A 56,526-nucleotide genomic window follows, 5' to 3' on the forward strand; every position below is an offset into this window, starting at 1 on the left:
TCTCGATCTGGCTGCTGCGGCATTTCGATACGCGGACCGTGGTGATCGCAGGATTTGCTAGCTTCGCCGCTGCCAATCTCTGGGGCACGCAGCTCACTCATGCTTGGGCGCGCGAAGACTTCGTCGGCATCGTGCTGCTGCAGGCGATCGGGCAGGCGCTGACATTGCTGCCGCTGATCATCACGCTGCTGTCGAACTCCGACCCGAGCCGCGCGACTTCGTTTGCTGCCTACATCCAGATCATGCGGCTCGGCGGCGCCGAGATCGGCGTGGCGCTGATGGGGACGTGGCTGCGCGTGCGCGAGCAGGTCCATTCCTTCTATCTCGGCCAGAACCTCGGCGTCGGCGATCTCGACGTGGTGCGTATCCTGAAGCAGCTTACCGATCAATTCGCCACCCATGGGACAGGATCGGCGCAGGCCCGCGCGGTCGGAACGCTCGCCGGCTTCGTGCAGCGCGAAGCCAATGTGCTCGCCTATATCGACGGCTTCTGGCTATGCTTCTGGCTCGCGGTGGCGGCCCTCGGCGTCGTCGCGCTGCTCACCCGCGCGCCGCCGGGTCCGTTCACGCCGGCGCCGTTCGGCTTCGCCAGAACGGTGCTGCGGAAATGCGGCGTGCAGCGGACGTAGAGCGCGTCACCGCATCTGCCGCGCCGGTTCGATCAACTCGGGCCGCGGACCTGACAGCCGCTTGTGCATGTGGACCATGAACGCCATCGCGAAGATCGGCGTCGCCAGATTGACGATCGGGATCGAGACGAAGGCGGCGATGAACAGGCCGGCGGTGAAAATGGTGGCGGCATTGTCGCGCCGCATGGCCTTGGCTTCCTCCGGCGAGCGAAAGCGCATCGCAGCAAGCTCGAAATATTCGCGGCCGAGCAGCCAGGCGGTGGCGAGGAAGAAGATCAGGAAGCCTGCGCCGGCGAACAGCACCAGCGGCAATGCGATCAGATAGACCAGGATGGTCAGGAGCGCGGTCTTGACGCCCTCATAGATCGCCTGGCTGAACGGCAGCGCAACGCCCGGCCGTTCGGCGGGATAGTGTTCGCGCTCGACGATGTCGGCGACGTCGTCGACGAACAGGCTCGCCACCAGTGAAGTGATCGCCGGCATCAGAAACACGGCCCCGAACACCACGCCAAGTCCCGCCGCGATCGAGACGACCCAGGCCAGGACCTCGAGCGACGTGTGCCAGCCGGGACCGAGCAGGCCCTCAAGCCAGACTTCGCCATAGGTCTCAAACCAGCTCAGCAGCCGCTGCAGGCCGATCGCCAGCACGATGATCAGCACGAGCGCAAGCCCGATCGACCGCCACAGGATCGAGCGCATCGGCGGCGAGATCATTTGCGACAGCGCCTTGATGGCGGCATCCAGCATGGGGGATCCTCGGAGGTGAATGACGGGCGAGAGGTAGAGAGAGATTGCGGCTTCGGCAAGGGAGGGCGGTCGCCACGGCCGTGTCCCGGACCCGGCGTGGCAGGAAATGACGCGCCGCTAGCGGACCCAGGAGCTTGAGGCGAGGTGGCCCCAGGCTCACCGCGACGCCTCAGCTATCCGTGCCGGTGTCCGTGTTTCCGCGCCTTCGCCGGCTTGCCCTCGCCGGTCGGGATCATCACCACGCGGCCGTAGCGGACGCCGCGTTCGGCAATGATGTGGTCGGCGAAATGCTTGACCTCGTCCGCCGACCCCTTCAGCGCGGTCATCTCCATGCAATTGTTGTCGTCGAGATGGACGTGCAAGGTCGCCAGCGCGAGGTCGTGATGGCCGTGGAATTCCTGCACCAGGCGTTTCGACAGATCGCGCGCGGCGTGGTCGTAGACATAGACGAGGCCGGCGACGCATTGGCCGGTCTGCGCGGTGTCCTCGGTGCTCTGCTGCAGGCCGGCGCGGGCGAGATCGCGGATGATCTCGGACCGGTTCTGATAGCCGCGCGCCTCGGCCGCCGCGTCGATCTCCGCCAGCAGATCGTCCTCGATCGTGATCGTAATTCGCTGCATCAGTCTCCCCGGTGCGTCTCAACTGTGTCCCGTGAACCGTAGCCCGGATCGAGCGAAGCGCAATCCGGGACGGTGCAAATATGCGGGCAAGACACCCTGATGCCGCTTGCGCGCCATCCGGGCTACTGCGATGTCCTCACAGCCGCGTGGCCCGCAGCCGCAGCGCGTTCCCGACCACGCTCACCGAGGACAGCGCCATCGCTGCCGCGGCGACGATCGGCGAGAGCAACAGGCCGAAGGCCGGATAGAGGATGCCGGCCGCGATCGGGATGCCGGCGGCGTTGTAAATGAAGGCGAAGAACAGGTTTTGCCGGATGTTGCTCATCGTCGCCTGCGACAGTTTTCGCGCACGGACGATGCCGACGAGATCGCCCTTGAGCAGGGTGATGCCGGCGCTCTCCATCGCGACGTCGGTGCCGGTGCCCATGGCGATGCCGACTTCAGCGGCGGCCAGCGCCGGCGCGTCGTTGACGCCGTCGCCGGCCATCGCGACGACGCGGCCGGCCTTTTGCAGCTTCGAAACCACCGCGCTCTTCTGATCCGGCAGCACCTCGGCCTCGACATCGGCGATGCCGAGCCGGCGTGCCACGGCCTCCGCCGTCGTCTGGTTGTCGCCGGTCAGCATGATCACCTTGATGCCTTCGGCAGCTAACGCCTTCAGCGCCTCCGGGGTCGATGCCTTGACCGGATCGGCGATCGCGAATAGGCCGGCGAGCCTGCCGTCGACGGCCATGTTGATCACCGTGGCCCCGTCCTGGCGCAGCCGTTCGGCCTCGGCGTGGAGCGTCGTCGTGTCGATCCCGAGCGAAGTGAGATACCCTGCATTGCCGAGCGCGATGGTCTTGCCGTCGACCTTGCCGGTGGCGCCCTTGCCGGTCGGCGAGTCGAACTGCTCGACCTGCCCGAAGGCAAGCGCCTTCTCCTTGGCCGCGCGCACGATGGCGTCGGCCAGGGGATGCTCGCTCGCGCGCTCCACGCTGGCGGCGAGCCGAAGGATGTCGTCTTCCACGAAACCGGAAGCCGGCGCGATCGCGACCAGCTTGGGCTTGCCCTCGGTCAGCGTGCCCGTCTTGTCGACCACCAGCGTGTCGATCTTCTCCATCCGCTCCAGCGCCTCGGCGTTCTTGATCAGCACACCCGCTTGCGCGCCGCGGCCGACGCCGACCATGATCGACATCGGGGTCGCGAGGCCCAGTGCGCAGGGACAGGCGATGATCAGCACGCTGACGGCGGCGACCAGGCCGAAGGCCAGCCGCGGTTCCGGCCCGAACCAGGCCCAGGCGGCAAAGGCGGCGAGGGCGACGGCGATGACGGTCGGGACGAACCCGCCCGCGACCTGATCGGCCAGCCGCTGGATCGGAGCGCGCGAGCGCTGCGCATCGGCGACCATCTGCACGATCTGCGACAGCAACGTCTCGCGTCCGACCTTGTCGGCGCGCATGATGAAGCTGCCCGATTGGTTCAGCGTGCCGGCGATGACCTTGGCGCCGGCCTCCTTGGTGACCGGCATCGATTCGCCGGTGATCAGGGATTCGTCGAGGGAGGAACGTCCTTCCAGAATGCTGCCGTCGACCGGCACCTTCTCGCCGGGGCGAACGCGCAAGCGGTCGCCGACATGAAGCGTGTCGATCTCGACCTCGTGCTCGCTGCCATCGGCGTCGACGCGGCGCGCGGTCTTCGGCGCAAGCTGCAACAGCGCCTTGATCGCGCCGGAGGTCGCATCGCGGGCGCGCAGTTCCAGCATCTGGCCGAGCAGCACGAGCACGGTGATGACCGCAGCCGCCTCGAAATAGACGGCGACCGCACCTTCATGGCCGCGGAAATTGGCGGGAAAGATCTGCGGCGCGACCGTGCCGATGATGCTGTAGACATACGCAACCCCCGTGCCCATCGCGATCAGCGTGAACATGTTGAGGTTGCGCGTCAGCAGCGATTGCCAGCCGCGAACGAAGAACGGCCAGCCCGCCCACAGCACCACGGGGGTGGCGAAGGCGAGCTGAATCCAGTTCGACAGGGCCGGATCGATCCAGTTGTGGGGACCGGCGAGATGACTGCCCATCTCCAGCACCACGGCCGGTAACGCGAGCGCGCCGCCGATCCAGAACCGCCGCGTCATGTCGGCGAGCTCCGGGTTGGGACCAGTGTCGAGGCTCGCCACCTCCGGCTCCAGCGCCATGCCGCAGATCGGGCAGCTGCCGGGTCCGACCTGACGGATCTCCGGATGCATCGGACAGGTGTAGATCGTGCCCGCCGGCATTTCGGGTTCGGGCGCCTTCTCCTTGGCGAGATATTTGGCTGGGTCAGCGGCGAACTTGGTGCGGCAGCCGGCCGAGCAGAAATGGAAGCTCTCGCCGTGATGTGTGAGGTGATGCTTCGAGGTCGCGGGATCGACGCTCATGCCGCAGACGGGATCCTTGACCTTGGCCGCGGTGTCACCGTGATCATGAGTGTGGCCGGAATGATCGCCATGTCCGCCGCAGCAGGAGGAGGCCGCAGGCTTGGCGCCTGGCGGCGCCGTATTGCTCGAACAGCCGCATCCGGCGTGAGCGGTGGTGTCGTGATGATGCCCGTGTTCCGGCTTGTTCATAATCCTGCTCCAGCGGTGTCCAGGTCTTGCAACCCATACCCGGTAGGGGTATATAGACCCCATGCGCAAGGACATCAAGACATCCGTCGGAAAACGTCTCGGCCGGATCGAGGGGCAGGTTCGCGGCCTCTCGAAAATGGTAGAGGAGGACCGCTACTGCATCGACATCGTGACGCAGATCTCGGCGGTGCGTGCCGCGCTGCGCCGGGTCGAGGAGGAAGTTCTCAAGGACCACGTCGCCCATTGCGTCGAGCACGCGATATCGAGCGGCGACAAGGCCGACCAGCGCGCCAAGATCGCGGAGTTGATGGCGGTGATCGGACGGGCGGAGCGCTAGGTCCTTACGTCAGTCATTGCGAGCAGCGTCGCGACAAAGTTGGTTGGCAATCTTGCGCGGAGGTGACGACGCAATCCAGCCTGCTGCCGCGGAGATATTCTGGATGGCTTCGCTGCGCTCGCAACCGCGGCGTTGATGAAGTCGAGTAACTACGCCGCCATCCGTCGTGCCCGCGCGCGGTACGTCGCGAGTTCGCTCAGCTGCACGAAATGCTCGGAGAAGGCGGGGCTCGCCTCCACAAGGCCCGCACTCACTTGCTCAGCCGGAATCTCAGCCGGCGCCTCTTCGTCAACCGCTTCAGGAACGAGCGGCGGCGCCAAGAACGTTTCTGGAAACACACCGAATGAGCCCGCTACCTCCTCGAGCGGCTTCTGCTTGTCGGCCCAGTGCAAGGCGGTGTAGTCGAACCCATGCACGATGGTGGGTTTGACGACTTCGAAATAGGGCGAGATGTCGAAGTCGCGGGGCATGTAGAGCGAGGAATCGCGGATGTGCAGAATCTCGCGGCGGGCGGCGCGGCTGCCGGCCTTGGTGATCTTGGGCAGGATCGGATAGCGCACTGCGTCGAACGCCTGCGCGATCAGCGCCGAACAGATGATCTTGGTCGGATCGCCCGAGCCGATCGCGATCATGCGTCGCCGCCAGCGCTGCGGCACCGGCAGCGGGAACAGGAAGCGCATGAGGTCGACGATGTTCTTGGTGTCGTAGCCGAAGCCGATGCGGTTGATTGCATAGCGGCACACCGTGGTGCGGTCCTCGTAGGACAGCCCGACCGGCCGGCAGACGCGGGTGTGATAGGGGAAATACTTCGACAGCGGTGCCGAGGTGACGCCTTCACCGATATTGGCCTCGATCAGCACATGAGGTTCGCCGTCGGGCTCTGCGGCGCCCTCGACCGGACCGACATAAAGCGCGGCATGCGACCAGGTCGACTGCGTCAGATATTTGATGATGCCGGAGATGCGGTTGTTGCCTTCGACCAGCAGCACGTCGCCGGGCTCGATGACGCCGCGCAGATGTTCCGGGTCGCTGGGCGTGAACGGCTCGTAGCCCGGCACCTCCTTGGAGAGGTACGCGGCAATCAGCTTGCCGACTGAATCCAGGACCGTCCCCATTTCAAACTCCCCCCACGGCCTTTTGCGGCCGTCTTTTTCCCTTCTCTATCATGGTCTAAACCTGTTGCAATTCGGTTCATCACTCCGTGACATCAAGCACGATTGATTCACCATGATGGTTGCCGTGCAACATCAGATGCGGCAAGGTTCGCTGACTGTTCCCGTTCGCCGCAAGTCCTCGGAAACCATGACATGACAATCACGCGCCGCGGTTTCCTTGTCGCGTCGGCGGGCCTTGCCGCGATGCCGGTCCTGCGCGCAACCGCCGCGCCCCTGCCGCGTGAGGCCGACATCGTCGTGATCGGTGCGGGGGCTGCGGGAATCGCTGCGGCGCGGCGCATCACGGCGACGGGCCGCAAGGTCGTCGTGGTGGAAGCGGCGCCGCAGATCGGCGGTCGCTGCATCACCGACAGCACGACCTTCGAGGTGCCGTTCGACCGCGGTGCGCGGTGGATGCACAACGCCGACACCAATCCGATGATCCGGCTGGCGCGCAGCGTCGGGCTGGACGTGCTGCCGGCGCCAACGGGCCAGAAGATGCGCATCGGTCGCCGCAATGCCCGCGCGGGCGAGACCGAGCAATTCCTGGCGGCGCTGGTGCGCGCCAACCGCGCTATCGACGAGGCCTCGCGGGCCAAGCTGGATACTTCCTGTGCCTCCGTGCTGCCGAAGGATCTCGGCGACTGGGCGGGCGCGGCCGAGTTCATGCTGGGCGCGGGCTTTGCCGGCAAGGACCTCAAGGAATTGTCCGCGATCGACAAGGGGCGCGCGCAGGACCGCAACGCGGCGATCGCCTGCCGTCAGGGCCTTGGCGCGCTGATCGCCAAGCTGGGCGAGCAGTCGCCGGTGGCGCTGTCAACGCCGGCGAGCCGCATCGCCTGGAACAACCGCGACGTCAGCGTGGAAACGCCGGCGGGGAAGATTGCCGCGCGCGCCGTCATCGTCACGGTCTCGACCAACGTGCTGACATCGGGCGCGATCAAGTTTACGCCCGATGTTCCCAAACGCACGCTGGATGCGGCCTCGAAGCTCGGCCTCGGCAGCTACGATCGCATCGTGCTGCAATTGCCGGGCAATCCGCTCGGCCTGTCGCGCGACGATATCCTGATCGAGCAGAGCAATTCGACACGCACGGCCCTGATGTTTGCCAACATGGGCGGCTCCGCGTTGTGTTCGATCGACGTCGGCGGCTCGTTCGGCCGCGATCTCTCCGAGCAGGGCGAGAAGGCGATGGCTGCGTTCGCCAGGGAATGGATCACGAAACTGTTCGGCAGCGAGGCCGCCGCTGTCATCGGGAAGACCAGCGCCACGCGCTGGAACGCCTCGCCTTACGTCATGGGCGCGATGTCGGCGGCCGCGCCTGGCGGCCAGCTGTCGCGAAAAATCCTGAGCGAGCCGATCGGCAATGTGTTCCTCGCGGGGGAGGCCACGCACGAGACGTTGTGGGGCACCGTCGACGGCGCATGGGAAAGCGGCGAACGCGCCGCGGACGCAGCGTTGCGCAAGATCGGTGCGCTGAAGGATGAGCCCGCGGACGTGCCGACGCAGTCGACGAAAAAGCGCCGCGTGCCGCGACAATAGGCGGCAATTTAGCGCAGTATACCGTCCAGCACCGGCAAGCCCGCAATCACCGCAATCGCGATCAGCGCATAGCAGATCGTACGAAACACTTTCTCGCTCGCGCGGCCGAACAGCGAGGCGCCGAAGGCGACGCCGATCGCGTAGACCGGGCCGACGATCAGCGAGAGCACGAGAGATTCGCGACTGATCAGGCCTGTCGTCGCGTAGCTGATCAGCGAGAAGAAATCGGACGCGCCGAAGAACAGCAGGATATTGGCGCGCGCGACGATCGGTGCGATCGGGCGGCCGAGCCAGTAGCCGACGATCGGCGGGCCGCCGGTCTGCGCAAGGCCGCTGCAGAAGCCTGACAGGCCGCCAATTCCGACCGAGAGCCAGGCGTGATCCCTGCCGCGATAGCGCCAGCCGGACAGCAGAAGGAGCAGCAGCGCGGCGACGAAGCACGAGATGATCCAGCGCGTGGTGACGGGCTCGAGCACGCTGAGGAAATAGGTGCCGACGGGAACGCCGACCAGCGCGCCCAGCACGATCACCGCGGTGGCCCTGCGATCCGCCTTCTGCCATGCATCCGGCAGCAGCGGCGCGGCCGCGATGAAATCGATCACAAGAAGCAAGGCGGCGACGAGCCGCGGCGCGGCGATGCTGCTCGCCAACGGCATGAAGATCAGCGCGGAGCCGAAGCCGGAGAAGCCGCGCGCAGTACCGGAAACGAACGCGACGGCGCAAAGCGCCATCGCGATGCTGAGGCTGACGTCCTTCGGAAGGAAGTCCGCAATATTCATCCCCGCAGCGTGCCGGCCGTCTTCTTCGTGACCTCCGCCACGATCTTCGCGGCGACGGCCTCGATCTCCTGATCGGTCAGCGTCTTCTCGCGCGGCTGGATCGTCACGGCGATGCCGATCGACTTCTTGCCGTCGTCGATGCCCTTGCCCTCGTAGACGTCGAACACGTTCACGGCGGTGATCAGCTTCTTGTCGACGCCCTGCGCGGCCCGCACGATGTCGCTGGCCTTCACGCTGCGATCGACGATGAAGGCGAAGTCGCGCGTGACGGGCTGGAATGCCGAGAGCTCGATCACGGGCTTGGCGCGGGTCGGCTTCTTCTTCGCCTCGGGGATGCGGTCGAGGATCACCTCGAAGACGAGCAACGGGCCGTCGGCGCCGAGCGCCTCGAGCGCTCTGGGATGCACCTCGCCGAAATGGCCGAGCACGTTCTGCGGCCCGATCTGGATCGTGCCGGAGCGGCCCGGATGCAGCCAGGCCGGTCCACCCGCGGCGATCTGCAGCGCCTGCATCGGCGCACCGGCGGCTGCCAGCACGGCCAGCGCATCCGCCTTGGCGTCGAAGACATCGGCCTGGGCCGAGCCCGACCAATGCCGCCCCAGGCCTTCCGACGAAGCAAAGCCGCGACGCACGCCGCTTGCGGCCATGAACTGGTCCTGCGGACGGTCGCCCTTGAAGATTTGTCCGACCTCGAACAGTGCGACATCGCTGACGCCGCGATTGGCATTGGCTTGTGTGGCCGCGATCAGGCCCGCGAGCAGCGTCGGGCGCATGTCGGAGAGATCGGCCGCGATCGGGTTGGCGACTTCGAGCTCACGCTGGCCGCCGCCGAACAGCTTCGCCGCGGATTTCGAGATGAACGACCAGGTCACCGCTTCGATGATGCCGCGGCTCGCGAGCGCGCGCCGGGCGCGACGGATGCGCTGCTGAAGCGGCGTCAGCACCGGCTTGCGCGCGTCGTCGCCCCGCTCGAACGGCGTCATCGGCACCTTGTCGACGCCAAAGATGCGGACGATCTCCTCGACGATGTCGGCCTTGCCGTGCACGTCGGAGCGCCACGAGGGCACCGCCACCTTCACCACCGGGCCGGGGCCCGCCATCATGAAGCCGAGATGCGTCAGGATACGCTTCATCTCGGGTTGCGGCACCTCGATGCCGGAGAGGCGCTTGACCTCGGTGACAGGGAATTCAATCACGCGGTCCTCACCGAAGGCCTTGCCGGCCACGACGGTCTCGGACGGCGTGCCGCCGCACATCTCCATGACGAGCCTGGTCGCCAGCTCCAGCCCCGGCACCATGAAGGCCGGATCGACGCCGCGCTCGAAGCGGTAGCGCGCGTCCGAATTGATGCCGAGTTTGCGTCCGGTCTGGGCGATGTTGATCTCGTTCCACAGCGCCGATTCGATCAGCACGTCGGTGGTGTTCTCATCGCAGCCCGAGGCCTCGCCGCCCATGATGCCGGCGAGCGATTCGACGCCGTGCTCGTCCGCGATCACGCAAACCGCGGGATCGAGATTGTAGGTGCGGCCGTCGAGCGCGAGTAGCGTCTCGCCGTCACGCGCGCGGCGCACGACGAGATTGCCCTTGACCTTCCTGGCGTCGAACACGTGCAGCGGACGCGCGCGGTCGTAGGTCATGAAGTTGGTGATGTCGACCAGCGCGTTGATCGGACGCAGTCCGATTGCAGTCAGCCGCTTCTGCAGCCATTCCGGCGACGGGCCGTTCTTGACGCCGCGCACGAGACGCATCGCGAACCCCGGACACAGCGTGGCGTCTTCGACCGCGACCTGCACGGGACAAGGGAATTCGCCCTTGATCGGCTTGATGGTCGGGTCCTTGAATTTTCCCATGTCGGCGGCGGCGAGATCGCGCGCGATGCCGTGCACGCCGGTGCAGTCCTGCCGGTTCGGCGTCAGATTGATCTCGACCACGGGATCGCCGAGGCCGGCCCATTCGGCGTAGGCAGCGCCGACCGGCGCATCGGCCGGCAATTCCATGATGCCGTCATGGTCGTTGGAGATCTGCAGCTCGGCGGCCGAACACAGCATGCCGCGGCTCTCGACGCCACGGATGGTGCCGACACCGAGCGTGATGTCCTTGCCGGGAATGTAGGTGCCGGGCGGCGAGAACACGCTGACGAGACCGCTGCGCGCATTCGGCGCGCCGCACACGACCTGCACCGGCGCAGCGCCGTTGCCGGTATCGACCATGCAGACCCGCAGCCGATCCGCATTCGGGTGCTGCTCGGCCGAGATCACCTTGGCGATGGTGAACGGCTTCAGCGCCTTCGCCTTGTCCTCGATGTTCTCGACCTCGAGCCCGATCATGGTGAGCTTCTCGGCGAGCTTGTCGAGCGACTCGTCGGTCTCGAGGTGATCCTTCAGCCAGGAGAGGGTGAATTTCACGAGCTCAGCCCTCCGGCAAGCGTTGGCACTTCGAGCGGCTTGAACCCGTAATGGGACAACCAGCGGACGTCGCTGTCGAACAGCTGACGGAGGTCGGCGATGCCGTATTTCAGCATGGCGATGCGGTCGATGCCCATGCCCCAGGCGAAGCCCTGGTACTCGTCGGGATCGATGCCGCAGGCGCGCAGCACGTTCGGATGCACCATGCCGCAGCCGAGAATCTCGAGCCAGTCCTCGCCCTCGCCGAAGCGGATCTCGCCCTTGTCGCGGCGGCACTGGATGTCGACTTCGAGCGACGGCTCGGTGAACGGGAAGAACGAGGGCCGGAAGCGCATGTTGATGTGGTCGACCTCGAAGAACGCCTTGCAGAACTCGTGCAGGATCCATTTGAGGTGGCCGAGATGCGAGTGCTTGTCGATGACCAGGCCTTCGACCTGGTGGAATTGCGGCGTGTGGGTCGCGTCCGAATCGATCCGGTAGGTGCGGCCCGGGCAGATCACGCGGATCGGCGGCTTCTGGCTCAGCATCGTGCGCACCTGCACCGGCGAGGTGTGGGTTCGCAGCAGCATGCGCGAGCCGTCCTCCTTCGGATGGAAGAAGAACGTGTCGTGCATCTCGCGCGCCGGATGGCCTTCCGGAAAGTTCAGCTTGGTGAAGTTGTAATCGTCGGTCTCGATGTCGGGACCCTCGGCCACCGAGAATCCCATGTCGGCGAAGATCGTGGTGAGCTCGTCCCAGACCTGGCTCAGCGGATGGATGCGGCCGGCCTCCGTCGGCGCATCGCGCAGCGGCAGCGTGACGTCGACGGTCTCGGACGCGAGGCGCGCATCGAGCGCGGCCGACTTCAGCACGTCGCGCCGTGCGGCGAGCGCCGCCGTGACCTTGTCCTTGGCCTGGTTGATCGCCGCGCCCTGCGTCTTGCGCTCGTCCGGCGACATCTTGCCGAGCGTGGCAAGCAGCGCCGAGATCGAACCCTTCTTGCCGAGCGCTGAGACGCGCACGGCTTCGAGTGCGGCCTCGTCGCCGGCGGCGGCAATCTGGTCGAGGATGGATGTTTCGAGCGTTGCGAGGTCGGACACTGTGAAATCCTTGGCTCTAAATTCGGCTGGGTTGTCGCCGCCCGAAGGCCGTAACGTCAAGCGAAAAGCCGCTGAATTCCGGCTTGTGGCGGCTGGGTTGAACCTTGCACGGGTGCCTGTCACCAAGGGGGAAACGAGGAGAAAGTCCGCGATGCGTTTGCGATCCTGTTTGGCCGGCCTGGCCCTGCTCCTGTGCGGAGGCGCGGCTCAGGCCGCCGAAGAATGTCCGGCCAAGTCGACGGCGATGGAGGATGTCATCGCGGTCCTGAGCGCTGCCCCGGGCTGCAACAGGGCCATGCAACTGTTCGAAGCCTGCGCATATGGCGCCAGCGGCGATGTCCAATTCGGGGACGTGGTCGAGAAGAAGTGCGAGGCCGATTTCGGCGGCCGGATGAAGCCGCCGCAGACGCTCAGCTATCAGCGCGAGCTCAAGGCGTGCGATCGCAAGTACCGGGACAAGTCCGGAACGATGTATCTGTCGGCGGCGGCATTCTGCCGGGCGAAGGTCGCCCAGCGCTATTCGCAACGTGCGCTGAAAGCCGGCGAAGCCGGCCGCTAGCGCCGGCCTCAGGCAGCCAATGCGGCCTTGGCCTTCTCGGCGATCGCCTGGAACGCCGCGGGCTCGCTGATCGCGAGATCCGACAGCACCTTGCGGTCCACGGTGATCCCGGACTTGGCCATGCCGTCGATAAATCGGCTGTAGGTCAGGCCGAACGGACGGACGGCAGCGTTGATGCGCTGGATCCACAGTGCGCGGAAGGTCCGCTTCTTGCGCTTGCGATCGCGGAACGCGTACTGCTGGGCCTTCTCCACGGCCGGCTTGGCGGCGCGGATGGTGTTCTTGCGGCGGCCGTAGAAGCCCTTGGCGGCCTTGTAGACTTTCTTGTGCTTGGCGTGGGCGGTCACACCGCGTTTGACGCGAGACATGACGAAATCCTTCAGAGATGACTTTGGTTATCGGATTGCCGCGCGAAGGCGGCACGGTTGGCAATGATCGTGGACGCGATCAGGCGTTCGGCAAGAAGTACTTCTTGACGTTGTCGCCGTCGGTCTTGAACAGCACCGCGGTGCCGCGCAGCTGACGGATCTGCTTCTTCGTCCGCTTGATCATGCCGTGACGCTTGCCGCGATGGGCGAACATCACTTTGCCGGTGGCAGTCACCTTGAAGCGCTTTTTAGCGCCCGATTTGGTCTTCAGCTTGGGCATTTGGCTCTCCTAATGGCACAGGGATCCGCCCGCGAAGGCGGCTGGCCGTCAAAAATGCTCGTTAGAGCGTTGATTGTGCTCAAGTTTTGCGAACAAGCGCGAAACCCGCACGGACACCGCCACGGCAGCCCTTAATCAGCCGGGCGATGAAGGCCGGGCTTATGACAGAGAACGGGCGAATTGGCAACGATGAACCGGCGGAACCTACCGGCCGACTATTCGGTGCTGGTACACTTATGTCCAAACCGTGTCGCCCGGAGCAGGACCAAAATGGCCCATTCGTCCCAAACGCTGTTCTCTCTGACTGAATTCGCCTGCCCGCGCCGTCTGGTGCTGCTGGCGGTACTCGCCACAGCCGCGCTGCCATCAACCGCCGATGCCCGCGTCGGGGGCTATGACGGCATCTGGAATGTCACCTTCGCCACCACCCGGGGCAATTGCAGCTCCGGGTATAGCGTCCCCTTCACGGTGACGGGCAGCCGGGTTTCCTCCGCGGGCGGCGGCCGGGTCTCCGGTACGGTGAAGCGCGGCGGTGCCGTGGCGGTCCATGTCTCGGTCGGCGCCTCCCATGCCAGCGGCGGCGGCCGGCTCGCCGGCGTGAACGGCGCCGGCTCGTGGAAGGGCATCATTTCCGGCGACCAGTGCAGCGGCACCTGGCAGGCGACGAGGACCTGAACAAAAACGGCCCGCCGGATCATCCGGACGGGCCGTTGAAATCTCTATCTTAAAAGGCCGGCGTCAGCGTGGCGCCAGCACCATGACGACCTGACGGCCTTCGAACCTGGCGTCCTGCTCGACCTTGGCGAGCTCGGCGACGTCGGTCTTGATCTTGTCCAAAAGCTTGGTGCCGATCTCCTGGTGCGCCATTTCGCGGCCGCGATAGCGCAGCGTGATCTTGACCTTGTCGCCTTCTTCGAAGAACCGCTGCATCGCGCGCATCTTCACGTCGTAATCGTGGTCGTCGATCATCGGGCGGAGCTTGATCTCCTTGATCTCGACGATCTTCTGCCGCTTGCGGGCTTCGGCGGCTTTCTTCTGGGCGGAATACTTATATTTCCCGTAGTCCATGATCTTGCAGACGGGAGGGCTGACATTCGGCGAGATCTCGACCAGATCCATGCCCGCTTCCTGGGCCATGCGGATAGCCGCAACGGTCTCGACGGTGCCTTTGTTGTCACCGGCCTGATCGATCAGCTGGATCTGCGCATTGCGGATATCATCATTGATGCGCGGCCCGTCTTTGCTGGCAACGGGCGGGGCTTTATTGGGACGGCGAATGGGTTGTTCTCCAAAGTTGTGAAAGAGGCGGCTATTTTGCAGGAAGATGTGTTTGCCGGCAAGCAATTCGCTCGTGCGAGGAACGAAAACCCTCAAATGCGAGGCATTTCGGTCACGCCTGGGCACGCCGACCGACATAGACACCTTGCTTCCGTTCCGCAAGCGTCCCAAAGGGACAATGCCGGTCTCCGGTGCTGCGGAATACGACCCGATAGCTCAACCGTGCAGCCAGGGTAAACGTTCCATGACCCATGCCGAAGCCATGCTCGACTTCATCAATGTGGGAGAAGGCCCGTCAGCACGCAGGATCGCAGTGCGCAGCCGGCGCGGGCAGGGGCCCGGGCTGCTCTGGCTCGGCGGATTCAAATCGGACATGCAGGGCAGCAAGGCCCTGGCATTGGACGCCTGGGCTCGGGATCACGGCCGCGCCATGGTCCGGTTCGACTATTCCGGCCACGGCGAATCCGGCGGCGATTTCGCCGACGGAACGATCGGACGCTGGCTGGAAGAGTGCGTAGCGGTGTTCGAACGGTTCTGTGATGGCCCGCAGGTCCTGATCGGCTCCTCCATGGGCGGCTGGATGGCGCTGCTGCTCGCGCGCGAAATCAAGAAGCGTTCCGGCGCGGCCTCGCTCGCGGGCCTGGTGCTGATCGCGCCGGCGCCCGATTTCACCGAAGAGCTGATGTGGAAGAATTTCTCGCCCGCAGTGAAGCAGGAGATCGAAACCAAGGGCCTGTGGCTGCGTCCGTCGGAGTATGGCGACGGCTCGCCCTATCCGATCACGCGAAACCTGATCGAGGAGGGCCGCAACCATCTCGTGCTCGGCAGCGCCATCGATCTCGGCTGCCCGGTTCGCATCCTGCAAGGCGCGAAGGATCCCGACGTGCCCTGGCAGCACGCTTTCGCGCTGACGCATCGCCTGCCGGCCGACGACGTCGTGCTGACCATGATCCAGGACGGCGACCACCGCCTCTCCCGCCCGCAGGATATCGCCCGCATCCTTGCTGCGGTGGCGGAGATCGGGTGAAGTGTCTCCAAACAGCAGCGGTCATCGCCCGACTTGATCGGGCGATCCGGTATTCCACCAGCGGCCTTGATTGAACCCAAAGGCCGCGGCGTATTGGGTGCCCCGCCTTCGCGGGGCATGACGGAAAATGAAGTAGGGGAAACGCCGATGACCACCACCGCCATGCTGCGCGCCTTTTGCGACGCTGTCGAACAGCGCAACGGCAAAGCATTCGCCGAGCTGTTCACCGAGGACGGCGTCTATCACGACGTGTTCTACGGCGCCTTCGCCGGCCGCGCCAAAATCGCTGCGATGATCGACGACTGGTTCTATCGCACGGCGACCGATTTCCGCTGGGACATGCACGATCCCGTCACCGACGGCACCACGCTCTATGCGCGCTACACCTTCAGCTATCGGTCGACCCTGCCGGAAGCTGGCGGGGCGCGGGCGATGTTCGAGGGCGTCGCGATCATGACGCTGCGCGACGGCAGAATCGTGAGCTATCACGAGGTCGCCAATACCGCGCCGGCCTTTGTCGACCTGAAATTCGTGCCGGAGCGGATTGCCAAGATCGTCGCCAAGCAGGGGGCCGAGCTGAAGGCGCGGCCCGAGATGCAAAGGCATTTGCAGTAGAGAACAACTCTCTCCTCCTGTCATTCCGGGGCGCGCCACTTGGCGCGAACCCGGAATCCATTCATCAGCAAACTCTGCCGCCCGATGGATTCCGGGCTCGCGACTTGGTCGCGCCCCGGAATGACGGGGGAGCGCTCCTACCGCTTCGACGGATTGGCCATCGGCTTGCGCTGCGCCAGTGCAGCCACCGTCGCGGTGCCGATCGGACCGTGTTCGTCGTAGAGCCAGCATTCGCCGATTGCGACGCCGTCGGTGGCGTGATGGTTCACCACCTCGAATCCGATCCAGTTCGTCACCGGCAGGCGGTGCAGATAGATCGTGACGTCGCTGTTGATGTAGCCGAGCCCGTTGTCGCCGGCATTGGCAAACGGGCTGGCGAAATCGGCACCCGTCGCGACATGGACGAACGGCGTCATCGGCACCCCCGCGACGAGTTCGCGCACCTCGCTCATCCAGAGCCTTCGCGGACCGAGCGAGCCCATATGGCCAACGATGGGGCGCGTCGTCCATTTGCCGTTCATGCCGAGCCTGGGATCGGTCGGTTTTAGAATATCGGCCGGCTTCGGCACGTCCCAGTTCGGCGGCGACCAGACGTTGCCGTCAGGATTCTGCGTCTTGCGCAGCAGCTGGCACGAGGCGCGCGCCATGCTGACACCGCCGGAGACGAACTCCGCCTCGACCACGCGGATGCGCAACCCGTCGCGCACGAGGCGCGTGGTCACCTCGATCGGCTTGTCGATGGTCGGCAGCTTGAACATGTCGACGGTCAGCCGCGCCGGCACCAATCCGGGAGCGGAATGGCGCTCCTCGATGGCAAAGCCGAGCAGCCCGACGACGACGCGTCCGTGCAGCGATTTCGGATCCCACGGACCGTTGGCTGCTTCCGTCGGATGGAATGTGTCACCGTCGCGGGTGAAGAAGGGTGTGTTGGTCATGGCGCGCGAGATTGAAGGATCGTGCGGGGAAATCAAGGGTGTGGCGCCGCACTGCGCACGACACACTGCTGTCATCGTCGCCAAGGGACGATCCAGTATTCCAGAGGCGGCAGTTATTGAATCGTGAAACCGCCGCGTACTGGATGCTCCGCCTGCGCGGGGCATGACAGCGGAGAGTCAGCAGGCGCGCCATTCCTCGCGCACGCTCTCATCGCGCTCGGCGGCGATCGCAGACGGCTTCACCGCCGCGAACTCTTCATTCGACACCAACTGCCGCAGCGCCCACACCGCAGCACCGCGCACCAGCGGACTCGGGTCGTCGAGCAATCGCCGTGCCTCCGCCGCCAGTCCCACGTCACCGGAGTTGCCGATCGCAATCAGCACGTTGCGCAAGAAGCGGTCGCGGCCGATGCGCTTGACCGGCGACTTCGTGAACAGCGCGCGGAACGCGGCGTCGTCGAGGCGTGCGAGTTCGGCAAGATCCGGCGCCCGCAATTCGCTGCGCGCGGCGAGCTTGGTCTCGCGTCCCACCTGCGCGAACTTGTTCCAGGGACACGCCGCGAGGCAATCGTCGCAGCCGTAGATGCGGTTGCCGATCGCCCTGCGAAATTCGCGAGGGATAGCTCCCTTGTTCTCGATGGTGAGATAGGAAATGCAGCGCCGCGCATCGAGCTTGTAAGGCGCGGGAAATGCCGACGTCGGGCAGATATCGAGACAGGCCCGGCACGAGCCGCAATGATCGATCTCGGCATCGTCGCGCGGCAAATCCAGCGTGGTGTAGATGGCGCCGAGAAACAGCCACGAACCGAATTCGCGCGAGACCAGATTGGTGTGCTTGCCCTGCCAGCCGAGACCCGCGGTCTGCGCCAGCGGCTTCTCCATCACCGCTGCGGTGTCGACGAACACCTTGACGTCCGACGGCGCGGTTGCGACCAGCCAGCGCGCCAGCGCCTTCAGGCGCTTCTTGATGAGATCATGATAGTCGTCGCCCTGCGCATAGACCGAGATCGCCGCGCGGGTGCGCTGCTCGAGGATCGCGAGCGGATCCTGGTCGGGGCCGTAATTGACGCCGAGCATGATCACCGAGCGCACGTCGGCCCACAGCCCGCGCGGATCGATGCGACGCTCCGGCTGCGCGGCCAGCCAATCCATGTCGCCATGGCCGCCCGACGCGATGAATTCGAGGAAGTATTGTCCGGCGCTCTCGATCGTGCCCGGCGCGGTGATGCCGATGCAGTCGAAGCCGAGCGCCCGCGCTTGCTCGTCGAGAGCAGCACGCAGCCCAACAGTGTCGGTGCTGGATCTAGCCACCAATATGTCCACGCTCGTCATGGCCGGGCTTGTCCCGGCCATCCACGATCTTGCTTGGCGTTCATAGAAAGTGAAAGAACGGAGATGCCCGGGACAAGCCCGGGCATGACGACCTTTATCAGAAATCCAGGTCTACATAGGTCCGCGACGCCGGCACGCCGGCCAGCCATTCGCTCAGCAGCGGACGGAACGACGGGCGGGATTTCACCCGCGCGTACCACGCCTTTGCTGCGTCGTCCTCGCTCCATGGCACGTCGCCCAGATAGTCGATCGCCGAGAGATGCGCCGCGGCGGCGAGATCCGCGTAAGTGAGCCGGTCGCCGGCCAGGAAGTTACGGGTCTGCGACAGCCAGCCGATATAGGCCAGATGATAGCGCACATTGGCCTTGGCGGCGCGCATCACGTCGGCCGAGGGCGGCCCGCCGCCGTTCTCCTCGCTCATGAAGCGCTTGTAGATGCGCTCGGTGACGAGAGGATGCGAGACCTCCTCGAAGAACTTTTCGTTGAACCAGGCCATCAGCCGGCGGACCTCGACGCGCTCGGAGATCGTCTCCGGCATCAGGCGCTTGGGCCCCATCTCGGCGCCATAGGCCTCGTCGACATATTCGGCGATGATCGCCGCGCCCGGGATCGGCGGCTGCTCGTCATCCACCATCACGGGCGTCGTGCCTGCCGCGTTGAGCAACAGAAACGCCTCGCGCCGCTCCCAGCTGCGCTCTTCGACCAGCTTGAGGTCGAGCCCGTATTCGCCCGCGATCAGGCGGATGAAACGCGAATGCGGACAGAACGGATGATGAAACAGCGTAAACATGAAGCCTTTGACTATGTGATGGTGCTTAAGATTCCATCAATGTTTGTGCGGCGCCACACTAGTCCTTCAAAACCGCGAAGCAAGGGCGTGATTTCGCATTTTGCGATTGCGGCGTAGGGGCGAATAGGCGAGAAGAGCCCCGCTTTTCCAGCCGAAATGGACCGTAAATATGTCAGACGCAATACGGGCAGTGATCCTCGGCATCATCGAGGGTGTGACCGAGTTCCTTCCCGTGTCCTCGACCGGCCATCTGCTGCTTGCGGAACGCTTCTTTCATCTCGGCGAAGGTGCCTTCTGGGATTCGTTTACCGTTCTGATCCAGCTGGGTGCGATCCTCGCGATCGTCGGGCTGTACTTCAAGAAGCTCTGGGACGTCGTGATCGGCTTCTTCACCGGCGACACCTATTCGCGCCGCTTCGTGGTCGGCGTGCTGGTCGCGTTCCTGCCTGCTGTCATCGTCGGCCTCGTTGCCGGCAAATACATCAAGAGTGTGCTGTTCAATCCCTGGGTCGTCTGCTTCACGCTGATCGTCGGCGGCGCCATCCTGCTTTGGGTCGACAAGCTCGACCTCAAGCCGCGCGAGCATGACGCCACCAAATTTCCGCTGCTGATGTATCTCTATATCGGCATCGCGCAGTGCGTGGCGATGATCCCCGGCGTGTCGCGGTCCGGCGCCAGCATCGTCGCGGCGATGTTCCTTGGCGCCGACAAGCGCGCGGCGGCGGAGTTCTCGTTCTTCCTCGCCATCCCCACCATGATCGGTGCGTTCGCCTACGACTTCTACAAGAACCGCTCCGAGATGACGATGGACCACATGGGCATCGTCGCGATCGGTTTCGTGGTGTCGTTCATCACCGCGATCATCGTGGTCAAGACATTCCTGGAATACGTCACCCGGCACGGCTTCGTGGTTTTCGCCTGGTGGCGCGTCATCGTCGGCACCCTCGGCCTGATCGCGCTGGCGCTGGGCCGTTAACTTCGAAACTCGCTCGCGCTCTCAACGCAATATAAGCTTTTGATCGGTAGTCAGTTTCCCACGCCGGGCGCGCGCCCGGCACAGGAGCTGAGCCATGACCCTCGTCAGCGGCTGGGGCCGTTTCCCGGTCGTCGATAGCGATGTGCTGCGCCCGCGCTCGTTCGCAGCGGTCGGCGAAGCCGTCTCGGCCGGCAGCGTCGCGCGCGGCAACGGTCGCGCCTATGGCGATGCCGCGATCGGCGCCACGCGAACCGTGACGATGACTGGGCTCGACCGGGTCAGGTCGTTCGATCCGGCAACCGGTCGCATCCGTCTCGAAGCCGGCGTTCTGCTCTCGGACCTGATCGACACCTTCGGTCCGCGCGGCTTCCTGCCCTTCGTGGTGCCTGGCACGCGCTTCGTCTCGATCGGCGGCGCCATTGCGGCCGACGTGCACGGCAAGAACCATCATTCCGAGGGCGGCTTCGGCCGCTACGTCGACAGCATTCTGCTGCGCACCGGGCAGGGCGAGGTCATCGAGGCCTCGCGCGACGAGAACTCGGACGCCTTCTTCGCGACGGTCGGCGGCATGGGCCTGACCGGCATCATCCTCGAAGCGACGATGCGGCTGCGGCGGGTCGAGACCGGGTGGATCCGCGAGCGGGTGATCTCCGCGTCCGACCTCGATGCCGCGATGCGCGCACTCGAGGCGGGTGACGCCGCGACCTATTCGGTGGCGTGGATCGACTGCGTGGCGCGCGGCCGCGATCTCGGCCGCTCGCTGATCTATCTCGGCGAGCATGCGGACAAAGCGGAACTGGCGGAAGGCGCGGATGCGTTCCCGGTCGGCAAGGACGCTCGCCTCAGCGTGCCGGTCGACCTGCCGTCGATCGCATTGAACCGAATCAGTGTCCGCGCCTTCAACGAGCTCTATTACCGCATGGGCGCCCGCCGCGCCGGCGGCAGCCATGTGGTCTCGCTCTATCCGTACTTCTTTCCGCTCGACAGCATCGGTGACTGGAATCGCATCTATGGCAAGCGCGGCTTCCTCCAGCATCAATGCGTGATCCCGCAAGCCGGCGCGAGCGCCGTGCTTGGCGAAATTCTCGATCGCGTTGCCCGGCGCGGCGACGCCTCCTTCCTCGCGGTGCTCAAGAAGCTCGGCCAGGGCGACGGCATCCTGTCGTTCCCGTTGCCCGGCTACACGCTGGCGCTGGATTTCCCGGTGAAGGGCGACATCCTGAACTTCCTCGACGAGATCGATCGCCTGGTGGTCGCCGCCGGCGGCCGGCTGTATCTGGCGAAAGACGCGCGCCAGTCGCGCGCGACCTTCGAGGCCGGCTATCCTGCCCTGCAGCGTTTCAACGCGATCCGCAGGTTGCTCGATCCCGCCGGCAACATCCGATCGAAACTTTCACAGCGTCTGTTCGATGAGGTCTAGGCCGTGACGTCACGCAAATCCGTATTGGTGCTCGGTGGCTCCTCCGACATCGGCCGCGCCGCGGCGCGCGCCTTTGCCAAGGTCGGCTACGATGTCGCCCTCGCCGGCCGCGACATTGCCGCCCTGGAGCCGGATGCCGCCGATCTGCGCGCGCGTTACAACGTCGAGGTCGGCCTCACCAAATTCGACGTGCTCGACACCGCCGCGTTCGAAAGCTTTGTCGAAGCTCTTCCCGCGCTGCCTGACGTCGTCGTCTCGATCGTCGGCCTCCTCGGCGTGCAGGCGGATGCCGAGAGCGACCTCGTCCATGCCACCGCGATCATGCGCTCGAACTACGAGGGGCCCGCGCTGATCCTCGGCCTGTTTGCGGAGAGGTTTCTCGCGCGCGGCAGCGGCACGATCGTCGGCGTGTCGTCCGTGGCCGGTGATCGTGGCCGTGCCTCGAACTATGTCTACGGCTCGGCCAAGGCGGGCTTCTCCGCCTTCCTCTCCGGCCTGCGCGCCCGCGCCAGCCGCGGCGGCGTGCATGTCGTGACCGTGAAGCCCGGCTTCGTCCGCACCAGGATGACGGAAGGCATGAAGCTGATCGGTCCGCTCACCGTCGAAGCGCCGGTGGTCGGCGATGCCATTCTTCGCGCGGTCGAGAACAAGACCGACGTCGTCTATGTCAGCGGCAAATGGCGCCTCGTGATGTTGATCATCAAGACGCTGCCGGAAGCGGTGTTCAAGAAGTTGAAGTTTTGAAGTTCTTGCGGCTTGCACACAGTCTCGTCATGCCCGGTCTTGTGCCGGGCATCCACGTTCTTGGCATCCGCGTTTAGCAGAGACGTGGATGGCCGGGTCAAGCCTGGCCATGACGGCGGAGAGAGTGGTGCCTCACACGCCCATCCGCTGGAACTGGCCCTGGGGGCGGAAACGCCAGAGATATTGCGGGGCGATCGCTTCCAGCGAATCGGGGGTGATGCCGAGCCCTTCCAGCGTGAGCCCGGCAGCCTTCGCCGCATCCGACACCACATTGTCGCGCGCGAGCAGCGTGACCTGGTCGGGCGTCAGCTTGAACGCGCCCGGCGCGAACTGCAGGAAAGCGGCCTTAAAGCGGGCGAGGCCGAACGGCAGCGGGATCAGCATCCGCTCGCGGTCGGTAATCTCGAGGATGGCCTCAATGATCTCGCGCATGGTCAGCACTTCCGCGCCGCCGAGCTCGTAGGTCGCGCCCGCCTTGGCCTTGCCGTCCACGGCGTCCGCGATCGCGGTGGCGACGTCGCCGACATAGACCGGCTGCATCTTGGTCTCGCCGCCGATCAGGGGCAGCACCGGCGACATCCGGGCCAGCGCGGCGAAGCGGTTGGTGAACTGGTCCTCGGGCCCGAAAATCACGGAGGGACGGAAGATCGTGGCCGAGGGCACGGCAGCCAATACCGCGGCTTCGCCGGCGGCCTTGGCCCTGGCGTAGCGCGAGGGCGATTCGGCGTCGGCCCCGATCGCCGAAACATGCACCATCCGGGCGCCAACGGCCGCGGCCGCCTTGGCGACCGTCTCGGCGCCCTTGGCCTGGACGGCGTCGAAGCTCTGCGCGCCGCCCTCGGCGAGGATGCCCACCAGATTGATCACCACATCCGAATCACGCACCGCCGCCGCGACCGAGGCCGGATAGCGCAAGTTGGCCTGCACGGTGTGGACCTGCCCGACCTTGCCGGAGGGCTGGAGGTATCCGGCCAGTTCCGGCCGCCGCACGGCGGCCCGGACCCGGTAGTCCCGCCGGCACAGCGCGCGGACGACGTTCCGGCCCAAAAACCCCGATCCGCCGAAAACCGTGACGAGAGTTTCCAGATTCGATGCCATGGGAGCCGTTCCTGCGGAAAAGAGTGCGTATGTCAGGCTTGTATCGGGCCGGTTTGCGATGCGCAATCGGCATCCCGACCGGGCTTGAAGCATGAATTGACAACGGCGTCACCGAACCGTAGTAACCGCCTCCGTGCCCCAAACGGCATGCCCAGGTGGTGGAATTGGTAGACGCGCTGGCTTCAGGTGCCAGTGGCTTAACGGCCGTGAAGGTTCGAGTCCTTTCCTGGGCACCAAGGTCTTGGTAACGCCTTGATCTTCCGACAAGTCCTTGAGAACTGATTGTTTTCGGTCGCCCGTTGGTACAAACGGGTGGTACAAATGGTTCTCTCGATGTCTCGACCTTGGAAGCACCCAGTCACGGGTGTGTACTATTTCCGCAAGATCGTTCCTGCTGGCGTCCGGGCGTTGGTCGGCAAGCGCGAGTGGAAGATTTCTCTCGCGACCAAAGACCCTGATGAGGCTCGCAGCAAACACGCTGTCGAAGCGGTGCGTGTCTCGCAGGAATTGACCGTCCTGCGTCTGCGGCTCGCTGCGCTATCCGCTCCTCCGCTGCCCGAACTCGATGCGGAGACCATCAAGCGGGTTGGGGATGCCTACTATGTCCACCTTCTGGAGGAGGACGAGGAACGGCGGGTTGAGGGCTTCCGAACGCCAGAGCGCATCCCCTACGATCCCACGCCCACCTTTGAAGAATACGTCGCCGACGGTGCCGAATTGCTGGCCATCGACCGGGACGGTCATGCGAGGGGCGAGGTGGGTGCTTTCTATATGGGCGAGGTTGATGAGGTTTTGTCGTGGGATGGTTTCGACATCAGGCTTGATCCTGCCTCACCTAGCCGCAAGCGGGTCGCTCGCGAACTCCAAGCCGCCGCCATCCGCGCTGCCAAGGCCAAGGAGGAACGCCACAAGGGCGAGCCGATAGCGACACCGGCCTATCCGCCGCCGTTGCAGAAGCCCGCCCCGGCTGGCTCTCTCATTGCGACTCAACCTCTGCTGACGCTGTTCGCAGATTGGTGGCGAGAGGCAAAGGCGACAGGTCGCAAGGCCAGCACCCACGACAACTACCGCAACACCATGAACACCTTCATCGCGTTTCTCGGCCACGATGATGCAGCGAAGGTCACGGAGGATGATGTCATCCGCTTCAAGGATCATCGTCTGTCCGTCGTTTCTGCGAAGACGGTCAAGGACGGCGATCTGGCGGCGCTCAAGTCCGTTCTGGGATGGGGCAAGGCCAACCGCCGCTTGGTTCTAAACGCAGCCGAAGGGATCACGCTCAAGCTCGGAAAGCGCCCGCAGCTGCGTCCGAAGGGTTTCACAGCCGATGAGGCTCGTGATCTGCTCAAAGCTGCTGACAACTGCCCGCAGAACCCACGGGAAAGGTCCAAGCTGTATCTGTCCAAGCGTTGGATACCTTGGCTCTGCGCCTACACCGGCGCTCGCGTCGGGGAAATGATCCAGCTTCGCAAGCAGGATGTTCGGTTTGAGGATGGCCACTACGTTGCCACCATCACGCCAGAAGCCGGAACTGAGAAGAACAACCTCGCGCGGGATGTCGTTCTCCATCCTCATCTCATCGAGAAGGGTTTCCCGGACCTGTTGGCATCGTCGCAGGGCGGCTATCTCTTCATCGACCCGACAGACTCCGCCCGCATCCTGAACACGCTCAAGAGCCGCAGAAACGATCTGGCCGAGTTCGCGAGAGAGACCATCACCGACACGCGGGTGAAACCTAACCACGGTTGGCGACACCGGCACACGACAGTGTGGCTGGAAGCTGGTCTCTCGGATCGTGTGAAGGACTACATTCAGGGTCGCCCGCCCAAGACAGTAGGCGATACCTACGGCGACGTGACGATCAAGGCTCAGATCGTAAACCTCGCCAGCTTTCCGCAACAGGGGGTCTGATACTGTCGATTTGGTCGGGCATCTACCCGGCCAGCGATCTTCCCGACCAGCGAGCCGGGCGGCGCTTTTCCCGATAAAATCGACATTTTGCGATGTTGGCCGGGATGACCGAGTACCTTGAGAAAAGTCTCCCTGCTCAGAACTCGGTGGGCTCACCGTGGATGGGCCAATCCGGCAGCCGGTGAACACGGGCTCGCTTCCCGTTCACCATGGCTCGCATCGGCGCAACGCCAGCCGCCTTGAGCGCCAAGCCAACCTCCTTCACACTCTTGGCTTGCGCCGCGAACCCTTCCAAGGCCAATTGACGCTGGAGTGCATCCATCGTGAACTCCCGCCCCAACGTTGCAAGCAGATGCCCACTACGGACCGTCGCCTCCAGATAGTGCCGGAGGGGTCCGCCGCTCATCTCCATTGCTTCCCTCTTGTGCGAGGTCACGGGCGGCGCAGCATACGGCTTGAAGTTCGCAATATCCCGACGCTTCAACCACCAATAGATAGCGGCCATACCCGCGTCGCTGGCGATGAAGCTGTTCAAGCCTTCATAGTATTCCGGGTCTCGCGGTGTAGCCTTGCTGTCAAAGACGAAGTAGCGGCGATCTCCCTCCTCGATGTCGATCGGTGCGGACTGGTTCGAGAATAGGATCAACCTCGCGAAGTTCTTCACCACCAATTGAGGCCCATACTTGATGTTCACGCTCACCGTAGGCTCAGTCAGGATAGGTTTGAGCCGGTTCGCCAAGTCGGTGTTGCCGTGCTCGTAGACCTCGTCCACTTGGATAACCAGCTTGCCGACGAGCCAGCCATCGAATTGGCTTTTCAGGTCCTTAGACTGGGCGACACTGCTGTTCCGTTCCCCAGCTAATCTACGAATGATCGTGCCGAGCGTGGACTTGCCTATACCTTTCGACTCGCTTGTAAGTAGGATTGCATGATTGACCCGCTCGTCTGGGCGTTGAACGAGGTGCGCGAGGAAGTCAAAGATGTGTTCCATTGCCCGCTGGTCCGCCTCAAACAGATAACGGACCAGCTCGGTGAATGCCGCCGGCTCTTGCTGCGAGGGTAGCTGCTCCCAGCGAGGTGCCTGCCAGATATTCAGAACCGATCTACCGAGGTCGTCTTTGCAATCGGGAGGTTTACCCGGCATGAACTCCACCCGCTCGGCAAGAGGGACACCGATGTCGAGCGACGGATCGTCCCATGCCGCGATGATGTCCTCCATCCGAAGGAAGTACAGCCGTTCGCCCTTGTCATTACGATACCGAAACGAATGCGTGGAGCGTGACACGCGATTGAAGGTCTTGTCGTCCATGGGAGCGGAGGCAGGGTCATGACGGTAGATCATGCCGCCGTGCTGAGCCGTCCAAGCAAACTTGGATGCCAACTCTTTGCGAACGCGCTCGCACTCTCGGTCAAATTCGGGGCTGCCCTCGATAGGCAGAACAGCGCTCGTTGAAGCTGACATTTCACTTCACCTCCCCAAGCGCCGCGTAATAGGCCAGCCGCTCCTTGCGCTGCTCCTCCTCTTCTCGCCGTTCGAGCTGCGCCACCCGTACTCCAGCGGGGCCGAACAGTCGCACTAGTAGGCTGCTCAGATACTCGGCGGTTTTCGGTTCCAACTCTTTCATGGCTCGCCGATCCCGACCGTCGCTGGCACCGCTCCAGTGGGAGAAGCTAGTGCCGGAGAGGCTCCGCACCCGCCTGACAAGCTGAGTGCGGAAGCCCATCTCGTTCTTGAACAGGCGAGGGTCGTAATCCTGGAGCAGATACATCGCGATCACGGTGACAGCGACATCCCGTCCTGACGCTGTGTCGGCCAGTCGAACGAGTTCCTTCATCCCCGCTCGCACGTAGCGGACAATCGTTTTGGGAAGTTCGGCTCGCCAATTAGCGGTTACGATGTCCCATCGCTGGTCACAGATGGACCAGAGTTTGGCCTCTGGCTGTTTCGCGATCCTCGCTTGAACCTTCTCGATGAACGGTTTCAGGTCGGACTTGCTGATAGTCCGCTGTTCTTCATGGCCGTGACGGCGCTTTCGGGACCTGTGCTTAGAGCAGAGCAGTGAGTGACCGGCGCGAGTTTTCGCGCAGCCGTTCACACGGCAGCGTGGGGACATTGTCGTTCCTGATACAGTTCTGATTTCTGCGGCCATCCCCCAACAGACAGACGCTAGCTGCTGTGGTCAGACGCATCGCGGCCAAGACAAGCCCGGGTCGAGCAAGTTCGGCGCGGACAGCTTCTCCATTCAGCCTATGGCGAAAATGAGACGCAACTTTCCGTAAGTCATTGAAATTATTGCCATCTATCCACATGTGGATAGGTCGCTCACCGTGAAGATCGACGGGTCGCAACGATCTGATGCAGCATCTCTCCCTACGTTGCTCCGGTTCGGGGCTGTTTTTCCCGGCTGCTGCGACTGCCTTTTTTTAATGCACCGATGGTCTACTTCTGTACATAGGTACGGCCTTCGGAATAGGTTAACCCATGTCGGACTCAGGCAAAGCTGATCTCGCACCCCGGCCCCCGCAGCTAGGGCCGCCGTGCCCGAAGTGCGAAATGCCTTCGCGCTACACAACATCGATCCTCGACGTGAAGCAGGACAGATTGGTGCCGATCTATCGGTGCTATGACTGCCGCGAGGACGTTTGGGCGTAAGAGAGAGCGGGTCCTGTTACTGCGGTAAGCCGCCTTTCCTTGGTGATCGGGGTCACAGACCGAACACTTGCCTTTCAGAAAGCTCTGAATAGGCTGCACACTTGTTGCCGGGGACTGTGATGGGCACTTTTCGTTGGTTCTTTCTGATCATTTTCATTGGGCTGATGTGCGGGTCGGCCCACGCCGAGCGCCGGGTCGCGCTGGTCATAGGCAACTCGGCTTACAAGAGCGTTCCGAAGCTCTCTAACCCTGCTAACGATGCCGCCCTGGTCGGAGGCATGTTCAAGAAGGCCGGGTTCGACTGGATCGACATCAGGACCGATCTTAACGCTTCCGAGATGCGCAAAGCCCTGCGTGAGTTCGGCGGCAGGACGCGAGATGCTGAGGTTGCCGTGATCTACTACGCGGGCCATGGCATCGAACTGGATGGCACCAACTACCTCATTCCGACCGATGCGGCTCTAGAGACCGATGCTGACGTTCTTGATGAGACCGTAGCATTGGATCGGGCGCTGTTCGCAGTTGAGCCTGCCAAGCAACTACGATTGATCATCCTCGATGCTTGCCGGGACAATCCCTTCGCCAAGACCATGAAGCGGACAGTTGCTGCCCGTGCCATCGGTCGCGGCCTCGCCAAGGTCGAGCCGACAAGCCCCAACACGATGATCGCATTCGCAGCGAAGGCTGGCTCTACCGCCTCCGATGGCGACAGCAAGAACAGCCCATTTGCCGCAGCCCTTGTCGAGCGGCTGCCGACGCCCGGTCTGGATTTGCGCAAGGCGTTCGGCTTTGTCCGCGACGATGTGTTGAAGAACACCAGCTATAAGCAGGAACCGTATGTCTACGGCTCCCTTGGCGGTGATGACGTGGCGTTGGTCGCTGCGAAGCCGACAGCAACCGGGCCTCAGGCAAGTCCCGATGATGCCATTCGTCGCAACTATGAGCTTGCCCTGCAACTCGGCACCCGCGATGGCTGGAACGTCTTCCTCGCTCAATACCCGGATGGCTTCTATGCCGGGCTGGCGAAGGGCCAACTCAATAAGATCGCGGCGGAGGAAACCCGCGCAGCAGCGGTCGAGAAAGCTCGGCAGGCCGAAGATGAAAAGGCCCGGCTCGCCGCTGACCGTGCCAAGAAGACCGATCAGGACAAGGCCGCTGCCGCTGCCAAAGCTGCTGAGGATGCGCGACTGGCCGCTGAGAAGGCCAAACAAGTTGAGGAAGCGAAAGCCGCCGCCGCCGAACAGCGCCGCAAGGAGATTGAGGCCGCTGTTGCCAAAGCTCTGGCCGAGAGGCAGGCCGCAGAGAAGAAAGTCGGCTCCGAAACTGACCAGAAGCTTGCCGCCCTGCCATCGCCCGCAACATCGCCCGAACCCACGCAGTCGCCGCAAGAACTCGCTAAGGCGGTTCAGTCCGAACTCAAGCGGGTCGTTGTCTTGCGAGTGCGGAGAACGGTGAGTGGAGCGCCAAGTCTCAGCGCTCCCTGACCCTGTTCAACAAGTACGCCGGAACGAAGCTCAACACTGCTCTTGCAAGCTCCGATGCGTTGGATGCGATCAAGGCCAAGTCAGGCCGCGTTTGCCCGTTGGTCTGTGACCATGGTTTCAGAGCCGATGGAGATGCCTGCGTGAAGATCGCGTGTCGCGCAGGCTATCGGGTCAACGATGATAACGAATGCGAGAAGGTGCAGGACAAGAAACCTGTCGCGACACGCGAAGATGCAAAAAAACGAGACACGGAACGGAAGCAGGGTGAAGCCGCGCCCACAAAGCCGGCCGCATCTGGTCAAATCATTTGCGGTGCGGCGGGCTGTCGCCCCGTGAGATCGGGTTGTCGGCTATCGCGAGACCCGAGGGCCAATCTGGCGTCCAACCAGATAGAAGTGTGCGACTGACGTTTACAACTCGGAACTTTGCCAACGCCCCATCGTTCCTCGCTTGGCGAGGCGTGAAGGTTGGCGGTGGCTATGAAATGGATGTTGGTGGTCTTGGTCGGCGGTGTCTCGCCCGTCAACACCGATCTGGTCTTTGACAAGTTCAGCGATTGTCTAGCCGCTGAGGAGCAGATGCGGCAGCACTATGCTGATGCTTTCGAGACGTGGGACCGCATTGGCAGCTGCAAGGATTGACCGGCGCAGGGACTACAAGAAGGCTCGCGAGGTTGAGGCCAAGCGACTGCTAGGTAACGTGGGGACGTGTGTTCCACATGGCGGCGGCGAACAACAGCCGGTTACAACGCCGCAGCCGCAATCTCCCGCCCCGTCGGCACAGCAACCAACCGCGACACCGTCGCCTCAGCCAACGCCGCGAAGCTAAGGATAAGCCTCACGGCGGTTTAGGCCGTCCTCCCGCGCATTAGGCTGACCTTCCATGTGATCTTGAACTGCTCTCCCGGCTGTTCATGCAGTTGAAAGGCACAGTGCATGTTCGCGTGGCCGATCAGATCGCCGTAGATGCCGTCATCGAGCTTTGTTGTGAAGACCCGCCAGAGCATGGCGATAGTCTGAATGTTGTTCCCTGTGCTGTCGGAGGACATGCCGTCGTCGTTGACGCTGGCAATGACGCCATCAGCGAAGGTGCCCAACTCCGCATCCGGCATCATGCTGTCCCGCAACTTCGGGAGCATGTGGAGAACACCATCCTTTTGCGAGGGTGTCCCGTGCCAGTTGAGAACGAGCTTGTCACCAATCGTGGCCGTGACATTGCCGGTGTTCGTTGCGCCTGCCGTGAATGACTCGCGCATCTTTCGGACCTTACGGAATAGACCAAACATCAAACCCCTCCCACGGAGGCCGGTCAGTCTGCGTTCATAGCCTTGTAGATCGCGCCCCGTGAACACCCAAGCTGTTTCGCGATGGCAGTTGCGCCAAGTCCTTGAGAGCGCAGCGTCCTGATCTGGTTATGATCGAGGCTGACCGGCCTACCCTTATAAATGCCCTTCGCCTTGGCCTTGGCGATGCCAGCGGCCTGCCGCTCCTTGATGAACCCCAACTCCATCTCAGCCACCATGCCGAGCACGGTCAGCACCATACGGCCTAGCGGCCCCGCTGTGCTGACTTCCGGCTCAAGGATGCGCAGCGAGGCGCCCTTCTGATCAAGCTCATGGACGAGGTTGAGCACGTCACGGGTGGAGCGGCCAAGCCGGTCAAGCTTCACTACGACCAGCGTGTCGCCGGGTCTGATGAAGTCGAGAATGGTCTCCAACTCGGTGCGGGCTTCCCGGCTCCTACCTGAGACCTTCTCCTGCCTGACGATGTCACAGCCAGCGGCCTTGAGCCGTTCGAGTTGGGTGTCGGTGTTCTGGTCGGTCGTGGAGACGCGGGCGTAACCGATGAGGGACATGGGCCTTCCTGTTCACGATGGGTGTACCCTCAGTGACCACTCAAATCACTACATTTTGGTGTTCACTATGGGTCATTTCATACATTAATGCACGAATGTCTCCCATCATCAAGACCTATAATGAACGGGAGCGCTCTCCTTCACCGTTGAGGCGGCGTCCTTGACCGAACCACTTTTCCTGCAAGCCATGGCCACGCGCCCTTGCTTGTTCACTGAAATGCTTTCGGCCGAGACGGAGCCGGGCCAAGGGGGAGACCGCCACATGCTGCTCATGACATGAGGCAACGGATTTTTTCACAGTTTTTCAAAGGCCGGACCATGCTCGAACATGGTGGACAGGCCCTCGCACCCCGTCGACGCGCTGTGCACAGCGGTTATCATCGCGAGTGTTCGCGACTGATTCCCGTCGAGTCAAGGCGTAACACACTATGTGGGGAAGTCTTCGGCGTGAGCTACACCATGTTGTGTAGTGGAACCGATTTTGTTAGATTCCGATTCGTCGAATCCACTCGCTTCTGGGTGCCGGGCTCGGTCTGAGCGTCGGTCTACCTGGGGGTGAGGTCCGGGTGGCTGTTGCTACTTCGGATCAGGTCGCACCCGAGGGATGCACACTGCGCCTTCGGAGCCTTGGGGATCGGACTTCGCTCTCGGCGGAATGGAAGCTGACCGGAGCCCTCACTGTTACGGGGACCTATCGGACGGTTGGTAGCATTTCTTTCTCTGCCGGAGTGGAGGGTCGCGGACGATCCTTGACGAACGCCGCCAAAAAGCTAGGCGGAACTCAGAGGAGCGTCGGATGACCGACACATGCAAAAAGATGCCAACTCGTTGGCGTCCGCTACGGCTGCGATCTGCTTCGCAGCGCTGGTCCACTCGCTTCTGGGTGCCGGGCTCGGTCTGAGCGTCGGTCTACCTGGGGGTGAGGTCCGGGTGGCTGTTGCTACTTCGGATCAGGTCGCACCCGAGGGATGCACACTGCGCCTTCGGAGCCTTGGGGATCGGACTTAAAGCTCTGGCCGAGGGCGGGCGAACCGATAGGCCCTCACACCACAGGCGCTTGGATGTCCGACGATCTTTACAAGAGGCTTAGGTCGCGGGAAGTGCTTCATCGCGCTTGGGGGGCCGTGAAGCAGAGCGGGTTATCGTCACCAAGCGATGCGACGGTGAGCGCGATCAAACTCTACGATGAGGATTGGGTCGCTCATCTCGAACGGATCAGCAAGCGACTCCGCAATGGGACCTTCCGATTTGATGGCGAGGAAGGCATTACCCTCCCCAAAGGAAAGGGCAAGGGACTTCGTCCGGTCGTGATGGCTCCTATCGACAATAGGGTGGTCCGTCGAGCGATGCTTGAGGTCCTACAAGGATACGGCACTGAAAGCGTTCCACGCCGGAAGCGGTGGCCCGGCATTCCTGAAATAGTCCGCATAATGGATACGCGGACAAGCGTTGGTGGCATAAAAAAGCGGGGGGTGCCCCATGGGTTATCATTGATTGACGAGGCCGTTCGGTCCGGCAAATGCTGGTTCGTAAGGTCCGATATCAAGAATTTTTTTACTCGCATACCATTGGTCCTCGTGAACAACTTCATCGCAGATGCGGTTCCAGACCGACGCTTCACCGATCTTTTTGAAGATGCTCTGAGAACCAACCTTGTGAACAAGGTCGCGCTTGAGGAGCGTAACCACTTCATACTATTCCCAGATGCAGACGTAGGAGTTGCACAAGGGTCTGCGTTGTCTGCACTCGCAGCCAACATAGCGCTTCACGGCTTTGACGAGCAGATGAACGGGCGCGGGATCGTTTGTATTCGCTACATCGATGACTTCATCATGCTCGGCCCGAGCCGGGCGAAAGTGATGGCGGCCTATGCATCAGCGAAGCAATGGCTGAGATCGATGGGGATGGATGTGTACGATCCGACCGATGCTGCGGCTCGACGCGCTGGAAAAGTTGACGACGGGAACATTCACGATGGGACGGATGTGCTGGGGTATAGGATTTCCGCAGCATCTCGGCAGCCTTCCTCTGCGGCCACGGCGGCCTTTCTGAGCAAATGCGACAAGCTCGTGTATCAAGCGAAATCGGAAATGAGGCGAGCTGCGGCTGGGAAATCGGCCTCGCACGTTCTTCGCTACCATCAGGCTATGGTCATGTTACACAAGACCATCTGGGGCTGGTCCCAAGCCTTTCGGCATACCACCGCCACTCAGGTGTTCCGAGCGCTCGACCAAGAGATTGAGCGCCGCATCCACGAGCTACGCAAGTTTGCATACGTCGTCACGCAGGGCGTTCCTGATGAGGTACGCCGGAGGGTAATGGGTGTCCATCTCCTCTCCGATACGGCTCCCCAACCTCTTCCTACAATCCCGCCTTACCAAGGCTCGGTCGAAGCCATTGTTGGCTAGGCGCGATTGACTTGGTACATTGAGCTGGTACAAAGCGCCCCAGCAGCGAACGAAAATCATCAGTGAATACAGTGGCCCGTTGGACGATGAGCCTAATCCTTTCCTGGGCACCACCTCCTGCTCAAGCGATTGAATCGCTTTTGCAGGGAATTTGAGCTGCTACGCAAAACCGAGGCACGGCGCTCACGACATCCCGAATGGCCTACATCGCGGGCTTTGTCAGTGGCTCAGGCAAGAGCCACGCGCCGACAGCCGTCGCCCGGGTACGAGGTGAGCCATAAACGACGTCCATCGCGCGCGGCCGAAGCCGTCGTCGCGATGGGGGGAAAGGCCGGCAAAGCTGATGACCCCAAATCGCCCAAGCGGTCTCAATGCTCGTTGACCGCAGCGCCGAGCTTGATCAGGCTCAGCGCGCGGTTCGCGGTCTCGCGCAGGCGGCAGTAGTTCGCGTCGCCCTTGTACATGCCGGGCTCGACCTTGTTGAAGACCACGCAGAAGCGATCACGCGACGCGGCGAAAGTTTTCTGCGAGTCATTGGTCGCCTTGATCACGTCGGCGAACCCGCCGGCCTGAACCTTTTTGAGCGCCTCACTGGTTTTCTGCGTCCAAACGGCGAGTTCGCGCGCCGCGCAGGCTTTCCATTTGGCGACGTCGTCATTCGCGCCGTCCGCCGCCTTGATGCAGGGGTCGGCGACGAGCCCGACGCATGCGCCGCCGAAATCGCCGACTTTCTCCACCTTCTTGAGGCAGGCATCGATCACTGCAAGGTCGGCGGGCGCCGTGCCTTGGGCGAAAGCCATCGATGCGAGCGGGAGACTTGCGGCGAACATTGCGGCGGCAAGTTTGAGCTTCATTGGAGACCTCCGTTCGGCGCATCCAACTTTGGTCACCGAAGGCCGAGCGTTGGTTCACCTGATTCGCAGACTTTGCTCAGCGAGATGTGACGCGATGTCCTCAAGGTCGGTTTCGGCCTTTCACATCACACCACGCTTTTCCCAGCCCGCTCCGCCACCGCCTTCTGCACGAAATACATCGCCACCAGCGTGACGATCGTCGTCGTGACGACGACGTAGCCGATCCGGTCGAAATGGAGCAGCGAGCCGTCGGGCGCTTGCGCGATGATCGCGCCGGCGAGCACCGAGCCGAGCCCGCCGGAGAGCTGTTGCAGCGAGGCGCTCACCGCGCTGAAGGAGCCGCGCTGGTCGGGATCGGGGATTGCCGACATCAGGGCCTGCGAGGGGATCATGCGCGAGAAGATGCCGACGAACATCAGCACGTTGACGATGATCGCGGTCGCGAGCGAGACGTGGCCGAGATGGGTGTAGATCAGCACCATGACGACGGTCATCGCGCATCCGAACACGAAAGTCGGATATTTGCCGAACGCGTCGCTGGCACGGCCGACCAAGGGCCCCGTGACGATGCTGAACAGGCCGGAGACCAGGTAGATCGTCGGCAGATGCGTGATGTCGATGCCGAGATTGTGCACGGTGAAGGCGCTCGAGAACGGCATCAGCATGTAGCCGCCGGTCGCCAGCAGCGTCGTGACGAAGAAGGCCAGCGTGTAGCGCGGCTGAGCGATCGTCGCGACCAGATGGTGGAACGGGTTTCTGTCCTGCTTCAGCTTCAGGTGCGCGTCGACCGGCTCCATGACGAAGGCGATGATGACGATCGCTGCGATCGACACGATCACGATCGCGATGAAGCAGACATGCCAGCTCCAGTGATTGGCGAGGAACAGTCCGGCGGGAATGCCGAGCACCTGGCTCGCGGCGAACGCGGTCTGGATGAATCCCATCACGCGGCCGCGCAAATGCAGCGCGAACAGATCGGTGACGATCGCCAGCACCACCGCGCCGATCACGCCGCCGAACAATCCGGTCACGATCCGGCCCATCAGCAGCACGTGATAGTTCGGTGCCGCCGCGCACAGCATGGTGCCGAGCGTGAAGCCGACATAGAAGAACAACAGCAGGCGCTTGCGGTCGAACCGATCGGCAAAGCCGGCGGCGAGGATGCCCGACAGCCCGGCGCTGAAGGCATAGGCGGACACCGCGACGCCGAATTGCGTGGCCGTGATGTTGAGCGCGGGCATCAGGATGGCGCCGAGCGGCGACATGATGATGAAGTCGAGGATGATCGTGAACTGCGTGAACGCGAGCAGCGCGATGAGGAGCGCCTGGTAGCGCGAGAAACCGCGCTGGCGTTCCGAAGGATCGTCGATCGGCGCGGCGAGCGTCTGTTCGGTCATGGATCTCGATTCATGTGTCGCGGGGGAGCAACCGGAAGATGGGGTGGGCACGCACGATGTCCACCGGCGAGCGCCACGGTTCCCGCCGAAATGGGCGGTTGGTGCGCCGTTGTGGGTTCCTTGCAACAGCCGGGCATTCGGCGAACCCGTCCGCCTCTTCGCGAAACGAGTGCGCGGACTGAGAAGCTGAGCCGTCGGGGCCGCCCCCCATGAATATGGGGGGACGACAGGCCGCGCAGGCTTTCGAGCATCGCGCGTCTTCCCAAAACCATGGGCCGCGTGCTTTGACAGGCATTAACGTCAATCGCGTCGGCAAGGCGGCGGCCTGGCTGGAAGTGAATTGGAGCTGGAGGACGGCGGTCTTCATTCTTCCTCGTCTTGCCGGTCGCAAGTTGGAAGACGGTGGGGAACGAACATGACGATTTCATCGCGAGCGCCAGCAACCGCTTTTCTTGCAGCGGCGTTCATTGCCGTGATCGCGGCCTGCGCCGGCGGACCGGAAGCCCGGGCTCAGTTCGTGTGTGTGGATGGTGCCGCGTCTGAGCAAGGCGCCACCGCGAGCGGATCAGCGGGCAATTTTGCCTGCGGGCCGTCCGCTTCCGCTGACGGCAACAGCAGCAACAACTCCGCGACCGGGACCGGCGCCAACGCCAGCGGCCACAGCAGCTCCAATATTGCGACCGGAAGCAATGCCAACGCCAGCGGCAACAACAGCTTCAACAGCGCGACCGGAGCGGGAGCCGTCGCCAGCGGTGAAGGCAGCAAAAACATCGCGTCCGGAAACAACGCGCAAGCCAGCGGCGACAACAGCACCAATATCGCGGCCGGCGCCGGAGCCAATGCCAGCGGCAACAACAGCGGCAATCTTGCGTCCGGGCTGACCGCCCTGGCCAACGGAGACAACAGCAGGAACGTTGCGACAGGGCGCAGTTCCAATGCCTCCGGCAACAACAGCAGAAATGTTGCGACCGGGTTTGTCGCCAAGGCTTACGGCGACGCCAGCGCCAACACCGCGACGGGGAGCAATGCCAACGCCATCGGTAACGGCAGCGCCAACATCGCGAGCGGCGTCAACTCCAATGCGAACGGCGACAACAGCTCCAATATCGCGACCGGCATGAATACCAACGCGAGCGGGTCCGGAAGCAATAACGTCGCCACCGGCAACGCCGCCATCGCATTTGGCGCCAACAGCTCCAACGCGGCGACCGGCTATCTGGCGAATGCCAACGGCGCCAATTCTAGGAATATCGCCAACGGTGCGCAATCCAATGCCAGCGGGACCGGCAGCTTCAACATTGCGGTCGGCAACGGCGCCAACGCGAGCGGGAACGGTGTTGCGAACACCGCGGTAGGCAACGGCTCCAACGCCACCGGCGCGAATTCCTCGGCCTTCGGCAATGGTGCCTCCGCAACCTTCGCCAACGCCACCGCGATCGGTAATGGCGCCACTGCGACGCGCGCGAACCAGCAGGTCTATGGCACCGCGAGCAATACCTACACGATGACAGGCGTCACCTCGGCCGCAAGCACGGCCGCGCAGTCCGGGCCGGTACAACTCGTCACGACGGATGGCGCCGGCAATCTCGCGGCCACGTCGCTCGGTGCGCTCGGGCTTGCGGGCTCCGCGGAGATCGCCAACATCAACAGCCAACTCGCGGGCATCGATGCCCGCCTCAACGACCTCGACGGCCGGACCGGCAAGGCGATCAACGGGGTCGCGATGGCTTTTGCGATGTCCGGCTCGCCTTGGCTCATGCCGTCCGAGAGGATCGCGATGAGCATGAACTGGGGCACCTTCCAGAACACCAATGCGCTCTCGATGAGTGCGGCGCTGCGCGTCAGCGCGCATGTCCAGGCCAGCGGCGGCCTGACCTACGGCACCAATGGCGGCGGATTGGGCGGCCGGGTCGGAATGCGCGTCGGCTGGTGATGGCGGGCCTCGGCAATTCGATGCGATTGATCGCACGGGCCGTGATGGCACTGACGCTGCTGCTGTGCTGCGGGAGTGACGGGGCGATGGCACAGCAGAAGACGCCCGTGCCGGCCCCGGCTGCCGCGCAGCCGTCGCTGCCCGTCACGCTGGAGCAGGCGCTCTATCTGATCCGCTCGACGCTGCTCACGCTCAACGATGCCAATCGCACCGGCAATTACACGGTGCTGCGCGACCTCGCCGCGCCCGACTTCCAGGCGCGCAACACCGCCGCCGATCTCGGGCTGAATTTTCTCGATCTGCGGCGTCGCAATTTCGATCTCTACGGCGCGGCATTGCTGGCGCCGCAATTCAGCGACGCACCCGCGCTCGACCAGCAGGGAATGCTGCGTCTTGCGGGTTACATTCCGACCCGGCCGCGGCAGATCCAGTTCGATCTCACATTTCAGACCGTGGCCGGGCAATGGCGCCTGTTCGCGATCGGCATCGCCACGCCGGAAGCCGCATCGTCACAGCCGCAAGCCCAGGCGACACCCGCGAAGCCGGCCGTGCCTGCACAGAGGAAGGCGCCGTGAGCGGCTTTTGGTTGATAACTCGTTGAAACATATTTGTTTTGTCGTCAGCCTGGCGGGGCTCCCTTCCCCGTTCCCGGTGCTCCCGTCCAGCCCCGATTAAGCCGCCCTTAGCGAATGCTGCCCTAGTGTCCTGACCGTCCATTTCCCTGCTCCCCGGCCGGATGCCGGTCAGTTTGCGGCAAGTCAGAGCGTTTTCGGATGGAGCAGCCTGCCCGGCAGTACGATCCTGGCGCACCCGTGCCGTTGTCCACGGCAGCGGCCGCGCGGACGCTGGTGATCGATCTCGAAGGCGGACTGCTGCGGTCGGAGCTGCTGATGGAGGCGTTGCTCTCCAGCCCTGGCCGCATGCTGGCCCGCTTCGGCGCCGGCGGACGCCCGGGAATGGCGGCGCTCACCGCCATCCTGGCGCGTGCCGAGATCGACTACGCCCATCTCCCCTATGATCCCGGCGTGCTGAACCAGGTGCTGGCGGCGCGGGCGCGCGGCGAGAAGGTCTACCTCGTCGCCGACCGTTTTGCCGATCATGCTGCCGGCATCGCCGCGCATCTCGGCTTCGACGGCGTGGTCGCGTCGGCCGATCTGGCTGCGGGCGAAAACCTGCCGTTCGATCGCGGCGTCATCGAACGCATTGCCGCGCGCAGCCGCGGCCGCGCGAGCCTCAGGACCTGGGCCAACGCGCTGCGCGTCTATCAATACGCCAAGAACACGCTGGTGTTCGTGCCTGTCATCACCGCGCATCAGTTGAATTTCGCCAGTTTCGGTTCGGCGCTGCTGGCGTTCCTGGCGTTCTCGGCCTGTGCGTCCGGCGCCTATCTGATGAACGACCTGCTGGATCTCGCCGCCGATCGGCAGCATCCGACCAAGCGGCATCGCGCGCTGGCGGCCGGCGATTTGCCGATCTCGTCCGCGCTATCGGCGATCCCCGTATTGTGGCTGTTCGCGATCGCAGCCTCCCTCTGCATTTCGCCCTTGTTCCTCGGCGTGCTCGGCGGCTATCTCGCCACCACCATCGCCTATTCGCTCGTGCTCAAGCGCAAGATGCTGGTCGACATCGTCACGCTCGCCGGTCTCTACACGCTTCGCATCGTCGCCGGCGCGGTCGGCGTCGGCGTGGTGCTGTCGGAATGGCTGCTGATCTTTTCGCTGTTCGTGTTCACCTCGCTGGCGCTGATCAAGCGCTTCAGCGAGCTCAGCATGCGCGAGAGCGCCGGCCTTGCCGATCCCTCCAACCGCGACTATCGCGTCACCGACCTGCAAATCATCGCCGCGATGGCGGCGGCGAGCGCGATGAACGCGGTGACCGTGTTCTCGCTCTACGTCTCCTCGTCCGCGGTGACGCCGCTCTACAGCCGTCCCTGGATGCTGTGGCTGCTCACTCCGCTGCTGCTGTACTGGTTCGGCCGCGCCCTGATGATGGCGCATCGTCGCGAGATGCCCGATGATCCGATTCTGTACGCCTTCCGCGACGGCCCCAGCCGCATTGCGGTTGCGGCGATGATCTGCATCATGCTGGCGGCGATCTGAGCCAAGCCCGCGCTTGCGCGGCCCGCCGGCAATGGCTACATCGCGGGCAATCCGAATTCGCCATTGTGACGACGTAACCGATTCGACCCGAGGTTTTGAAACGCCATGACCGTACGCCTGCATCGCGGCGACCTGCCCGACCTGTCCCGCTACACCGGAGCGGTGGCGATCGACACCGAGACCATGGGGTTGAACCCGCATCGTGACCGGCTCTGCGTGGTGCAGCTCTCGCCCGGCGACGGCAGCGCCGACGTGGTGCAGATCCCCCAGGGCCACACCGATGCGCCGAACCTGAAGGCCCTTCTGGCCAATCCCGCCATCACCAAGATCTTCCACTTCGCGCGGTTCGACGTCGCGGTGCTGTACCAGACCTTCGGCGTCATGACCGGTCCGATTTATTGCACCAAGATCGCCTCGCGCCTGGTCCGCACCTACACAGACCGCCACGGCCTGAAGGACCTCGTGCGCGAGGTGCTCAATGTCGATCTCTCCAAGCAGCAGCAGTCCAGCGATTGGGGTTCCGACAGCCTGACCGAGCCGCAGCTCGCTTATGCCGCGTCCGACGTCCTGCACCTGCATGCGCTGCGCGAGCGGCTCGATGCCATGCTGGTGCGGGAGGGGCGCACCGCGCTGGCCAAAGCCTGCTTCGATTTCCTGCCGACCCGCGCCCTGCTCGACCTCCAGGGCTGGGAGGAGGAGGACATTTTCGCGCACTCCTGAGCCCTTCTGGAGGGAGTTGCCGCCCCGTTTCGGACACTTTCGTAACGGCCTGTCGCCAGCTGCATATCTTGCCGGCACCGGGTACAATGTAGCGTCGACCCGAACAGGCTTAGCAAGGCACCCTGGAGCTCAGGTGAATTCGGCCCACAATCCCACCTACGACGCCGCGCTTGCGGCGAAGTTTGCCAGCGCGGCGCGCCACAGCCGCCTGGTGCGGATGCTGCGGGTCTCGGTCCCGGCGACGGTGATCGTGGCCATGGCCGTGATCATCTACATCGCGTTCTTCAACAAGTTCAGGATTCCGGAGCTGCCGCTCACCGTCGAGAACATGGTGGTGTCGGGCACCAAGATCACGATGGAATCGCCGCACCTTTCCGGGTTCACCCCGGACCAGCGGCCCTACGAGCTCTGGGCCAAGACCGCGACGCAGGACGTCACCGATCCCGATCATGTCGATCTCAAGGACCTGCGCGCCAAAGTGCTGATGGAGGACCAATCGACCCTGTTCCTCGATGCCCGCACCGGGCGCTTCGACAACAAGCAGCAACAGCTCAATTTGCACAAGGACATCTTCCTGCGCACCTCGACCGGCTACGAGGCGCGGCTGAACTCGGCCTTCGTCGACATGGGCAAGGGCACGGTCTCCTCGGACGAGCGCGTCGACGTCAAGCTGACCAACGGCACGCTGTCCGCAGACAAGCTGCGCATTACGGAAGGCGGTGACGTCATCCGCTTCGAGGGCAATGTGGTGATGCATCTGGACAAGCTGGATGACCCAGCCGCGACGCCGCCTGCGCCGGTCGAGCCTGCGCCGACGGCGCCACCGGCCAGGTCAAAGAACAAATCTGCCAATTCAAAGTGATTTTCATGATCAGGTCTTTTCCGCGCAACCACACGCGCAATGTCATCGTCGGTGCGGCGGCGCTCGCCGCCACTGTCGCGCTTGCGGCAACCGGCGCCGTCTTTGCGCAGAGCACGATGCAAGGCGTTCCCAACGCGATGCAGGGCTTCTCGCAGAACCGCGATCAGCCGATCCAGATCGAAGCCGCTTCGCTCGAGATGCGCGACAAGAAGAAGGAGGCGACCTTCGCCGGCAATGTGAAGGTCATCCAGGGCGACACCACCATGACCTCGAAGACGTTGGTGGTGTTCTACGAGTCGGGCGGCGACAAGCCCGCCACGCCCCAGCCTGCGGCCAAGGGGACAAAGGAGGCGACCAAGGGCGCGCCGATACAGTCGGCGCAGCCGGGTCCCGGCGGCAGCTCCTCGATCAAGCGTCTGGAGGCGCGCGGCAACGTCGTGGTCACCCAGAAGGACCAGGTTGTGACCGGCGATACCGCTGTGTTCGACACCAGGACCAATCTCATCACCATGCTCGGCGGTTCCGGTCAGGTCGTCCTGACCCAGTGCAAGAACGTGCTGCAAGGAGACCGATTGGTGGTCGACATGACCACGGGCGTCTCACGGGTGGAGTCGGACAGCGGCAAGGTACGCGGCCTGTTCGACCAGAACAGCAAATGCGGACCGCAGGGCGGCGCCGGCGCAGGCCCAGCCCTGCAACTGCCGGGCGCAACTAAACCGAAATGAATTCAACAGCTTGGTTCGGATGCTCCTGAACCGAGGTTGAAGCTTGGCCGGCGAGACTGTATCTAGCGCGCAGGGCTTTCGAAGCGGGGTCCGCCGCTTTTCGGGCGTGTTTCACTGGGCATGAGACATCCCTTCACTCATGCTGCATCGGCGAGTCGAATGGCCGGTGCCGCAGATCGCGCGAATTCGCGCGGGATCGTCGCGAAAGGCTTAGAAGGCGGGGATGGTCGATCTCTTCAGCATGTTCCGTCGGCGCCCCGCCAAGCGCGGCCGGCCAGGATTTGCGCGCCAGGACATCACCGCGCTCGGTGACGGCGTCGGCGGTCTCGTGCCCAGCCCCGTCAGGGATACGCCGCCGAAGGCCCGGGACCAGGCGATCCCAGCGCCCGATCAGTTCCAGGGTGACTATCAAGGTGAATATCAAGCCGAGCCACGCCCGCAGGCGGTCCACCCGCTGAGGGGCTCCGCCAAATCGAACGGCGCCGGCGGGCCGCAGCTCCTGAAGCGGCCGGGTTTCCTGGCTGTGCATAGCGTGGAAAAGTCCTTCGGCAGCCGCCAGGTGGTGCGCGGCGTCAGCATCTATGTGCGCCGCGGCGAAGCGGTCGGCCTGCTCGGTCCGAACGGCGCCGGCAAAACCACCGTGTTCTACATGATCACCGGCCTGATCAAGGCCGATCGCGGTGCCATCGAGCTCGACGGCCACGACGTCACAAAGCTGCCGATGTATCAGCGCGCGCGGCTCGGTATCGGCTATCTGCCGCAGGAAGCCTCGATCTTCCGCGGCCTCACCGTCGAGCAGAACATCCGCGCCGTGCTCGAGGTGGTGGAACCCTCGCGCAAGAAGCGCGAGCAGCAGCTCGATTCGCTGCTCGACGAATTCAACATCACGCGGCTGCGCAAATCGCCGTCGATCGCGCTGTCAGGCGGCGAGCGGCGCCGCGTCGAGATCGCACGTGCACTGGCAACGCGTCCGAACTACATGCTGCTCGACGAGCCCTTCGCGGGCATCGACCCGATCGCGGTCGGCGACATCCAGGATCTGGTGCGCCATCTCACCAATCGCGGCATCGGCGTTCTCATCACCGACCACAATGTCCGCGAGACGCTCGGTCTCACCGATCGCGCCTACATCGTCTATGCCGGTGAAATCTTGACCGAAGGGAGCCCGGATGAGATCGTCGCCGATCCGGACGTGCGCCGCCTTTACCTTGGCGAGGAATTCCGCCTCTAGCCCGTTTTTGGGTTTCGTCAAGGCGTGTACATCGGTCTCGGACTAGGATAAGCAAAAATCGGACCAATTTTTGGGAACGGTTCTTGCTTCATGGCGCTCACGCAGAGATTAGAGTTCCGTCAATCGCAGTCGCTGGTCATGACGCCGCAGCTGATGCAGGCGATCAAGCTGCTGCAATTGTCCAATCTCGATCTCACCACGTTCGTGGAAGAGGAACTTGAGCGGAACCCCTTGCTGGAGCGGGCCAACGACGAGGCCCCCGTGGGGGAGGCTCCGGCCGAGGCCGGCCAGTACGGCGATAACGACGATTTCGGTGGCAGCCACAGCGACGAGCCGGGCGGCGGTCCGGGCGAGGCGTTCGAGCCGGGCCAGGAAGAATGGATGAGCAAGGATCTCGGCACCCGCGCCGAGATCGAGCAGACCCTTGATACGGGCCTGGACAACGTCTTCTCCGAGGAGCCGGCCGAGGCTGCGGCGCGCAACGCCCAGGATGCCGCGCCGACCACCTACACGGAGTGGGGCGGCGGCGCCTCGGGTGACGAAGACTACAATCTCGAAGCCTTTGTCGCAGCCGAGACAACGCTCGGCGACCATCTCGCCGAGCAGCTCTCGGTGGCCTTCACCGGCCCCGCCCAGCGCATGATCGGCCAGTACCTGATCGACCTCGTCGATGAGGCCGGCTATCTGCCGGGCGATCTCGGTCAGGCCGCCGAGCGTCTCGGCGCGACGCAAGCCGACGTCGAGGGCGTCCTTGCCGTGCTGCAAAAATTCGACCCGCCCGGCGTCTGCGCGCGCAATCTGAGCGAATGCCTGGCGATCCAGCTCCGCGAACTCGACCGCTACGATCCCGCGATGCAAGCCCTGGTCGAGCATCTCGATCTCCTGGCCAAGCGCGACATCGCAGGCTTGCGCAAGGTCTGCGGTGTCGACGACGAGGACATCGCCGACATGATCGGCGAGATCCGGCGCCTCAATCCCAAGCCCGGCATGAAGTTCGGCTCGGCGCGTCTGCAGACCATGGTGCCTGATGTCTACGTCCGCCCGGGTCCCGACGGCGGCTGGCACGTCGAGCTCAACAGCGACACCTTGCCGCGCGTGCTGGTCAACCAGACCTACTATTCTCAGCTGTCGAAGAAGATCGGCAAGGACGGCGACAAGTCCTACTTCACCGATGCGTTGCAGAACGCGACTTGGCTGGTGCGCGCGCTCGATCAGCGCGCCCGCACCATCCTGAAAGTGGCAACCGAGATCGTGCGCCAGCAGGACGGCTTCTTCACCCACGGCGTGGCGCATCTGCGCCCTCTCAATCTGAAGGCCGTTGCCGACGCCATCCAGATGCACGAATCCACGGTGTCGCGCGTCACCGCCAACAAATATATGGCGACCAATCGCGGCACCTTCGAGCTGAAATATTTCTTCACGGCGTCGATCGCGTCGGCCGATGGCGGCGAGGCGCATTCCGCGGAAGCCGTGCGTCACCACATCAAGCAGCTGATCGATTCGGAGGAGCCCGCGGCAATCCTGTCGGACGATACCATCGTGGAACGCTTGCGCGCCTCGGGAATTGATATTGCCCGCCGCACGGTCGCGAAGTACCGCGAAGCCATGCGCATTCCTTCCTCGGTGCAACGTCGCCGCGACAAACAGAGCGCTCTTGGTAACGTTCTCTCGACCGCATTGTCCGATCGCTCCCGCAACACCGAACCGGCCTGATTGCGCTGGCGCGAAATCGCGCTACTCTCCTTTCATTCGCGACCGATCCAATCTTGGCAAGCAAACCAAGCGAGGCATCACATGACTCTTCGGATTTCGGGCAAGAGCGTCAATGTCGGCGAGGCCCTTCGCGGCCGCGTGACCGACCGGACTGAAGAGGTCCTGCGCAAATATTTCGACGGCAATTATTCCGGCCACATCACGCTCAGCAAGGACGGCTTCGGTTTTCGCACCGACTGCGCGCTGCATCTGGATTCCGGCATCACGCTGGAAGCCGATTCGAACGCGCCGGATGCCTATGCCAGCGCCGACATGGCTCTCGTGATGATTGAGAAGCGCCTCAAGCGCTACAAGAGCCGCCTCAAGGACCGGTCGGCCCGCAAGGCCCATGTCGCCTCCGCTGCGCTCGCGGCCCTGGACGCCACGGCCTACGTGCTGGAGGCGCCGGGTGATGGTGAAGACGAGGAGGAGGAGGTCACCGGCTACAGCCCGGTCATCATCGCCGAATCGACCACCGCGCTGAAGCCACTGTCGGTCAGCGAGGCCGTGATGGAACTCGACCTGAGCGGGGCGCCGTGTCTGGTTTTTCAACACGGCTCCAGCGGCCGGGTGAACATCATTTACCGGCGGGCTGACGGCAATGTCGGTTGGATCGACCCGCCTGGTGCGAAACCGGACGGCAAGCCGGGTAATTAGGCGACACCAGAGCCCCGTAGGATCCCCAGGCCTTAACAATGACCGTGGCAAAGCCGCACGCGGGAGTTGGCACCGGGATTGCGTTGGAGTAGAAGCGCCCCACATCAGGACCGGGGCTAAGTCCCCCACCTGCTTCACCTTCTCGCGCCGGCCCGGCGTGGTGTCTCTCCAAGCCGGCCAATTCGGAACCTGACGGTTTAATTCACCTCGGAAACCCTCCATGCCGATTACCGATCTGGTCGCACCCGAGGCGATTCTCCCGGCATTGAAGGTCAACAACAAGAAGCAGGCCCTGCAGGAGCTCGCGGCCAAGGCTGCCGAACTGACCGGGCAGAACGAGCGCTCGGTATTCGAGGTGCTGCTGCAGCGGGAGAAGCTCGGCACCACCGCGGTCGGCTACGGCGTCGCCATTCCCCACGGCAAGCTGCCCAAGCTCGAGAAGATCTTCGGCCTGTTCGCGCGGCTCGACCGCCCGATCGATTTCGAGGCGATGGACGGCCAGCCGGTCGATCTGGTTTTCCTGCTGTTGGCACCCGAAGGCGCCGGCGCCGATCACCTCAAGGCGCTCGCCCGCATCGCCCGCCTGCTGCGCGACCAGGACATCGCCAAGAAGCTCCGCGCCTCGCGCGATGCCCAGGCGATCTATTCGGTGCTCGCCCTGCCGCCGGCGACCGCGGCATAATCCTTCGACACTGACTGCGAGCGTCTGAACTCGCCCTCGTGCTGCGGACGCCGTGCAGCGTCTCTTCGACGATGCGCTGGCGCGCCGGCTAATCCGAAAGCCGCTCCAGCACGTCGCGCATCAGCCCTTGCAGGAGATCGAGCTTGTAGGCCGTCATCGGCAATGGTTGGGCGCCCGAGATCGCCGCTTTCGCTGCCTCTGCGATCGATGCCGCATTGGCAATCTTCCCACCGAGCGTGGCTTCCGCGGCGGTAAGGCGAAGCGGCACGGGCGCGACGCCGCCTGCAGCGAGATGCACGAGCTGGAACTTGCCGCCGGCGATCACCACACGGGCGCAGAGCTCCACCAGCGGCCATTCCGCATGGGTCCGGCTGATCGCGCGCTTGTAGGAAGCGCGCTCGCCCTCGAGCGGAGCGGGAAGTGCGATGCTCTTGATCATCTCGCCTGCTGCCAGCGTATGATCGGCGTGCGCGACCGAGCCGTCGCCGAGCAGGTCGGCAATCGTCAATCCGCTGCGCCGGTCAGTGGTAATGGTCGCATCGTAGGCGAGCAGAGCCGCTGCCATGGTCGAGGGATGCGGCGCGACGCAGTCGCCGAGATCGAAGGCAACGCCATAGAGATGATTGCCTGACCGGGCAGGGCAGGTGCTGCCGCTTTTCTTCAGGCAATCGATGTCGGCCCGGCGGAAATACCAGCAACGCGAACGTTGCGCGAGATTGCCGCCGAGCGTTGCAACCTGGCGCACCTGTGGCGTCGCGAGGCCCTGCGCGCTCGCCGCAATACCGGGATAGGCAGCGGCGATGCGAGCGTCGCTCGCGATCGTGGCGATAGTGGTCAGCGCGCCGATCCGGGCTGCGCCGTCGGCGTCCCAGGTGATCGTCTTGTCGCCAGTGGCCGCGATATCGATCAGCATTCCTTGCGACACGCCGCTGCGGCGGCGTTCGCTGAGGTCGGTGCCTCCGGCGCGGAATTCAGGCGTGGGCTCGGCGGTCGTGACGGCGACGCTCATGCTGCATCCCTCCCTTTCAGCGCGGCCAGCAGACGATCGGGCCGGACCGGAATTTCGGTCAGTCTCACGCCGATCGCATCGCGGATGGCGTTGGCAATCGCGGGCGAGGTCGGCACGGTGGCGACTTCGCCGATGCCGACGCTGCCGCCCGGCACATGCTCGAAACCGGCCTCATCAAAATGCACGCCCAGCTTCGGCATGTCCCCAATCCCCGGAATGCGGTAATCCTCCATGCTGCCGGTCAGGATGTGGCCGCTCACAGGATCGGTCTCCCGCGACTCATAGAGTGCGTAACCGATGCCCTGGATCACCGCGCCCGCGGCCTGGCTTCGCGCCAACGCCGGCGCGGCGAGCTTGCCGATCGCGAGGCCGGTATAGGCGTTGAGCACGCGGACATGGCCGAGCCAGGTATCGACCTCGACTTCCATCACCTGCACCGAGCTCGGCACGCCGGCGCCGACCACCATGTGGTTCATCAGACGCAGCACCCAACCGAAAACCCGGCCCATGATGCCCGCCTCGTGCAGCGCGGGCCTGATGCCGGGCGGCGGCTTGCCGTCCTCCTGGCGCCTCGCCGACACGGCGATGTCGGGAGACGCCGCGATCATCTCACGCCACGGCGCGTTCGAGCCCGGAGCAGGTGTGCGCGATGCGGTGCGCTTGATTTCCGCTTTCAGCTTGTCGATGGCAAGCAAGGTCGGCGGCACCACCGAAGCGGTGACACGGCTGCCGCCGGAGCCCGGTCCGGGCGGCAGGTTAGAGCGGCCGATGCGAACGTCCACATCCTGCGGCTCGAGATCGAACGCCTTCGCGACGGTGTTCGCGATCACGCTGCGCGTGCCTGTGCCGATATCCTGGACCGCGCAACTTGCGACGATACGGCCGCCCTCGACCGCGAGTTCGACCGAGGAGCCGGTCTGCCAGAGATAGAGCCAGTAGCCGGTGGCGACGCCGACGCCGCGCCGGTAGCGGCCTTCTTGCGAGCCGGCCGGCTTGCGGTTCTTCCAGACGTCGAGGCCGGCAGCCCAGTCGTACAGTCGCTGGCGGTTGGGATCGGGGTCCCAGAGCTTGCGCAGGTGGATCGGATCGACCTTCATGCGCAGCGCCGCTTCGTCGACCGCCTGCTCCAGCGCAAACGACATCGGCGGACCGCCGGGGCCGCGAAACGGAGCGCCGGGCGGCAAATTGCTGAGCACGTCGTAGTCGACGAGTTCTTTTGCTTCGGCCGGATAGATCAGCCGCGCCAGGCCCGCGATCAGCGAGTTCACCGCGGCGCCGGTGTCGGCATGCGCAGCGAGCGACAGCGCCTTGAGGCGGCCGTCCGTCGAAGGCAGCAAGGACAGCTTCAGCTCGGCCGCCGGGCGATAGCCGGTGACGGAAAGCTCCTCTTCCCGATCGAAGGCGACGCGCACGGGCGCCTTCGCGGCGCGCGCAAGCTCGATCGCGGCGATCGTCTCCAGTCCAAGGCTGCCCTTGGAGCCGAACCCGCCGCCGACGTGATCGGCGATCACACGCACCTTGTCGTGCGGAAGGCCATAACGCTTGGCGATCTTCTCCATGCTCTCGTGAATGGCCTGGGTCGAGATGTGTACGGTGAGCTGATCGCCATCGAACCTGGCCACGGCGGTATGCGGTTCGAGGCTCGCGTGCTGTTGCGTCGAGACGCGGAAGGTCTCCTCGACCAGCAGCGGATTGCGTTGCTGGCGCGCCTCGTCAAGCCAGCGCGTGGCCTGCTTGGCTTTTTGCGAGAATGGGGCCGAAGGCCCACGCACATTGCCCTTCCACGATACCGGAGCGCCGCCGGCACCCTCGGACACGTTGCCGGCACGCTTGCGGTCCTTCTTTTCGAATACGACGGGCGCATCGTCGCGTCGCGCTGCATCGAGCCCGATCACCGCGGGCAAAGGCTCGGGCGTGAAGCTGATTGCGGCAATTGCCTTCAGCGCGGTGCGGCGATCCCTGGCCGCGACGGCTGCAATCGGCGCGCCGACGAAGCGGACCATGTTGTCATCGTCGAGCAGCGGAACGACCGCGGCAACACCAGCAATGGCGCGCGCTGGCGCCAGGTCGAGTCCGGTGATCCTCGCATGCGCGACGTGCGCGCGCAGGATGACGCCCTCGAGCTGGCCGTCATGGTGGATGTCGACGGTGTAGCGGGCCTGTCCCGTCACCTTCTCGCGGGCTTCCAGCCGCGGCGCGACGGGATCGCCGCCGTCGAAGTGGCCTGAACAAGCCTCCGCCACCGCGCGAAAAATGCCTTCATAGGCGCCGCAGCGGCAGAGATGTCCCGATAGCGCGGCGGCGATCTCTTCGCGCGAGGGTGTCGCCGCGCCCTTGGTCGCGCGCCAGCTGTCATGGAAGGCGGTGGCTTCGACGACGAAGCCCGGCGTACAGAAGCCGCATTGCAGGGCGTCGTGCGCCATGAACGCCTTCTGCACCGGATGCAATCCGGTGCTACCTATGCCCTCGATGGTCGTCAGCGATTTGCCGGCGGCCGCCTGCGCCGGCAACAGGCAGCTCACCACGGGCGTGCCATCGAGCAGCACGGTGCAGGCGCCGCAGACGCCGGACCCGCAGACGAGTTTGGTGCCGGTGAGGCCGCCATCGCGGATCACGTCGATCAGGAGCGCATCCGGATCGTCGGGCAGCACCAGATTCCGTCCATTGATGGTCGTGGTGGTCATTTTCGAACTCCCGTTTTGCGTGGGGACTTCTTCGCAGGAGGCGCCATCGCGCCGGCGATCAGCATGCGCAGCATGGTATGGAGCTGCTTCAGGAACGCGTCGAGCGGCTGCATGGACGGGAAAGCGGATTTGGTGCCGTGGATCGCCATCTCGACGCAGCGGGCGAGCTCGCGCACCGTGATGCCGCTATCGAGGGTGAGTTTTCGCTTGCGGCATACCCGCGCGATCGTGGTTGCGATCTCGTCGGCGAAACGATTGGAATAGCTCTGGTAAAGGTCGCGCGCCTGCGCGAGGTGCTCGGAGAACAGCTCCTCGGTATGGGGCGAGTCCTTGAGCGAAGCGAGCAGCGACTGCATTCGCGCGCCGATCTCGGCGGCCAGGATGTCGGCGAGATCGAGGCCCGCTTCTTCCGCAGTCTTCGCTGCCGCGATTTCGGCAGCGAGCCCCTGCTCGTAGAGCCGCTCGAGCACGGCGCGAAACAGCACCTCCTTGGAGGCGAAGTGATGATAGAGCGCCTGCCGGGTCAGTCCGGCTTCCTCTGCCGCCTGCTCGATCGAGGAGCGGCGGAAGCCGTGGCGTCGGAACACGCGCATCGCCGCGTCGAGGATCCGGTCCTGCGGAGGGGGCTTGGCTTGCATTTGTCAAATTTGACAAATACGAACGAACTGTCAAATCACGGATTGATGATGGAAGGGCCAGGGCCGCTTTCGCACGCGGGGGCAAGGACATCGCCGAATTCACTTTGGCTGGCGATGGCGATGGCGAAAGCACCGCCTCAAATGAAAACGGGCACGCCTTCGTTCGAAGGCATGCCCGTTTGAAACCTATTCGTTCGAAGCTTGCGTGCTCAGTGCACGCTCACGGCTTGCAGCTCGTTGCTCCAGGCGTTGGCGACCGCGGCTTCGCGGCTGTCGGTCAGCATGATCGGCGTGCCGTCGGCGGCGTGGAGCGCGAAGAGCTTGAGGCCCGGCGCGATTTTCGGCGCTTCGGGAAACAGGCCCGGCACGTCTTCCGAGCGGATCTGCTTCACATAGGCGATATGGCCTTCGCCGAGGGTTGCCAGCGTCTCCGGAGAGACATTCTTGGCTTCGTATTCGAACGCAACGTGACCTTCACTCATGGTCTCGACTCCTCTGGAACACTAAGCGGTCGAGTCCGCTACTCGTTCCATTATTCGTGCTCATTGATAGCGATTGTCTTAACGATCCTCTCCGGCTCAGGCCGGGCCAGATCGATCGACAACAACCCGTTCTTCAGATCCGCACCCAGCACCAGCATCCCCTCCGCCAGCACGAACGTGCGCTGGAAGTGGCGCGCGGCGATGCCGCGATGGATGTATTGCCGGGTCTTGTCGTCCTGCTGACGCCCGCGGATCACGAGCTGGTTTTCCTCAATGGTTACATCGAGTTGGTCGCGCGTGAATCCGGCGACCGCCAGCGTGATACGCAACCGCTCGGGCTGGCCGTCCGCGCTGCCGCACCTCTCGATATTGTAGGGAGGGTAGCCGTCGGCGCCTTTGACGACGCGATCGAGCACGCGCTCAATCTCATCGAAGCCCAGAAGGAACGGACTGGATAACGTTGGAACACGAGACATAGTTTACAAAGTCCTCGCAAAGCGACTTTGGTGCATCAGGGCCCGTAGTGGCACCCCTTGATCAGCAATATGGGCACGTTCCCGTGTCGGTTCAAGCAGGTAGCCGCGCTGCTGTGGATCGGCGCATCGCACAGTCGGGTGCTCGGGAATCGTCATGGCTGGGCTTATCGGCCATCCATGACCTTGCTCGTTGCACCGAAAACGTGAATGCCCGGGGCCGTCGCCGCGCCGAAGCGGCTACGGCCGCGCAGGTGGGACAAGCCCGGGCATGACGCCTCTGGCGCGGACTTTTCTTCAACGAAAACAACGCCCCTTCTACTGTGCATGGGGTTGTTTTCGCATTTTTTGGGTGATGGGCTTCGGAACCCTCAGGCCTCTAATCGCGTGCGGCCGTCGCCGCTGAACAGATGCAGCTTGTTGCGCAGCGCCGCGACGCGGATTTTCGCGCCGATCGCGGGAGCCTCGGTGCCGGGAACGCGGACGATGATCTCGCCGGGCGGCAGCTCGCCGGGCGTGGCGGCGACACGCTGCTCTTCCGGCTCGCGCGAGCCGTAGATGAAGGTTTCGGCGCCGACGCGCTCGATCGCCTCCACCGTCAGCGGCAACGCGACGCCGCCGTCCGGGGTCTGGTCGGTGATGACGAGATCTTCCGGACGGATGCCGAGGATGCCGGCGTCAGCCGCCGCGCTGCCCGCAAGCTGCGATCTGATCTCCTCGGGCCGCGTCGCCATCAGATTCATCGGGGGAGCGCCGATGAAGGAGGCGACGAAAGTCGTTGCCGGCTTTTCGTAGATCGCCAGCGGATTGCCGACCTGCTCGACCTGGCCGCCGGTCATGACCACGAGAATGTCGGCGAGCGTCATCGCCTCCAACTGGTCGTGGGTGACGTAGATCGACGTGGTGTTGAGCCGGCGCTGCAATTTGCGGATCTCGACGCGCATCGCGATGCGCAGTTTCGCATCGAGGTTCGACAGCGGCTCGTCGAACAGGAACACCTTCGGCTGGCGCACGATGGCGCGGCCCATGGCGACGCGCTGGCGCTGGCCGCCGGAGAGCTGGCGCGGCTTGCGATCCAGCATCGAGGTGAGCTCGAGCACGCGCGCGGCTTCGTCGACGCGCGACTTGATCTCGGCCTCCTTCATGCCGCGGTTGCGCAGGCCGTAGGCCATGTTGTTGAAGACGCTCATATGCGGATAGAGCGCGTAGTTCTGGAACACCATCGCGATGTCGCGATCGGCGGGCTCGATCTGGTTGACGATACGACCGCCGATGTCGATCTCGCCGCCGGTGACGGTTTCGAGACCGGCGACCATGCGCAGCAGCGTGGACTTGCCGCAGCCGGAGGGCCCGACCAGCACGCAGAACTGTCCGTCGCCGACATCGACGTTGACGCCCTTGATGGCTTCGAAGCCGCCGGGATAGGTCTTGCGGACGTTGCGCAGGGTGACGTTAGCCATGAAAACTCGCTTGTTACTTTTCCGTCTCGACCAGTCCGCGCACGAACAGTTTCTGCATCACGACGACGACGAACACCGGCGGCAGCATGGCCAGCACGGCGGTCGCCATCACGATCGGCCATTCGGTCAGCGCGTCGGTGGTGGTGATCATCTTGCGGATGCCGACCTGGATGGTCTGCATGTCGTCGCGGGTCGTGATCAGCAGCGGCCAGAGATATTGATTCCAGCCGAGGATGAACAGGATCACGAACAGCGCCGCCATGTTGGTGCGCGACAGCGGCAGCAGCGTATCCCAGAAGAAGCGCAGGGGACCTGCACCGTCGATGCGCGAGGCCTCCAGCAATTCGTCCGGCACCGTCATGAAGAACTGCCGGAACAGCAGCGTCGCGGTGGCCGAGGCGATCAGCGGCAGTGCAAGGCCGGCGTAGCTGTCGAGCATGTGCAGGTCGGCGACGATCTTGTAGGTCGGATAGATGCGGACTTCGACCGGCAGCATCAGGGTGATGAAGATGATCCAGAAGATCGGCATCCGGAACGGGAAGCGGAAATACACGATCGCGTAGGCCGAGATGATCGAGATCGCGATCTTGCCGACCGCGATCAGCAGGGCCATCACCAGCGAGTTCAGCATCATGTTGCCGACCGGCTCGCGGGTGGAGCCGCTCGTGCCGACGAAGATGGTCTGGTAGTAGGTCTCGAAGAAATGTCCGCCCGGCAGCAGCGACATCTGCCCGTTCGCGATCAGCGCGTTGTCCTGGGTCGAGGCGATGAACGCGATGTAGACCGGGAAGGCGACGATCGCGATTCCGATCCAGAGAATGATGTGGGCGATGTAACGTCGAAAGCCCTCTTCCTCGACCATCAGTAAGTCACCTTGCGTTCGACGAAGCGGAACTGGATTCCCGTCAGCACGATGACCATGATCATCAGGATCACCGATTGCGCCGCGGAGCTGCCGAGATTGCCGCCGAGCAGGCCGTCGGAATAGACCTTGTAGACCAGCGTCACCGTCGAGGTGCCGGGACCGCCGCGGGTCATGGTGTCGATGATGCCGAACGTGTCGAAGAAGGCGTAGACGATGTTGACGACCAGCAGGAAGAAGATGGTCGGCGACAGCAGAGGGAAGGTCACGGTCCAGAACCGGCGCATCGGACGCGCACCGTCGATCGCGGCGGCTTCGAGCACGCTTTTCGGGATCGCCTGCAGGCCGGCAAGGAAAAACAGGAAATTATACGAGATCTGCTTCCATGCGGCGGCGAGGATGATCAGCGCTGCAGCCTGGTCGCCGTCGAGCAGCGGATTCCAGTCGACCCCCATCGCGCGCAGATAGCGCGCGATGATGCCCAGCGAGGGATGCAACATGAAGATCCAGAGCACGCCGACGACCGGCGGCGCCACCGCATACGGCCAGATCAGGAGGGTTCGGTACAGCACCGAGCCGCGCAGCGGCTTGTCCGCCATGACGGCGAGCAGCAGCGCAAAGGACAGCGACGAGACGGCGATCGCGAACGAGAAGACGAAGGTCCGGACGATCGACTCGAAATAGGCGGGATCCCTGAACAGCTCGATGTAGTTGTCGAACCAGACGAAGGTGGTCGAGAGACCGAAGGCGTCCTGCAGCAGGAAAGACTGGATCACGGCCTGCAGGGCCGGCCAGTAGAAGAAAATCAGGACGATCGCGAGCTGCGGCGCAACCAGCGCGTAAGGCAACAGCTTCGATTGGAAGATGGCTTGCTTTTGCATGATGCCCGCAGGAGCGGCAGGCCGGCTTGGCCGGCCTACCGTCCGTCGCCTTATTTCACGGCGGTCTTTTCAAACTGGCGCAGCATGGTGTTGCCGCGCTCGACGGCGGCATCCAGCGCCTGCTTGGCGGTCTTCTTGCCGGCCAGCGCCTGCTCGATCTCTTCCGACCAGACGTCGCGCAGCTGGACCATGTTGCCGAGACGCAAGCCGCGGGAATTTTCGGTCGGCTCCTTGTTGGTCAGCTCGAGCAGTGGGGTTTCGAGGTAGGGCTGGTCCTTGTAGAAGCCCTCGGCCTTGGCCTTCTCATAGGCTGCCTTGGTGATCGGCAGATAGCCCGAGGCCTTGTGGATGTAGACCTGGCGATCGGTGTCCGAGAGGAAGGTCAGGAATTTTGCGACGCCCTTGTATTCGTCGGCCGGCTTGCCGCCCATGACCCAGAGCGAAGCGCCGCCGATGATCGAGTTCTGCGGCGCGCCCTTGATATCCGGATAATACGGCATCGGCACCGCGGTGAAGTTGAACTTGGCCTGCGCCTTGACGTTGCCGAAGAACGCCGACGAGGTCAGGTAGATCGGACATTCGCCCGACGTGAAGCGGCCTTCGCCGGTGTTGGTGCGGCCGGCATAGTCGTAGGTCTTGTCCTTCTGGAGCTCGACCAGCTTCTCGAGATGCTTGACCTGGAGCGGTCCGTTGAACTCGAGCTTGGTGTCGAAGCCGTCGAGGCCGTTGGCCTTGGTGGCGAGCGGGACGTTGTGCCAGGCGGAGAGCTGCTCGAGATTGACCCAGGTGACCCAGGAGCCGGAGAAGCCGCAGGTCGGATGACCGTTGTCGTGCAGCTTCTTGGCGGCTTCGAAGGTTTCGGGCCAGGTCTTCGGGATTTCGACGTTCGCCTTCTTCAGCTCGTCGAGATTGACCCACATGACGGTCGACGACGAGTTGAACGGGAAGGACAGCATCTCGCCCTTCGAGGTCGAGTAGTAGCCGGTGATGGCGGGCAGGTAGATCTTGGGATCGAACTTCTCGCCGGCGTCGGCCATCAGCTTGTAGACCGGCTTCACGGCGCCGGTCGCAGCCATCATGGTGGCGGTGCCGACCTCGAACACCTGCATGATGTGCGGCGCGTTGCCGGCACGGAACGCCGCGATGCCCGCGTTCATGGTGTCGGCGTAGTTGCCCTTGTAGGTCGGGACGACCTTGTAGTCGCTCTGCGCCGCGTTGAAGTCGTTGGCGAGCTTGACGATGACGTCGTTGTTGGCGCCGGTCATCGCGTGCCACCACTGGATTTCCGTCACGGCCAGCGCGGGCGACGCCGTCATGCCGACCGTGAGTGCAATTGCGGTAGCCGCGCCAAAATGTCGAAGAGCCATCAAGTAAACCTCCCTTGGGCCGTCAAAAGAAGCGCTTGCGCTAGCAGCGCCATATGACGTTCACATGACTGTGTAAGCGGGAGAAACGAAAGCAGCAAGCGCTGCTAAATGGGAAGTCGTCAAATAGGCGAAGACGAAGCAGGCAGC

Annotated in this window: 52 protein-coding genes, 1 tRNA gene and 1 pseudogene (1 of these 54 only partly in view); 25 read left to right on the forward strand and 29 right to left on the reverse strand. The window is 63.8% G+C overall.

Going from position 1 to position 56,526, the window contains the following annotated elements; all coding sequences use genetic code 11:
• Positions 1-629, forward strand: the end of a protein-coding gene (locus tag JQ580_RS09795; protein ID WP_212279702.1) for an MFS transporter. 1,000 nt of this gene lie to the left of the window's left edge; the window shows 629 of its 1,629 coding nt (coding positions 1,001-1,629); the start codon falls outside the window, past its left edge; it ends in the stop codon at positions 627-629.
• 6 nt (positions 630-635) lie between these two features.
• On the opposite strand, the gene JQ580_RS09800 is transcribed toward JQ580_RS09795, so the two are convergent.
• The 3 genes from JQ580_RS09800 to JQ580_RS09810 form a co-directional block, all read right to left on the reverse strand.
• On the reverse strand, positions 636-1,376 hold the full coding sequence (locus tag JQ580_RS09800; RefSeq protein ID WP_212279703.1) for a sulfate transporter family protein: 741 nt from the start codon (positions 1,374-1,376) through the stop codon (positions 636-638).
• 173 nt (positions 1,377-1,549) lie between these two features.
• The gene (gene nikR / locus JQ580_RS09805; RefSeq protein ID WP_094976030.1) at positions 1,550-1,996 is read right to left on the reverse strand and encodes a nickel-responsive transcriptional regulator NikR; all 447 of its coding nucleotides are present in this window, start codon (positions 1,994-1,996) and stop codon (positions 1,550-1,552) included.
• Between the two features lie 136 nt (positions 1,997-2,132).
• Positions 2,133-4,583, reverse strand: coding sequence for a heavy metal translocating P-type ATPase (locus tag JQ580_RS09810; protein ID WP_212279705.1), 2,451 nt, complete (start codon positions 4,581-4,583; stop codon positions 2,133-2,135).
• Between the two features lie 61 nt (positions 4,584-4,644).
• On the opposite strand from JQ580_RS09810, the gene JQ580_RS09815 reads away from it, so the two are divergent.
• Entirely contained in the window at positions 4,645-4,920 is a 276-nt protein-coding gene (locus JQ580_RS09815) for a metal-sensitive transcriptional regulator (protein ID WP_106947338.1), read from the forward strand.
• Positions 4,921-5,069: 149 nt separating this feature from the next.
• Here the strand turns inward: JQ580_RS09815 and JQ580_RS09820 are convergent, their stop codons facing one another.
• Complete coding sequence (locus JQ580_RS09820; RefSeq protein ID WP_212279707.1) at positions 5,070-6,035, reverse strand: YiiX/YebB-like N1pC/P60 family cysteine hydrolase; 966 nt, start codon at positions 6,033-6,035, stop codon at positions 5,070-5,072.
• A 192-nt stretch (positions 6,036-6,227) separates the two neighbouring features.
• On the opposite strand from JQ580_RS09820, the gene JQ580_RS09825 reads away from it, so the two are divergent.
• Positions 6,228-7,616 carry a flavin monoamine oxidase family protein gene (locus JQ580_RS09825; protein ID WP_212279709.1) on the forward strand — a complete coding sequence of 463 codons (1,389 nt, stop codon included), beginning with the start codon at positions 6,228-6,230 and terminating at the stop codon, positions 7,614-7,616.
• Between the two features lie 8 nt (positions 7,617-7,624).
• Here the strand turns inward: JQ580_RS09825 and JQ580_RS09830 are convergent, their stop codons facing one another.
• From JQ580_RS09830 to pheS, 3 genes are read right to left on the reverse strand one after another with little or no spacing between them, the layout of a single operon-like run.
• Positions 7,625-8,395 carry a sulfite exporter TauE/SafE family protein gene (locus tag JQ580_RS09830; RefSeq protein WP_212279711.1) on the reverse strand — a complete coding sequence of 257 codons (771 nt, stop codon included), beginning with the start codon at positions 8,393-8,395 and terminating at the stop codon, positions 7,625-7,627.
• On the reverse strand, positions 8,392-10,800 hold the full coding sequence (gene pheT, locus JQ580_RS09835) for a phenylalanine--tRNA ligase subunit beta (protein ID WP_212279712.1): 2,409 nt from the start codon (positions 10,798-10,800) through the stop codon (positions 8,392-8,394). Before pheT ends, JQ580_RS09830 begins: the two co-directional genes overlap by 4 nt.
• Complete coding sequence (gene pheS, locus JQ580_RS09840) at positions 10,797-11,879, reverse strand: phenylalanine--tRNA ligase subunit alpha (RefSeq protein ID WP_212279713.1); 1,083 nt, start codon at positions 11,877-11,879, stop codon at positions 10,797-10,799. The genes pheT and pheS overlap by 4 nt, the downstream gene beginning before the upstream one ends.
• A gap of 1 nt (position 11,880) precedes the next feature.
• On the opposite strand from pheS, the gene JQ580_RS09845 reads away from it, so the two are divergent.
• Positions 11,881-12,438 (forward strand): hypothetical protein, encoded by a 558-nt coding sequence (locus JQ580_RS09845; protein WP_311982420.1) that lies wholly within the window; start codon positions 11,881-11,883, stop codon positions 12,436-12,438.
• Between the two features lie 8 nt (positions 12,439-12,446).
• Here the strand turns inward: JQ580_RS09845 and rplT are convergent, their stop codons facing one another.
• Positions 12,447-12,806, reverse strand: coding sequence for a 50S ribosomal protein L20 (rplT, locus tag JQ580_RS09850; protein ID WP_027561620.1), 360 nt, complete (start codon positions 12,804-12,806; stop codon positions 12,447-12,449).
• A 79-nt stretch (positions 12,807-12,885) separates the two neighbouring features.
• Positions 12,886-13,086, reverse strand: coding sequence for a 50S ribosomal protein L35 (gene rpmI, locus JQ580_RS09855; RefSeq protein ID WP_008143958.1), 201 nt, complete (start codon positions 13,084-13,086; stop codon positions 12,886-12,888).
• 270 nt (positions 13,087-13,356) lie between these two features.
• On the opposite strand from rpmI, the gene JQ580_RS09860 reads away from it, so the two are divergent.
• Positions 13,357-13,761 (forward strand): hypothetical protein, encoded by a 405-nt coding sequence (locus JQ580_RS09860; protein ID WP_212279714.1) that lies wholly within the window; start codon positions 13,357-13,359, stop codon positions 13,759-13,761.
• Positions 13,762-13,824: 63 nt separating this feature from the next.
• On the opposite strand, the gene infC is transcribed toward JQ580_RS09860, so the two are convergent.
• A complete protein-coding gene (gene infC, locus JQ580_RS09865) occupies positions 13,825-14,364 on the reverse strand; it encodes a translation initiation factor IF-3 (RefSeq protein WP_091962567.1) in 540 nt (179 codons plus the stop codon).
• Positions 14,365-14,608: 244 nt separating this feature from the next.
• Between infC and JQ580_RS09870 the strand changes: the two genes are divergently transcribed.
• Together JQ580_RS09870 and JQ580_RS09875 are read left to right on the forward strand one after the other, a co-directional pair.
• A complete protein-coding gene (locus JQ580_RS09870) occupies positions 14,609-15,391 on the forward strand; it encodes an alpha/beta hydrolase (protein WP_212279718.1) in 783 nt (260 codons plus the stop codon).
• A gap of 147 nt (positions 15,392-15,538) precedes the next feature.
• On the forward strand, positions 15,539-16,006 hold the full coding sequence (locus tag JQ580_RS09875) for a nuclear transport factor 2 family protein (protein ID WP_212279720.1): 468 nt from the start codon (positions 15,539-15,541) through the stop codon (positions 16,004-16,006).
• A gap of 137 nt (positions 16,007-16,143) precedes the next feature.
• Here JQ580_RS09875 and JQ580_RS09880 read toward each other — a convergent pair whose 3' ends face one another.
• From JQ580_RS09880 to JQ580_RS09890, 3 genes are all read right to left on the reverse strand, one after another.
• Positions 16,144-16,941: an acyl-CoA thioesterase domain-containing protein gene (locus tag JQ580_RS09880; protein WP_212279721.1), complete on the reverse strand. Its 798-nt coding sequence runs from the start codon at positions 16,939-16,941 to the stop codon at positions 16,144-16,146.
• Positions 16,942-17,118: 177 nt separating this feature from the next.
• Positions 17,119-18,273, reverse strand: coding sequence for a tRNA epoxyqueuosine(34) reductase QueG (queG, locus tag JQ580_RS09885; RefSeq protein ID WP_249134075.1), 1,155 nt, complete (start codon positions 18,271-18,273; stop codon positions 17,119-17,121).
• Between the two features lie 97 nt (positions 18,274-18,370).
• Positions 18,371-19,063 (reverse strand): glutathione S-transferase family protein, encoded by a 693-nt coding sequence (locus tag JQ580_RS09890; RefSeq protein ID WP_212279726.1) that lies wholly within the window; start codon positions 19,061-19,063, stop codon positions 18,371-18,373.
• 169 nt (positions 19,064-19,232) lie between these two features.
• Here JQ580_RS09890 and JQ580_RS09895 point away from each other — a divergent pair, with 169 nt between their 5' ends.
• The 3 genes from JQ580_RS09895 to JQ580_RS09905 all read left to right on the forward strand — a co-directional run bounded on the left by JQ580_RS09895 (position 19,233) and on the right by JQ580_RS09905 (position 22,203).
• Positions 19,233-20,039, forward strand: a complete 807-nt coding sequence (locus JQ580_RS09895; RefSeq protein ID WP_212279728.1) for an undecaprenyl-diphosphate phosphatase — start codon at positions 19,233-19,235, stop codon at positions 20,037-20,039.
• Between the two features lie 94 nt (positions 20,040-20,133).
• Positions 20,134-21,459 (forward strand): FAD-binding oxidoreductase, encoded by a 1,326-nt coding sequence (locus JQ580_RS09900; protein ID WP_212279730.1) that lies wholly within the window; start codon positions 20,134-20,136, stop codon positions 21,457-21,459.
• A gap of 3 nt (positions 21,460-21,462) precedes the next feature.
• Positions 21,463-22,203, forward strand: coding sequence for an SDR family oxidoreductase (locus JQ580_RS09905; RefSeq protein ID WP_212279732.1), 741 nt, complete (start codon positions 21,463-21,465; stop codon positions 22,201-22,203).
• A gap of 132 nt (positions 22,204-22,335) precedes the next feature.
• Here JQ580_RS09905 and JQ580_RS09910 read toward each other — a convergent pair whose 3' ends face one another.
• A complete protein-coding gene (locus JQ580_RS09910; RefSeq protein ID WP_212279734.1) occupies positions 22,336-23,301 on the reverse strand; it encodes a complex I NDUFA9 subunit family protein in 966 nt (321 codons plus the stop codon).
• A 149-nt stretch (positions 23,302-23,450) separates the two neighbouring features.
• Between JQ580_RS09910 and JQ580_RS09915 the strand changes: the two genes are divergently transcribed.
• Together JQ580_RS09915 and JQ580_RS09920 are read left to right on the forward strand one after the other, a co-directional pair.
• A tRNA-Leu gene (locus JQ580_RS09915) sits at positions 23,451-23,537 on the forward strand.
• Between the two features lie 85 nt (positions 23,538-23,622).
• Positions 23,623-25,212, forward strand: a complete 1,590-nt coding sequence (locus tag JQ580_RS09920) for a DUF6538 domain-containing protein (protein ID WP_212279735.1) — start codon at positions 23,623-23,625, stop codon at positions 25,210-25,212.
• A gap of 136 nt (positions 25,213-25,348) precedes the next feature.
• Here the strand turns inward: JQ580_RS09920 and JQ580_RS09925 are convergent, their stop codons facing one another.
• The gene (locus tag JQ580_RS09925) at positions 25,349-26,674 is read right to left on the reverse strand and encodes a primase-helicase family protein (RefSeq protein ID WP_212279736.1); all 1,326 of its coding nucleotides are present in this window, start codon (positions 26,672-26,674) and stop codon (positions 25,349-25,351) included.
• 1 nt (position 26,675) lies between these two features.
• Positions 26,676-27,047, reverse strand: a complete 372-nt coding sequence (locus JQ580_RS09930) for a hypothetical protein (RefSeq protein WP_212279738.1) — start codon at positions 27,045-27,047, stop codon at positions 26,676-26,678.
• A 937-nt stretch (positions 27,048-27,984) separates the two neighbouring features.
• Between JQ580_RS09930 and JQ580_RS09935 the strand changes: the two are divergent.
• Positions 27,985-29,756: pseudogene (locus JQ580_RS09935) on the forward strand (caspase family protein).
• A 72-nt stretch (positions 29,757-29,828) separates the two neighbouring features.
• Positions 29,829-29,990, forward strand: a complete 162-nt coding sequence (locus JQ580_RS33780) for a hypothetical protein (RefSeq protein ID WP_249134076.1) — start codon at positions 29,829-29,831, stop codon at positions 29,988-29,990.
• Between the two features lie 206 nt (positions 29,991-30,196).
• Here the strand turns inward: JQ580_RS33780 and JQ580_RS09945 are convergent, their stop codons facing one another.
• Positions 30,197-30,634 (reverse strand): hypothetical protein, encoded by a 438-nt coding sequence (locus JQ580_RS09945; protein WP_212279745.1) that lies wholly within the window; start codon positions 30,632-30,634, stop codon positions 30,197-30,199.
• Positions 30,635-30,657: 23 nt separating this feature from the next.
• Positions 30,658-31,203, reverse strand: coding sequence for a recombinase family protein (locus tag JQ580_RS09950; protein WP_212279746.1), 546 nt, complete (start codon positions 31,201-31,203; stop codon positions 30,658-30,660).
• Positions 31,204-32,264: 1,061 nt separating this feature from the next.
• On the opposite strand from JQ580_RS09950, the gene JQ580_RS09955 reads away from it, so the two are divergent.
• Entirely contained in the window at positions 32,265-33,611 is a 1,347-nt protein-coding gene (locus JQ580_RS09955; protein WP_212279748.1) for a reverse transcriptase domain-containing protein, read from the forward strand.
• Positions 33,612-33,979: 368 nt separating this feature from the next.
• Here the strand turns inward: JQ580_RS09955 and JQ580_RS09960 are convergent, their stop codons facing one another.
• Both JQ580_RS09960 and JQ580_RS09965 read right to left on the reverse strand, forming a co-directional pair.
• Positions 33,980-34,465: a lysozyme inhibitor LprI family protein gene (locus tag JQ580_RS09960; RefSeq protein WP_212279750.1), complete on the reverse strand. Its 486-nt coding sequence runs from the start codon at positions 34,463-34,465 to the stop codon at positions 33,980-33,982.
• Positions 34,466-34,590: 125 nt separating this feature from the next.
• Entirely contained in the window at positions 34,591-35,862 is a 1,272-nt protein-coding gene (locus JQ580_RS09965; RefSeq protein WP_212279752.1) for an MFS transporter, read from the reverse strand.
• 415 nt (positions 35,863-36,277) lie between these two features.
• Here JQ580_RS09965 and JQ580_RS09970 point away from each other — a divergent pair, with 415 nt between their 5' ends.
• The 10 genes from JQ580_RS09970 (at position 36,278) to ptsN (ending at position 46,523) form a co-directional block, all read left to right on the forward strand.
• The gene (locus tag JQ580_RS09970) at positions 36,278-37,795 is read left to right on the forward strand and encodes a YadA family autotransporter adhesin (protein WP_249134077.1); all 1,518 of its coding nucleotides are present in this window, start codon (positions 36,278-36,280) and stop codon (positions 37,793-37,795) included.
• A gap of 20 nt (positions 37,796-37,815) precedes the next feature.
• Positions 37,816-38,370: a hypothetical protein gene (locus tag JQ580_RS09975; RefSeq protein ID WP_249134078.1), complete on the forward strand. Its 555-nt coding sequence runs from the start codon at positions 37,816-37,818 to the stop codon at positions 38,368-38,370.
• Positions 38,371-38,568: 198 nt separating this feature from the next.
• Positions 38,569-39,894 carry a UbiA family prenyltransferase gene (locus tag JQ580_RS09980; RefSeq protein WP_212279754.1) on the forward strand — a complete coding sequence of 442 codons (1,326 nt, stop codon included), beginning with the start codon at positions 38,569-38,571 and terminating at the stop codon, positions 39,892-39,894.
• A 105-nt stretch (positions 39,895-39,999) separates the two neighbouring features.
• On the forward strand, positions 40,000-40,614 hold the full coding sequence (locus tag JQ580_RS09985; protein ID WP_212279756.1) for a ribonuclease D: 615 nt from the start codon (positions 40,000-40,002) through the stop codon (positions 40,612-40,614).
• A gap of 133 nt (positions 40,615-40,747) precedes the next feature.
• On the forward strand, positions 40,748-41,476 hold the full coding sequence (gene lptC / locus JQ580_RS09990; RefSeq protein WP_212279759.1) for an LPS export ABC transporter periplasmic protein LptC: 729 nt from the start codon (positions 40,748-40,750) through the stop codon (positions 41,474-41,476).
• Between the two features lie 5 nt (positions 41,477-41,481).
• Positions 41,482-42,201: an LptA/OstA family protein gene (locus tag JQ580_RS09995; RefSeq protein WP_212279761.1), complete on the forward strand. Its 720-nt coding sequence runs from the start codon at positions 41,482-41,484 to the stop codon at positions 42,199-42,201.
• A gap of 223 nt (positions 42,202-42,424) precedes the next feature.
• Positions 42,425-43,432 carry an LPS export ABC transporter ATP-binding protein gene (lptB, locus tag JQ580_RS10000; protein ID WP_212279763.1) on the forward strand — a complete coding sequence of 336 codons (1,008 nt, stop codon included), beginning with the start codon at positions 42,425-42,427 and terminating at the stop codon, positions 43,430-43,432.
• A 90-nt stretch (positions 43,433-43,522) separates the two neighbouring features.
• On the forward strand, positions 43,523-45,145 hold the full coding sequence (rpoN, locus tag JQ580_RS10005; protein ID WP_212279765.1) for an RNA polymerase factor sigma-54: 1,623 nt from the start codon (positions 43,523-43,525) through the stop codon (positions 45,143-45,145).
• Between the two features lie 81 nt (positions 45,146-45,226).
• A complete protein-coding gene (hpf, locus tag JQ580_RS10010) occupies positions 45,227-45,841 on the forward strand; it encodes a ribosome hibernation-promoting factor, HPF/YfiA family (protein WP_212279767.1) in 615 nt (204 codons plus the stop codon).
• Between the two features lie 220 nt (positions 45,842-46,061).
• Positions 46,062-46,523 (forward strand): PTS IIA-like nitrogen regulatory protein PtsN, encoded by a 462-nt coding sequence (gene ptsN, locus JQ580_RS10015; protein WP_094976055.1) that lies wholly within the window; start codon positions 46,062-46,064, stop codon positions 46,521-46,523.
• A gap of 88 nt (positions 46,524-46,611) precedes the next feature.
• On the opposite strand, the gene JQ580_RS10020 is transcribed toward ptsN, so the two are convergent.
• The 9 genes from JQ580_RS10020 to ugpB all read right to left on the reverse strand — a co-directional run bounded on the left by JQ580_RS10020 (position 46,612) and on the right by ugpB (position 56,379).
• On the reverse strand, positions 46,612-47,532 hold the full coding sequence (locus JQ580_RS10020) for an FAD binding domain-containing protein (protein ID WP_212279769.1): 921 nt from the start codon (positions 47,530-47,532) through the stop codon (positions 46,612-46,614).
• Positions 47,529-50,216 (reverse strand): molybdopterin-dependent oxidoreductase, encoded by a 2,688-nt coding sequence (locus JQ580_RS10025; RefSeq protein WP_212279771.1) that lies wholly within the window; start codon positions 50,214-50,216, stop codon positions 47,529-47,531. Before JQ580_RS10025 ends, JQ580_RS10020 begins: the two co-directional genes overlap by 4 nt.
• Positions 50,213-50,854, reverse strand: a complete 642-nt coding sequence (locus JQ580_RS10030; protein ID WP_212279773.1) for a TetR/AcrR family transcriptional regulator — start codon at positions 50,852-50,854, stop codon at positions 50,213-50,215. The genes JQ580_RS10025 and JQ580_RS10030 overlap by 4 nt, the downstream gene beginning before the upstream one ends.
• Positions 50,855-51,063: 209 nt before the next feature.
• Positions 51,064-51,336: a BQ00720 family protein gene (locus tag JQ580_RS10035; protein WP_011083553.1), complete on the reverse strand. Its 273-nt coding sequence runs from the start codon at positions 51,334-51,336 to the stop codon at positions 51,064-51,066.
• A 50-nt stretch (positions 51,337-51,386) separates the two neighbouring features.
• Complete coding sequence (locus JQ580_RS10040) at positions 51,387-51,812, reverse strand: Hsp20 family protein (protein ID WP_212279775.1); 426 nt, start codon at positions 51,810-51,812, stop codon at positions 51,387-51,389.
• A gap of 368 nt (positions 51,813-52,180) precedes the next feature.
• A complete protein-coding gene (locus JQ580_RS10045) occupies positions 52,181-53,269 on the reverse strand; it encodes a sn-glycerol-3-phosphate import ATP-binding protein UgpC (RefSeq protein WP_212279777.1) in 1,089 nt (362 codons plus the stop codon).
• Positions 53,270-53,282: 13 nt separating this feature from the next.
• The gene (gene ugpE / locus JQ580_RS10050; RefSeq protein ID WP_212279779.1) at positions 53,283-54,131 is read right to left on the reverse strand and encodes a sn-glycerol-3-phosphate ABC transporter permease UgpE; all 849 of its coding nucleotides are present in this window, start codon (positions 54,129-54,131) and stop codon (positions 53,283-53,285) included.
• A complete protein-coding gene (gene ugpA, locus JQ580_RS10055; protein WP_212279781.1) occupies positions 54,131-55,012 on the reverse strand; it encodes a sn-glycerol-3-phosphate ABC transporter permease UgpA in 882 nt (293 codons plus the stop codon). Before ugpA ends, ugpE begins: the two co-directional genes overlap by 1 nt.
• A gap of 50 nt (positions 55,013-55,062) precedes the next feature.
• Complete coding sequence (gene ugpB, locus JQ580_RS10060) at positions 55,063-56,379, reverse strand: sn-glycerol-3-phosphate ABC transporter substrate-binding protein UgpB (RefSeq protein ID WP_212279783.1); 1,317 nt, start codon at positions 56,377-56,379, stop codon at positions 55,063-55,065.
• Positions 56,380-56,526: the final 147 nt, after the last annotated feature.

The sequence above is a fragment of the Bradyrhizobium sp. SZCCT0148 genome (genome assembly GCF_018129985.1).
Classification (GTDB): domain Bacteria; phylum Pseudomonadota; class Alphaproteobacteria; order Rhizobiales; family Xanthobacteraceae; genus Bradyrhizobium; species Bradyrhizobium japonicum_H.

Coding starts and splice junctions, on each gene's coding strand:
- JQ580_RS09815 (WP_106947338.1), top strand. CDS start 4,645: ATGCGCAAGGACATCAAGACATCCGTCGGAAAACGTCTCGGCCGGATC.
- JQ580_RS10030 (WP_212279773.1), bottom strand. CDS start 50,854: ATGCAAGCCAAGCCCCCTCCGCAGGACCGGATCCTCGACGCGGCGATG.
- JQ580_RS09860 (WP_212279714.1), top strand. CDS start 13,357: ATGGCCCATTCGTCCCAAACGCTGTTCTCTCTGACTGAATTCGCCTGC.
- JQ580_RS09895 (WP_212279728.1), top strand. CDS start 19,233: ATGTCAGACGCAATACGGGCAGTGATCCTCGGCATCATCGAGGGTGTG.
- JQ580_RS09955 (WP_212279748.1), top strand. CDS start 32,265: ATGTCCGACGATCTTTACAAGAGGCTTAGGTCGCGGGAAGTGCTTCAT.
- JQ580_RS09970 (WP_249134077.1), top strand. CDS start 36,278: ATGACGATTTCATCGCGAGCGCCAGCAACCGCTTTTCTTGCAGCGGCG.
- lptB (WP_212279763.1), top strand. CDS start 42,425: ATGGTCGATCTCTTCAGCATGTTCCGTCGGCGCCCCGCCAAGCGCGGC.
- JQ580_RS09980 (WP_212279754.1), top strand. CDS start 38,569: ATGGAGCAGCCTGCCCGGCAGTACGATCCTGGCGCACCCGTGCCGTTG.
- JQ580_RS10035 (WP_011083553.1), bottom strand. CDS start 51,336: ATGAGTGAAGGTCACGTTGCGTTCGAATACGAAGCCAAGAATGTCTCT.
- JQ580_RS10045 (WP_212279777.1), bottom strand. CDS start 53,269: ATGGCTAACGTCACCCTGCGCAACGTCCGCAAGACCTATCCCGGCGGC.
- JQ580_RS09810 (WP_212279705.1), bottom strand. CDS start 4,583: ATGAACAAGCCGGAACACGGGCATCATCACGACACCACCGCTCACGCC.
- JQ580_RS33780 (WP_249134076.1), top strand. CDS start 29,829: ATGAAATGGATGTTGGTGGTCTTGGTCGGCGGTGTCTCGCCCGTCAAC.
- ugpA (WP_212279781.1), bottom strand. CDS start 55,012: ATGCAAAAGCAAGCCATCTTCCAATCGAAGCTGTTGCCTTACGCGCTG.
- JQ580_RS10025 (WP_212279771.1), bottom strand. CDS start 50,216: ATGACCACCACGACCATCAATGGACGGAATCTGGTGCTGCCCGACGAT.
- rpoN (WP_212279765.1), top strand. CDS start 43,523: ATGGCGCTCACGCAGAGATTAGAGTTCCGTCAATCGCAGTCGCTGGTC.
- JQ580_RS09925 (WP_212279736.1), bottom strand. CDS start 26,674: ATGTCAGCTTCAACGAGCGCTGTTCTGCCTATCGAGGGCAGCCCCGAA.
- JQ580_RS09875 (WP_212279720.1), top strand. CDS start 15,539: ATGACCACCACCGCCATGCTGCGCGCCTTTTGCGACGCTGTCGAACAG.
- JQ580_RS09930 (WP_212279738.1), bottom strand. CDS start 27,047: ATGAAGGAACTCGTTCGACTGGCCGACACAGCGTCAGGACGGGATGTC.
- JQ580_RS09950 (WP_212279746.1), bottom strand. CDS start 31,203: ATGTCCCTCATCGGTTACGCCCGCGTCTCCACGACCGACCAGAACACC.
- rplT (WP_027561620.1), bottom strand. CDS start 12,806: ATGTCTCGCGTCAAACGCGGTGTGACCGCCCACGCCAAGCACAAGAAA.
- JQ580_RS09820 (WP_212279707.1), bottom strand. CDS start 6,035: ATGGGGACGGTCCTGGATTCAGTCGGCAAGCTGATTGCCGCGTACCTC.
- nikR (WP_094976030.1), bottom strand. CDS start 1,996: ATGCAGCGAATTACGATCACGATCGAGGACGATCTGCTGGCGGAGATC.
- ugpE (WP_212279779.1), bottom strand. CDS start 54,131: ATGGTCGAGGAAGAGGGCTTTCGACGTTACATCGCCCACATCATTCTC.
- JQ580_RS09975 (WP_249134078.1), top strand. CDS start 37,816: ATGCGATTGATCGCACGGGCCGTGATGGCACTGACGCTGCTGCTGTGC.
- JQ580_RS10040 (WP_212279775.1), bottom strand. CDS start 51,812: ATGTCTCGTGTTCCAACGTTATCCAGTCCGTTCCTTCTGGGCTTCGAT.
- JQ580_RS10020 (WP_212279769.1), bottom strand. CDS start 47,532: ATGAGCGTCGCCGTCACGACCGCCGAGCCCACGCCTGAATTCCGCGCC.
- JQ580_RS09945 (WP_212279745.1), bottom strand. CDS start 30,634: ATGTTTGGTCTATTCCGTAAGGTCCGAAAGATGCGCGAGTCATTCACG.
- JQ580_RS09830 (WP_212279711.1), bottom strand. CDS start 8,395: ATGAATATTGCGGACTTCCTTCCGAAGGACGTCAGCCTCAGCATCGCG.
- JQ580_RS09880 (WP_212279721.1), bottom strand. CDS start 16,941: ATGACCAACACACCCTTCTTCACCCGCGACGGTGACACATTCCATCCG.
- JQ580_RS09910 (WP_212279734.1), bottom strand. CDS start 23,301: ATGGCATCGAATCTGGAAACTCTCGTCACGGTTTTCGGCGGATCGGGG.
- JQ580_RS09985 (WP_212279756.1), top strand. CDS start 40,000: ATGACCGTACGCCTGCATCGCGGCGACCTGCCCGACCTGTCCCGCTAC.
- JQ580_RS09920 (WP_212279735.1), top strand. CDS start 23,623: ATGGTTCTCTCGATGTCTCGACCTTGGAAGCACCCAGTCACGGGTGTG.
- JQ580_RS09890 (WP_212279726.1), bottom strand. CDS start 19,063: ATGTTTACGCTGTTTCATCATCCGTTCTGTCCGCATTCGCGTTTCATC.
- queG (WP_249134075.1), bottom strand. CDS start 18,273: ATGACGAGCGTGGACATATTGGTGGCTAGATCCAGCACCGACACTGTT.
- JQ580_RS09965 (WP_212279752.1), bottom strand. CDS start 35,862: ATGACCGAACAGACGCTCGCCGCGCCGATCGACGATCCTTCGGAACGC.
- ugpB (WP_212279783.1), bottom strand. CDS start 56,379: ATGGCTCTTCGACATTTTGGCGCGGCTACCGCAATTGCACTCACGGTC.
- JQ580_RS09960 (WP_212279750.1), bottom strand. CDS start 34,465: ATGAAGCTCAAACTTGCCGCCGCAATGTTCGCCGCAAGTCTCCCGCTC.
- JQ580_RS09870 (WP_212279718.1), top strand. CDS start 14,609: ATGACCCATGCCGAAGCCATGCTCGACTTCATCAATGTGGGAGAAGGC.
- rpmI (WP_008143958.1), bottom strand. CDS start 13,086: ATGCCCAAGCTGAAGACCAAATCGGGCGCTAAAAAGCGCTTCAAGGTG.
- JQ580_RS09900 (WP_212279730.1), top strand. CDS start 20,134: ATGACCCTCGTCAGCGGCTGGGGCCGTTTCCCGGTCGTCGATAGCGAT.
- JQ580_RS09800 (WP_212279703.1), bottom strand. CDS start 1,376: ATGCTGGATGCCGCCATCAAGGCGCTGTCGCAAATGATCTCGCCGCCG.
- hpf (WP_212279767.1), top strand. CDS start 45,227: ATGACTCTTCGGATTTCGGGCAAGAGCGTCAATGTCGGCGAGGCCCTT.
- JQ580_RS09995 (WP_212279761.1), top strand. CDS start 41,482: ATGATCAGGTCTTTTCCGCGCAACCACACGCGCAATGTCATCGTCGGT.
- ptsN (WP_094976055.1), top strand. CDS start 46,062: ATGCCGATTACCGATCTGGTCGCACCCGAGGCGATTCTCCCGGCATTG.
- JQ580_RS09825 (WP_212279709.1), top strand. CDS start 6,228: ATGACAATCACGCGCCGCGGTTTCCTTGTCGCGTCGGCGGGCCTTGCC.